50 protein-coding genes (2 of these 50 only partly in view) are annotated in these 57,671 nt (G+C 60.9%); 33 read left to right on the top strand and 17 right to left on the bottom strand.

Annotation, left to right across the window (positions count from 1 at the left end):
- From AOG28_RS07180 to aldA, 3 genes are all read right to left on the bottom strand, one after another.
- On the bottom strand, nt 1-1,493 hold the 5' portion of the coding sequence (locus AOG28_RS07180; protein WP_235506977.1) for a GMC family oxidoreductase. Its footprint begins 142 nt before the window's first position; only the first 1,493 of its 1,635 coding nucleotides appear in the window; its start codon is at nt 1,491-1,493; its stop codon lies beyond the left edge, outside the window.
- Nucleotides 1,493-2,728, bottom strand: a complete 1,236-nt coding sequence (locus tag AOG28_RS07185; RefSeq protein ID WP_054555864.1) for a mandelate racemase/muconate lactonizing enzyme family protein — start codon at nt 2,726-2,728, stop codon at nt 1,493-1,495. Before AOG28_RS07185 ends, AOG28_RS07180 begins: the two co-directional genes overlap by 1 nt.
- A gap of 172 nt (nt 2,729-2,900) precedes the next feature.
- The gene (gene aldA / locus AOG28_RS07190) at nt 2,901-4,325 is read right to left on the bottom strand and encodes an aldehyde dehydrogenase (protein ID WP_054555865.1); all 1,425 of its coding nucleotides are present in this window, start codon (nt 4,323-4,325) and stop codon (nt 2,901-2,903) included.
- A 429-nt stretch (nt 4,326-4,754) separates the two neighbouring features.
- Between aldA and AOG28_RS07195 the strand changes: the two genes are divergently transcribed.
- The 8 genes from AOG28_RS07195 to AOG28_RS07230 all read left to right on the top strand — a co-directional run bounded on the left by AOG28_RS07195 (nt 4,755) and on the right by AOG28_RS07230 (nt 13,858).
- Nucleotides 4,755-5,387 (top strand): putative quinol monooxygenase, encoded by a 633-nt coding sequence (locus tag AOG28_RS07195; RefSeq protein WP_054555866.1) that lies wholly within the window; start codon nt 4,755-4,757, stop codon nt 5,385-5,387.
- Nucleotides 5,388-5,722: 335 nt separating this feature from the next.
- The gene (locus tag AOG28_RS07200) at nt 5,723-6,436 is read left to right on the top strand and encodes a UTRA domain-containing protein (protein ID WP_054555867.1); all 714 of its coding nucleotides are present in this window, start codon (nt 5,723-5,725) and stop codon (nt 6,434-6,436) included.
- 145 nt (nt 6,437-6,581) lie between these two features.
- A complete protein-coding gene (locus AOG28_RS07205; RefSeq protein ID WP_054555868.1) occupies nt 6,582-7,628 on the top strand; it encodes a putative 2-aminoethylphosphonate ABC transporter substrate-binding protein in 1,047 nt (348 codons plus the stop codon).
- Nucleotides 7,629-7,690: 62 nt separating this feature from the next.
- A complete protein-coding gene (locus tag AOG28_RS07210; RefSeq protein ID WP_082388450.1) occupies nt 7,691-8,929 on the top strand; it encodes a putative 2-aminoethylphosphonate ABC transporter ATP-binding protein in 1,239 nt (412 codons plus the stop codon).
- Nucleotides 8,929-10,617 (top strand): putative 2-aminoethylphosphonate ABC transporter permease subunit, encoded by a 1,689-nt coding sequence (locus tag AOG28_RS07215; RefSeq protein WP_404326922.1) that lies wholly within the window; start codon nt 8,929-8,931, stop codon nt 10,615-10,617. The genes AOG28_RS07210 and AOG28_RS07215 overlap by 1 nt, the downstream gene beginning before the upstream one ends.
- Before the next feature lie 49 nt (nt 10,618-10,666).
- The gene (locus AOG28_RS07220; RefSeq protein ID WP_054555870.1) at nt 10,667-11,806 is read left to right on the top strand and encodes a 2-aminoethylphosphonate--pyruvate transaminase; all 1,140 of its coding nucleotides are present in this window, start codon (nt 10,667-10,669) and stop codon (nt 11,804-11,806) included.
- A 13-nt stretch (nt 11,807-11,819) separates the two neighbouring features.
- A complete protein-coding gene (gene phnX, locus AOG28_RS07225) occupies nt 11,820-12,638 on the top strand; it encodes a phosphonoacetaldehyde hydrolase (protein WP_054555871.1) in 819 nt (272 codons plus the stop codon).
- 323 nt (nt 12,639-12,961) lie between these two features.
- Nucleotides 12,962-13,858, top strand: coding sequence for a drug/metabolite transporter (locus AOG28_RS07230; protein WP_054555872.1), 897 nt, complete (start codon nt 12,962-12,964; stop codon nt 13,856-13,858).
- A gap of 117 nt (nt 13,859-13,975) precedes the next feature.
- On the opposite strand, the gene AOG28_RS07235 is transcribed toward AOG28_RS07230, so the two are convergent.
- Together AOG28_RS07235 and AOG28_RS07240 are read right to left on the bottom strand one after the other, a co-directional pair.
- Nucleotides 13,976-15,457 (bottom strand): mannitol dehydrogenase family protein, encoded by a 1,482-nt coding sequence (locus AOG28_RS07235; RefSeq protein ID WP_054555873.1) that lies wholly within the window; start codon nt 15,455-15,457, stop codon nt 13,976-13,978.
- Between the two features lie 139 nt (nt 15,458-15,596).
- A complete protein-coding gene (locus tag AOG28_RS07240) occupies nt 15,597-17,357 on the bottom strand; it encodes a purine-cytosine permease family protein (protein ID WP_054555874.1) in 1,761 nt (586 codons plus the stop codon).
- Between the two features lie 794 nt (nt 17,358-18,151).
- Here AOG28_RS07240 and AOG28_RS07245 point away from each other — a divergent pair.
- Nucleotides 18,152-18,553 carry an RcnB family protein gene (locus AOG28_RS07245; protein ID WP_054555875.1) on the top strand — a complete coding sequence of 134 codons (402 nt, stop codon included), beginning with the start codon at nt 18,152-18,154 and terminating at the stop codon, nt 18,551-18,553.
- Between the two features lie 136 nt (nt 18,554-18,689).
- On the opposite strand, the gene AOG28_RS07250 is transcribed toward AOG28_RS07245, so the two are convergent.
- Nucleotides 18,690-19,298, bottom strand: a complete 609-nt coding sequence (locus AOG28_RS07250; protein ID WP_054555876.1) for a helix-turn-helix domain-containing protein — start codon at nt 19,296-19,298, stop codon at nt 18,690-18,692.
- Nucleotides 19,299-19,631: 333 nt separating this feature from the next.
- Between AOG28_RS07250 and AOG28_RS07255 the strand changes: the two genes are divergently transcribed.
- The 9 genes from AOG28_RS07255 (at nt 19,632) to AOG28_RS07295 (ending at nt 27,507) form a co-directional block, all read left to right on the top strand.
- Nucleotides 19,632-20,690: a C4-dicarboxylate ABC transporter substrate-binding protein gene (locus AOG28_RS07255; RefSeq protein ID WP_054555877.1), complete on the top strand. Its 1,059-nt coding sequence runs from the start codon at nt 19,632-19,634 to the stop codon at nt 20,688-20,690.
- 81 nt (nt 20,691-20,771) lie between these two features.
- Entirely contained in the window at nt 20,772-21,287 is a 516-nt protein-coding gene (locus AOG28_RS07260) for a TRAP transporter small permease subunit (RefSeq protein WP_054555878.1), read from the top strand.
- Nucleotides 21,284-22,612, top strand: coding sequence for a TRAP transporter large permease (locus AOG28_RS07265; RefSeq protein WP_054555879.1), 1,329 nt, complete (start codon nt 21,284-21,286; stop codon nt 22,610-22,612). Before AOG28_RS07260 ends, AOG28_RS07265 begins: the two co-directional genes overlap by 4 nt.
- A 31-nt stretch (nt 22,613-22,643) precedes the next feature.
- Entirely contained in the window at nt 22,644-23,684 is a 1,041-nt protein-coding gene (locus AOG28_RS07270; protein WP_200906746.1) for an Ldh family oxidoreductase, read from the top strand.
- A 308-nt stretch (nt 23,685-23,992) separates the two neighbouring features.
- Entirely contained in the window at nt 23,993-25,087 is a 1,095-nt protein-coding gene (locus tag AOG28_RS07275) for an ADP-ribosylglycohydrolase family protein (protein WP_200906747.1), read from the top strand.
- An 837-nt stretch (nt 25,088-25,924) separates the two neighbouring features.
- Nucleotides 25,925-26,269 (top strand): hypothetical protein, encoded by a 345-nt coding sequence (locus tag AOG28_RS07280; RefSeq protein ID WP_043334022.1) that lies wholly within the window; start codon nt 25,925-25,927, stop codon nt 26,267-26,269.
- 66 nt (nt 26,270-26,335) lie between these two features.
- Nucleotides 26,336-26,674: a hypothetical protein gene (locus AOG28_RS07285; protein ID WP_054555881.1), complete on the top strand. Its 339-nt coding sequence runs from the start codon at nt 26,336-26,338 to the stop codon at nt 26,672-26,674.
- Nucleotides 26,675-26,743: 69 nt separating this feature from the next.
- The gene (locus AOG28_RS07290; RefSeq protein WP_054555882.1) at nt 26,744-27,082 is read left to right on the top strand and encodes a hypothetical protein; all 339 of its coding nucleotides are present in this window, start codon (nt 26,744-26,746) and stop codon (nt 27,080-27,082) included.
- 77 nt (nt 27,083-27,159) lie between these two features.
- Nucleotides 27,160-27,507 (top strand): hypothetical protein, encoded by a 348-nt coding sequence (locus tag AOG28_RS07295; RefSeq protein ID WP_043332305.1) that lies wholly within the window; start codon nt 27,160-27,162, stop codon nt 27,505-27,507.
- A 392-nt stretch (nt 27,508-27,899) separates the two neighbouring features.
- Here the strand turns inward: AOG28_RS07295 and AOG28_RS18865 are convergent, their stop codons facing one another.
- The 6 genes from AOG28_RS18865 to AOG28_RS07325 form a co-directional block, all read right to left on the bottom strand.
- Nucleotides 27,900-29,885, bottom strand: a complete 1,986-nt coding sequence (locus tag AOG28_RS18865; protein WP_152965359.1) for an ABC transporter ATP-binding protein — start codon at nt 29,883-29,885, stop codon at nt 27,900-27,902.
- A 23-nt stretch (nt 29,886-29,908) separates the two neighbouring features.
- Nucleotides 29,909-30,808, bottom strand: a complete 900-nt coding sequence (locus AOG28_RS07305) for an ABC transporter permease (protein WP_043332303.1) — start codon at nt 30,806-30,808, stop codon at nt 29,909-29,911.
- 7 nt (nt 30,809-30,815) lie between these two features.
- Complete coding sequence (locus tag AOG28_RS07310) at nt 30,816-31,760, bottom strand: ABC transporter permease (protein ID WP_054555884.1); 945 nt, start codon at nt 31,758-31,760, stop codon at nt 30,816-30,818.
- 1 nt (nt 31,761) lies between these two features.
- On the bottom strand, nt 31,762-33,003 hold the full coding sequence (locus AOG28_RS07315) for an alkaline phosphatase family protein (protein WP_054555885.1): 1,242 nt from the start codon (nt 33,001-33,003) through the stop codon (nt 31,762-31,764).
- Nucleotides 33,003-34,502, bottom strand: a complete 1,500-nt coding sequence (locus AOG28_RS07320) for an ABC transporter substrate-binding protein (RefSeq protein ID WP_082388454.1) — start codon at nt 34,500-34,502, stop codon at nt 33,003-33,005. The genes AOG28_RS07315 and AOG28_RS07320 overlap by 1 nt, the downstream gene beginning before the upstream one ends.
- Before the next feature lie 318 nt (nt 34,503-34,820).
- Nucleotides 34,821-35,858, bottom strand: coding sequence for a LysR substrate-binding domain-containing protein (locus AOG28_RS07325; protein WP_054555886.1), 1,038 nt, complete (start codon nt 35,856-35,858; stop codon nt 34,821-34,823).
- A 253-nt stretch (nt 35,859-36,111) separates the two neighbouring features.
- On the opposite strand from AOG28_RS07325, the gene AOG28_RS07330 reads away from it, so the two are divergent.
- Both AOG28_RS07330 and AOG28_RS07335 read left to right on the top strand, forming a co-directional pair.
- Nucleotides 36,112-37,209, top strand: a complete 1,098-nt coding sequence (locus tag AOG28_RS07330) for a TauD/TfdA family dioxygenase (RefSeq protein WP_160317856.1) — start codon at nt 36,112-36,114, stop codon at nt 37,207-37,209.
- Complete coding sequence (locus AOG28_RS07335; RefSeq protein ID WP_054555888.1) at nt 37,206-37,781, top strand: HD domain-containing protein; 576 nt, start codon at nt 37,206-37,208, stop codon at nt 37,779-37,781. The genes AOG28_RS07330 and AOG28_RS07335 overlap by 4 nt, the downstream gene beginning before the upstream one ends.
- Before the next feature lie 16 nt (nt 37,782-37,797).
- On the opposite strand, the gene AOG28_RS07340 is transcribed toward AOG28_RS07335, so the two are convergent.
- Nucleotides 37,798-38,700, bottom strand: a complete 903-nt coding sequence (locus tag AOG28_RS07340) for a LysR family transcriptional regulator (RefSeq protein WP_054555889.1) — start codon at nt 38,698-38,700, stop codon at nt 37,798-37,800.
- Between the two features lie 226 nt (nt 38,701-38,926).
- On the opposite strand from AOG28_RS07340, the gene AOG28_RS07345 reads away from it, so the two are divergent.
- Together AOG28_RS07345 and AOG28_RS07350 are read left to right on the top strand one after the other, a co-directional pair.
- Entirely contained in the window at nt 38,927-39,913 is a 987-nt protein-coding gene (locus tag AOG28_RS07345) for a zinc-dependent alcohol dehydrogenase family protein (RefSeq protein ID WP_054555890.1), read from the top strand.
- Nucleotides 39,914-40,047: 134 nt separating this feature from the next.
- Nucleotides 40,048-40,857 carry an SDR family NAD(P)-dependent oxidoreductase gene (locus AOG28_RS07350; RefSeq protein WP_054555891.1) on the top strand — a complete coding sequence of 270 codons (810 nt, stop codon included), beginning with the start codon at nt 40,048-40,050 and terminating at the stop codon, nt 40,855-40,857.
- 129 nt (nt 40,858-40,986) lie between these two features.
- Here AOG28_RS07350 and AOG28_RS07355 read toward each other — a convergent pair whose 3' ends face one another.
- Together AOG28_RS07355 and AOG28_RS07360 are read right to left on the bottom strand one after the other, a co-directional pair.
- A complete protein-coding gene (locus tag AOG28_RS07355) occupies nt 40,987-42,237 on the bottom strand; it encodes a methyl-accepting chemotaxis protein (protein WP_054555892.1) in 1,251 nt (416 codons plus the stop codon).
- Nucleotides 42,238-42,732: 495 nt separating this feature from the next.
- Nucleotides 42,733-43,725 (bottom strand): LysR substrate-binding domain-containing protein, encoded by a 993-nt coding sequence (locus tag AOG28_RS07360; RefSeq protein WP_054555893.1) that lies wholly within the window; start codon nt 43,723-43,725, stop codon nt 42,733-42,735.
- Nucleotides 43,726-43,868: 143 nt separating this feature from the next.
- Between AOG28_RS07360 and AOG28_RS07365 the strand changes: the two genes are divergently transcribed.
- The 11 genes from AOG28_RS07365 to AOG28_RS18515 all read left to right on the top strand — a co-directional run bounded on the left by AOG28_RS07365 (nt 43,869) and on the right by AOG28_RS18515 (nt 56,005).
- Nucleotides 43,869-45,152: an aromatic ring-hydroxylating oxygenase subunit alpha gene (locus AOG28_RS07365; RefSeq protein ID WP_235506978.1), complete on the top strand. Its 1,284-nt coding sequence runs from the start codon at nt 43,869-43,871 to the stop codon at nt 45,150-45,152.
- A 369-nt stretch (nt 45,153-45,521) separates the two neighbouring features.
- Entirely contained in the window at nt 45,522-46,697 is a 1,176-nt protein-coding gene (locus AOG28_RS07370; RefSeq protein ID WP_054555895.1) for a quaternary amine ABC transporter ATP-binding protein, read from the top strand.
- Nucleotides 46,698-46,730: 33 nt separating this feature from the next.
- Nucleotides 46,731-47,684: a glycine betaine/L-proline ABC transporter permease ProW gene (gene proW, locus AOG28_RS07375; protein WP_054555896.1), complete on the top strand. Its 954-nt coding sequence runs from the start codon at nt 46,731-46,733 to the stop codon at nt 47,682-47,684.
- A gap of 61 nt (nt 47,685-47,745) precedes the next feature.
- Nucleotides 47,746-48,771, top strand: a complete 1,026-nt coding sequence (gene proX, locus AOG28_RS07380; protein ID WP_054555897.1) for a glycine betaine/L-proline ABC transporter substrate-binding protein ProX — start codon at nt 47,746-47,748, stop codon at nt 48,769-48,771.
- A 286-nt stretch (nt 48,772-49,057) separates the two neighbouring features.
- Complete coding sequence (locus tag AOG28_RS07385) at nt 49,058-50,395, top strand: MmgE/PrpD family protein (protein WP_054555898.1); 1,338 nt, start codon at nt 49,058-49,060, stop codon at nt 50,393-50,395.
- A 268-nt stretch (nt 50,396-50,663) separates the two neighbouring features.
- A complete protein-coding gene (locus AOG28_RS07390) occupies nt 50,664-51,554 on the top strand; it encodes a dihydrodipicolinate synthase family protein (protein WP_054555899.1) in 891 nt (296 codons plus the stop codon).
- Nucleotides 51,555-51,636: 82 nt separating this feature from the next.
- Nucleotides 51,637-52,908, top strand: coding sequence for an NAD(P)/FAD-dependent oxidoreductase (locus AOG28_RS07395; protein ID WP_235506979.1), 1,272 nt, complete (start codon nt 51,637-51,639; stop codon nt 52,906-52,908).
- A gap of 37 nt (nt 52,909-52,945) precedes the next feature.
- Nucleotides 52,946-54,451, top strand: a complete 1,506-nt coding sequence (locus AOG28_RS07400) for an aldehyde dehydrogenase (protein WP_054555901.1) — start codon at nt 52,946-52,948, stop codon at nt 54,449-54,451.
- 90 nt (nt 54,452-54,541) lie between these two features.
- Complete coding sequence (locus AOG28_RS07405; RefSeq protein ID WP_054555902.1) at nt 54,542-55,654, top strand: hybrid-cluster NAD(P)-dependent oxidoreductase; 1,113 nt, start codon at nt 54,542-54,544, stop codon at nt 55,652-55,654.
- Complete coding sequence (locus tag AOG28_RS18920) at nt 55,635-55,871, top strand: SDR family NAD(P)-dependent oxidoreductase (protein ID WP_442854946.1); 237 nt, start codon at nt 55,635-55,637, stop codon at nt 55,869-55,871. The genes AOG28_RS07405 and AOG28_RS18920 overlap by 20 nt, the downstream gene beginning before the upstream one ends.
- On the top strand, nt 55,868-56,005 hold the full coding sequence (locus AOG28_RS18515) for an SDR family oxidoreductase (RefSeq protein ID WP_200906749.1): 138 nt from the start codon (nt 55,868-55,870) through the stop codon (nt 56,003-56,005). Before AOG28_RS18920 ends, AOG28_RS18515 begins: the two co-directional genes overlap by 4 nt.
- A gap of 91 nt (nt 56,006-56,096) precedes the next feature.
- Here the strand turns inward: AOG28_RS18515 and AOG28_RS17695 are convergent, their stop codons facing one another.
- Together AOG28_RS17695 and AOG28_RS17700 are read right to left on the bottom strand one after the other, a co-directional pair.
- Nucleotides 56,097-57,590 carry an amidase gene (locus tag AOG28_RS17695; protein WP_082388458.1) on the bottom strand — a complete coding sequence of 498 codons (1,494 nt, stop codon included), beginning with the start codon at nt 57,588-57,590 and terminating at the stop codon, nt 56,097-56,099.
- 47 nt (nt 57,591-57,637) lie between these two features.
- Nucleotides 57,638-57,671, bottom strand: partial view of a 5-oxoprolinase subunit PxpA gene (locus AOG28_RS17700; protein ID WP_082388459.1) — the 3' end only. The gene runs 731 nt beyond the window's last position; only the last 34 of its 765 coding nucleotides appear in the window; the start codon falls outside the window, past its right edge — the gene reads right to left on this strand; its stop codon occupies nt 57,638-57,640.

Consider the following 57,671-nt stretch of genomic DNA (forward strand, 5'->3'; position numbering starts at 1 on the left):
CGGCTGTCGACCACGGCGTTCGCCTTGTCCGGTCCCATCGCGCAGGAACCGCACAGGTGGTAGATGGAGCCACCCTGGGAGCGGAAGTACGCAAGCATGCTGTCCTCATCGTGGACCGTCTCGGCCGGGGCGACCTCGTACTCGGTGATGGCCTTGAGAGCGGGCGCGCCCATCAGCTTGCGCACCAGGCGACTGCCCTGGATGACCTCATCAATGTCTTTCTGGGTGCTGAGGTAGTTGGGGCAGATCGTCGCCGGGTCTGTCGGGTCTGCCGAGGACAGTGAAATGCTGCCACGGCTGGTCGGTCGGCAGGAATTGAAGGCCAGCAGGAAGCCGGAATATGGCTCCGGTGTCAGCTTGGCTCTCGGGTCGTTGGGAATCTGGTAGGACATCGGATTGAAGTAGAGCTGGATGTTCGGCTCTGACTCCGCCTCGCTGCCCCGGAAGAACCCTCCGGCCTGATTCACGCTCATGCCCAGCGGCCCGCTGCGGTTGATCAGATACTGCAGCCCTGCCTTGGCCTGGCCCCAGAAGGATGCGAAGTCATCATTCAGTGTGGTGCGATTGGCGCGGTAGTAGTAGCTGGCGCACAGGTGGTCCTGCAGATTCTGACCGACGGCCGGCAGGTCTACCTGTGTCTCGATACCATGCGTGGCCAGCGCCTCACGCTCGCCGATCCCCGAAAGCTGCAGCAGCTTCGGGGAATCCACGGCGCCAGCGCAGAGAATGACTTCGCGACGCGCCGTCACCTCGATGACTTCGTCATCAAGCCGGTAGGCAACACCCGTGGCACGCTTGCCGCCATCGGGCGTCTCTTCCAGCGTCACGCGCTCCACCCGACAGATATGCTTGAGCGTGAGGTTGTCGCGTGACAGCGCCGGCTTCAGGTAGGCGGTATTGCTGGAATCCCGCTGTCCCTTGCGGATGTTGGCCTCATAGATGCCAGCCCCCTCGAAGTGTTTGCCATTGAAATCATCATTGAGCGTGTACCCCAGCTCGCGGGCCCCTTCCAGCCACGACTGACAGATCGGGTGCGCGCCATGTTTCAGCGGCGTGATGCCAATCGGCCCCTGGCCGGAGCGATACTCGGTATCGCCTCCCGGGTGGCATTCAAGACGCTTGAAGTAGGGCAGTACCTCGCGATAGGACCAGCCATCGTTGCCGGCGCGCGCCCAGTCATCGAAGTCCGAGGCCTGGCCCCGGACATAGATCATCGCATTGATGGAGCCGGAGCCACCCTGCACCTTGCCACGGGGGGTATAGATCTTGCGCCCCCCCATCGCGGCTTCTTCCTTGCTGTAATACATGTAGTTGTAGGCCGGGTTGTAGTAGGTCTTGGCGAACCCGACCGGCACCTTGATCCAGGGCGAGGTGTCCTTGCCGCCGGCTTCCAGCAGCAACACCTTGTGGCGACCGTTGGCGCTCAGCCGGTTGGCGAGGATGCACCCCGCCGACCCGGCACCGACAATGATGAAATCGTATTGCATCGGCATTACGCCTCCGGCTTGTGCTTCCAGTCGGTGCTGGACTGTTCCTTCACGTCATAGGGACGCGGGTCCATGCTCAGGTGCAGGGCTCGGCCGGTGTAAGGCGAATTGGCCTTGACCACGTCCATGTCCAGTTCGACCCCCAGGCCCGGCTTGGTGGAGGGGATGATGTAGCCATCACGCCACTCGATCTTCTCCTTGAGCACATCGGCGTGGAAGCCATCCCAGGTGCCGATGCTTTCCTGAATCAGGAAGTTGGGCGTGGCGGTCGCCAGCTGGATGCTGGCCGCGGCGCCGACCGGGCCGTTGTAGAGATGCGGGGCGATCTGGGCGTAATAGACTTCTGCCAGCGCCGCGATCTTCTTGCCTTCCAGAATGCCGCCGACGCGTCCCAGGTTCATCTGCAGGATGGAGGCCGCGTTGTTCTTGAGCACATCGTGGAATTCGTACTTGGTGGTCAGGCGCTCACCGGTCGCGACCGGGATGGAGGTGTGGTCTGCCACACGCGCCATGGCCTCGCTCTGTCCCGGCGGCACCGGCTCTTCCAGCCACAGCGGATCATACGGCTCGAGATACTTGGCGAGACGAATGGCGGATGCCGGCGTCATCTGACCGTGGGTGCCGAACAGCAGATCACAGCTGTTGCCGACCGCTTCGCGTATGCGGCGGCAGAAGGTGGCGCTCTTGTCCATGCCTTCCAGGGACAGCATCTGGCCGGAGTAGGCGGTGTAGGGGCCGGCCGGGTCGAACTTCAGCGCGGTGAAGCCCTTCTCGCGGTTTTCCAGTGCGCATTCGACAGCCAGCTCGACGTTGTCATAGTCGTAGTTGCCGCGTGCATCCTTGGGGTACAGGTAGGTGTAGGAGCGCAGCTTGTCGTGGACCTTGCCGCCGATCAGCTCATACACCGGCAGACCGGCCGCCTTGCCGACGATGTCCCAGCAGGCCATCTCGAGACCGCTGAGCACACCCATCATGGTGAGGTCAGGGCGTTGGGTGAAGCCACTGGAGAAGGCTTCGCGGTACAGACGTTCAATATGATGCGGGTTCTTGCCTTCCAGATAACGCGAGAAGACATCGGCGATCGCCTTGCTCATGACTTCCGGGTAGAAGGTGGCGGCATAGACTTCACCGACCCCTTCGATGCCGCAAGCGGTACGCAGCTGAACGAAGATCCAGTACATGCCGCCGACGTGGGGCGGCGGAGTGGCGACGATGTGTGTCTCGCAACTGACAACTTTCATGGTGGCAGGCCTTTCAGTGGTCACTGGCTAGCAGGAGATGGTGGATGCGCACTGCCTGGCATGCAGACATACGACGCCAACAGCGCGCTTCCGGAATGAAATGGGGTAGGGCGTCAGCGCCTCCGGGGAGAGGGTTCCCCGAAGGCGTGACAGGTAAAACGGAATGGCGTGATCAGTAGTTCATCACGACCAGACGGGTCTGGGTGTAGTCGAGCATGCCGTGCTTGCCATCATCACCGCCCAGGCCAGAGCGCTTCCAGCCGGCGTGGTAGCCCTGGTAGGGGTCCGCCGGGGTGCGGTTGATGTAGAGCTCGCCGGCTTCGATGTTGTTGGCGACCTTCATGGCGGTGCGATAGTTCTCGGTGAAGACCACGGAGGCCAGACCGAACTGGTGGTCATTGGCCAGTGCCAGCGCTTCATCCACATCGCTGTAGGTCAGCACCGGCAGTACCGGGCCGAAGATCTCTTCCTGCACGATCTCCATGTCCTGACGGCAACCGGTCAGCAGGGTCGGCGGGTAGAAGTGACCCTTGCCTTCGGGGATATAGCCGCCGATTTCCAGAGTGGCGCCGTCATCGATGGCGCGTTCCACCATCTGATGGATGTTGAGACGGGAATTCTCGTTGATCAGCGGCCCCATCAGGCTGGCATCTTCCAGACGGTTGCCGAACTTGACGCCTTCCATCTGCTGCTTCAGCTGGGCGACGAAATCGTCATAGACGGATTCGTGCACATAGACACGCTCGATGGCGGTACACAGCTGGCCACAGTTGGTGAGGGTAGAGGCCGCGATCTGTGCCGCTGCCTTGGCCAGGTCGGCATCCGGCTCGACGATGGCCGGTGACTTTCCGCCCAGCTCCAGCGAGGACTTGGCGATGTTGACCTGGGAATATTCCAGCACCTTGCGACCGGCGCCGACGCTACCGGTCAGGGTGATCATGCCCACCTTGGGGTGCGTGCAGACGGCTTCCGCGGTGCCGTGGTCCATCGCCAGGATGTTGACGATGCCTGCCGGAATGCCGGCATCCTGAATCGCCTTGGCGATCTCGAAGGCGGAGGTCGGGGTGTTGTTGCTCGGACGCACGACCACGGCGTTGCCGGTGATCAGCGCCGGGGCGATCTTGCGCAGCAGGGTGAACACCGGGTAGTTGAACGGAATCAGGCAGGCCACGACGCCGATGGGCTCACGCTGCAGCAGCAGGCTTTCATTGGGAGTGTCGCTGGGGACGATCTCGCCCTCGATACGACGTGCCCACTCGGCGTGGTAGCGCGTGATGTCGGCGGCGTAGACGGCTTCATTGGTGGCGTCTTCCAGGCTCTTGCCGGACTCATCTGCCAATGCCTGGCCGATGGCATCCTTGCGCGCCATCAGCGCCTCGGCAAGCTTGTGCATGTAGCCGGCACGCTCGGTGCTGGTCTTGGCACGCCAGTCCTTCTGCGCCTTGGCCGCAATGCTCACCGCTTCAAGCGCTTCGTCAGTGGTTGCTGCCTGCACCTGACCTACCAGTGCTTCGGTGGCCGGGTTGTAGACCGAAATCATCTCGCCCTGGGATGAGGCGACGAATTCGTTGTTGATGAAGTTCTTGTCAGTGCGCATGCATCACTCCTCCTGAATTTGGCCTACAGGCTATGAAGTGACGCCAAAGGTGTCAAACTGTTTTTCACATGTAGAAATAGATTTCCGTATATAGAATTTTGTTTGGGAATTATAGTTGGGAGGGTACTGCTGGTGGGAATGGCGTGAGGGTGATTTCGTACGCCATTGCCTACCCATGGCCATCAGTCGGGAAACAGGGAGCTCAGCGTCCTGTCAGTGCGTTCAGCACCAACTGGTCAGCCTTGTTGTCGGGTACTCCAACGTTTCCGTGTTCAAGGTTTCATTGAAAGTCTTTCTCTGTGCCGCGGGTTTTTCAGCCAAGCAGCGAAAGATAGTGTCAGTCACTTCCCGAGACAGACCTGCTGCCACGTGACGCAGCAGATCTTGCCGTTGGGCCGATGACAACCACTGACTATAAGGGGCATCTCCATGCTCACCTTGATCGTGAAATTTGACGTCAAGCCCGAACAACTCGCTACCTTCAAGCAGGCCTTGGCTGACAACAAGCTGGGCTCAGCGGCTGAACCGGGGATGCTGGAAATGCGTTTCTTCGTGGCCAAGGATTCTCCCACCACCATCTTCGCCTACGAGCGCTGGGCAAGTGCTGAGGCGCATCAGGCACATGTGAATCAGCCATACGCGCAAGCCCTGCTGAAACTGGCTGACACGGCGTTGGCATCGCCATTCGAGGTGATGCCCTTGAACGATACTGACCCGGCGCCATTGCATGAGGCGAACCCCAGGCACGTGCAGCCGGAAGATGAGGTATTCAGTATCTTCTTCATCTTCAAGATCAAGGAAGAATATCGCGCTCGATTGCTGCAGCAATTCACCACGCATGTGGCGAAGACGCGCAGTGAGGAGCCGGGCAATCTCGTGTTTGATCTGTATACCATCGACGGGCAGGACGACACGCTGGTGATATACGAGCATTGGCGCACGGAGTCAGACCTGTGGGACATTCACTTCCAGCAGCCCTATGCCATCGAGACAGGCAAGCTCTTGGAGCAGGCCATGGTCGGGGATATGCAGCAGTACCTGAATACCGTCAGCGAGTTCTGAGTTATCCCGTAGGTCATACGTTTCCTGTTTGTCCATTCGATGCGCAGCCCTTAGAGGCTGCGCATTGTGCGTTCACCCCCTCTTGAACATCAGCGTGCCATCCCACCGCCATCCACGCCTGTGAGCTCAACCAGGCGGCTGTCATCAAATCCGGCAACGCCAGCGGCACGTAAGCTGGCAGGCCAGTGCGAGTCACGCGAATGTGATAGTTTCTGGAGCATCCAGCCGTTTGGCGGCACAGAGTCCCGGGCATTTTCTTCGCCGGCGGGGCAAGCGGCGCCGTGTTATTACCCGGTAGTGGCAACCCTCTTCATCTTTGGTCAGGACTCCTCGTCATGAGTGATGCGTATTACCTCCACCTTACCGATCGCCTGCGCGAACAGCTGAAGGACCCTGATGCCTTTGAAGAGGGGCGTTTGCCTTCTGAACGAGTGCTGGCCGAGCGCTTCGATACCACGCGCGTGACGTTGCGTCAGGCGTTGGGGCAGCTGGAGGGAGAAGGGCGCATTCATCGCAGCAATCGGCGTGGGTGGTTCGTGTCGCCGCCGCGACTGGATTACGACCCCACGCGTGACTCCGGCTTCAATGACTATGTGACGGCGCAGGGGCGGCGGCCACGGACGGAAGTGCTGCTGACCGATGTTCAGGCCTACCCACCGGCTGCGCAAGCGCTGGGCCTGGCGGCCCAGACACCGCTCTATCATATTCGCCGCCGGCGTTTCGTGGATGAGCGCGCCGTGCTCAGCGAGTCGATGTGGGTGGTGCCGGAGCGTGCCCCGGGACTGCTCGAGGAGGGCCAGTTCGGGGTGTCACTGTGGGCGGAGCTGCGCGGACGCTATGGCCTGACGCTGGCCCACCGTGAGCTGCGCTTCTACTCCGAGTCGCTGGGGGAGCAGGCCGCCCGGGAGCTGGGGGTCGCCATGGGTAGTCCCGGTCTGACCGTGCGTCGCGCTACCTTCGATGAGCAGCATCGTCCCATCGGCTATGACGAAGAGCGCTGGCTGCACAATGCGCTGTGCATCACCGTCACGCTCAAGAACAAGCCCTGAGCCCGCGCTGCAGGGACGCTATATGAGGTAACACTGTTTCACCGGGCCTTCAACTGACTGTCACGGGGGTGTCATTCGGCCCGCTCATACTCTTGGTATATACCAGATGGCGAGAGCCATTCATTCCAAGCGTTGGAGAGTCCCGATGTCCTTCTTGACCCGTTCCTTCCTCACCCGTTCCTTGCTGGCCAGTGCCGTTGGTCTAGTCGTTTCCCTCAATGCCCAGGCGGCCACCGAGCTCACCGTCTATACCGCGGTGGAGTCCGATGATCTGCAGAAATATGCCGAGCGCTTCCAGCAGGCGCATCCGGATATCGACATCAAATGGGTACGCGACTCCACGGGCGTGATCACCGCACGATTGCTGGCCGAGAAGGACAACCCGCAGGCGGATGTGGTGTGGGGCCTGGCCGCGACCAGCCTGCTGGTGCTCGAGAAGGAGGGCATGCTGTCGCGTTATGCCCCCAAGGGAGTCGAGGCGCTGGATACCAAGTTCGTCGACCCCGCCTACCGTGATGGCCAAGACCCGTCCTGGGTCGGGATGGACGCCTGGGTCGCCTCGCTCTGCTACAACACCGTCGAAGGTGAGCGTCTGGGAGTGCCCAAGCCGACGTCCTGGGAAGACCTCACGCGTCCCGAGTTCAAGGGCCACGTGATCATGCCCAACCCGAGTTCTTCCGGTACCGGTTATCTGGATGTCGCCAGCTGGTTGCAGCTGTGGGGTGACGAGGGCGGCTGGGAGTACATGGACCGCCTGCACGACAACATTGCCCGCTACACCCACTCAGGCTCCGCGCCTTGCAATCTGGCCGGTTCCGGCGAGGCCGTGGTCGGTGTGTCCTTCGCCTTCCGAGGCGCGCGCCTCAAGGCACAGGGCGCACCGGTGGACCTGGTCTTCCCCGAGGAAGGGCTGGGCTGGGACATGGAAGCCGCGGCGATCATGAAGGGCACCGACAAGCGTGAGGCGGCGCAGACACTGATGGATTGGGCAGTATCCGAGCCGGCCAATGAACTCTACAACGAAGGCTATGCGGTCGTGGCCTATCCGGGGGTGGCCAAGCCGATCGAGCATTATCCGGCCAACATCACCGAGATGATGATCGAGGCTGACTTTGCCAAGGCGGCCAACCAGCGGGATGCAGTGCTCGCCGAATGGCAGCGCCGTTACGACGGCAAGTCCGACAGTCAATAAGTCACGCCCAGCCACCTTCGTCATTGCCCCGGCGCCTTGCGCCGGGGTCGGGAGTTTCTCGCATGTCTCTTGTGACCGCCCCCCCGCGTCATCACGCCCCGCGTCATCACGCCTCGCGTCAAGCGCCGCCAGCGACTGCCGGCGCCTCGCCGCGCGCGGTATCCGCCCCTGCAGCCCGGGCGCCTGCGCGTGACGCAGCGCCTCAGGCACTCGCCACGCGTTCTGCGTCGTCAGACAGTATTCACCTCAAGATCAGCGGCCTCACCAAGCGCTATGGCCAGTTCACGGCCCTGAGCGAGATCGACCTCGCGATCCGCGAAGGCGAGTTCGTGTGCTTCCTCGGCCCCTCCGGCTGTGGCAAGACCACCTTGCTGCGCGCCATCGCCGGGCTTGCGCCGCAGAGCGAAGGCACTATCCACCAGCGCGGCCAGGACATCTCGCGTCTGCCGCCGCAGGCGCGCGACTTCGGCATCGTCTTCCAGTCCTATGCGCTGTTCCCCAATCTCACCGTGTTCGACAACGTGGCCTATGGGCTGCGCAATCGGCGCGATGCGCGTGACGCGATGCGCCGCCGCGTGACGGAACTGCTCGCCCTGGTGGACCTGGCCGGCAGTGAAGGCAAGTATCCGGCGGCACTGTCCGGGGGCCAGCAGCAACGCGTGGCACTGGCGCGGGCGCTGGCGACCGAGCCGGGGCTGCTGTTGCTCGATGAGCCACTGTCGGCACTGGATGCGCGCGTACGCCTGCATCTGCGCAGTCAGATCAAGGCACTGCAGGCACGGCTGGGCGTCACCACCATCATGGTGACCCACGACCAGGAAGAGGCCCTGGCCATGGCGGACCGCATCGTGGTGATGAACCATGGTGTGATCGAGCAGATCGGCACCCCCGCCGAGATCTACCGTCAGCCGGCGAGCGCCTTCGTGGCCGAATTCATCGGCAGCATGAACTTCCTGCAATGCTGTCCCGAGAACGCCAGTACCCTGCGTCTGGGCCAGCAGCGACTGGAATGCGCGGCGCATGATCTGGAAGGCCTGGATCAGGCGCGTCTGGCCATTCGCCCGGAAGCCGTCTCGCTGTGCGCAGTGGGGGAGGGGCTGTTGGCGCAGGTGGAGCACGTCGAGTTTCTCGGCGCCTTCCTGCGTATCACTCTGACGCTTGAGGGCTGTGGGCAGACACTGTCGGCGGATGTGGCGCTCAAGGACAGCGAGTCACTGGGCGTGCGGGTCGGTGCCCGGGTGGGTGTGCGTCTGCCGTCCGAGGCGATCCGCCTGTACCCGCTGGTGGAGGCGCAGGCATGATGGCGCGCGCATTGCCCTTGTCGGGTCGGCTGTCAGGCGAGTCCGGCTTGCGTCTGTTGATGTTGCTGCTGGCCTTGGCGCTGCTGGTCATCGGGCTGCTGTTGCCGCTGGCCACCATGCTGATCAAGAGCGTGCAGGACCGCAGCGGCGACTTCGTCGGCCTGGCCAACTTCGCGCGCTATGTGCAGACGCCGGCGCTGGTCGGCTCGATCATCAATTCCGTCAGCATCGCGTTGATCAGTACCCTGACGGTGGTGAGTCTGGCCTTCCTGTGCGCGTACGGCATCACCCGCACCTGCATGCCGGGCAAGCGCGTCTTCCGCATGCTGTCCATCCTGCCGCTACTGGCTCCGTCACTGCTGCCAGCCATCAGTCTGGTGTATCTGTTCGGCAATCAGGGCTGGTTCAAGGATGTGCTGCTGGGGGAGAGCATCTACGGCCCCATCGGCATCGTGATGGGCATGACCTTCTGGATCTTCCCGCATGCGCTGATGATCATGATGACGGCGCTCAGCAACAGCGATGCCCGTCTCTATGAAGCCGCGGATGCGCTGGGAACGCCCAAATGGCGCAGCTTTCTGACCATCACCTTGCCGGGCGCGCGCTACGGCATCATCTCCTGTGCCTTCGTGGCCTTCACGCTGGCGATCACCGATTTCGGCGTGCCGAAGATCATCGGCGGGCAGTTCAGTGTGCTGGCCACCGATGTCTATCGTCAGGTGGTGGGGCAGCAGAACTTCCAGATGGGCGCGGTGGTCAGCGTCATCCTGCTGTTGCCGGCCTTGCTGTCCTTCGCGGTGGACCGCTGGATCCAGCGCCGTCAGGTCGCGCAGCTCTCGGCGCGCGCCGTGCCCTGGCAGCCGACGCCAAGCCCGCTGCGTGACTGGGTCTTCGCGTTGCTCTGCTATGGCGTGGCCGCCGCGATTCTGGCCGTGATCGGCACCGCCATCTATGCCTCGCTCGTGCAGTTCTGGCCCTACAACCTGAGCCTGACCCTCGATCACTACGCCTTCAAGGCGCTGGCGGGCGGTGGTTGGGACGCGTGGCTCAACTCGCTGACGCTGGCCTTCTGGGTCACCTTGATCGGCACGCTGGTCATCTTCTTCAACGCCTGGCTGACCGAGAAGAGTCAGGGTTATCGCCCGCTGCGCCAAGGGCTGCACTTCATGGCGATGATGCCGATGGCCGTGCCGGGCATGGTGCTGGGTCTGTCCTACATCTTCTACTTCAATCAGGCCGACAACCCGCTGAACTGGATCTACGGCACCTTCGCGATTCTGGTGCTCAACACCCTGGTGCATTTCTATACCGTCTGCCACCTGACCTCGGTGACTGCGCTCAAGCAGCTCGATGGGGAATTCGAGGCGGTCGGTGCCTCACTCAAGGTGCCGTTCTGGAAGACCTTTTGCCGCATCACCTTGCCGGTGTCTCTGCCGTCAGTGCTGGATATCTCGGCCTATCTGTTCATGAACGCGATGACGACCGTCTCGGCAGTGGTATTTCTCTACAACAGCGATACCCGACTGGCCTCCATCGCGGTGATGCATCTCGACGAAGCCGGGCACTTCGCCAGCGCGGCCGCCATGGCAGTGCTGATCTTCTTCACCTGTCTGGGCGTCAAGCTGCTGCATGCGGTGGTCAGCCATCTGCTGTTGACCCGTGCCCAACGCTGGCGACAGGCGACTTGATTACGCCGTTGGCCGTCTTTTTTTTGTGCAAATTAACTGGTATATACCAATGAGTATTCAACATCCGTACCTGCTGACTCCCGGTCCCTTGACCACCAGTGCGAGCGTCAAGGCCGCCATGATGAAGGACTGGGGCTCCTGGGATCAGGACTTCAACACCAAGACCGCCGAGATCTGCCAGCAGTTGCTCCGCTGTGCCAATGCCAGTGAGCACCATGAGTGCGTGCCGATGCAGGGCAGCGGTACCTTCGCGGTCGAGGCGGCGCTGGGCAGTCTGATCGAGCCGACGAGTACGACGCTGGTGCTGGTCAATGGCGCCTATGGCAAGCGGCTCTTCAGTCTGCTGACCCGCATGGGACGCGACTGCGACGTGCTGGCGTGGGGCGATGCCGAGGCGCCGTGTGCCAAGGCCGTGGCCGACAGACTCGCGGCAAGGCCCGAGATCGGTCATGTCGCCATGATTCACTGCGAGACAAGCTCCGGGATGCTCAATCCGGTGGCGGACATCGCCGAGGTGGTGGCAGCACACGGTCGTGAGCTGATCCTCGATTCGATGAGTGGCTTCGGGGCGCTGGAGATCGATGCGCAACGTACTCCGTTTCTGGCGCTGATCTCCTCGGCCAACAAATGCTTCGAAGGGGTGCCGGGGTTCGGCTTCGTGATCGCCCGGCGTGATGCGCTGCAGGCGGCACAGGGGCGTAGTCACTCGCTGTCGCTGGACCTGCACGATCAATGGCAGTACCTCAAGCGCACCGGCCAATGGCGTTATACCCCGCCGACTCACGTGGTGGCGGCGTTTCACCAGGCGCTGAAGGAACACGCCGAGGAGGGCGGCGTCGCGGGCCGCCACGCCCGGTATCACGCCAACATGCAGCGACTGGTGGCAGGCATGCGTCAGCGCGGCTTCACGACTCTGCTCGACGATGCCTGGCTGTCGCCGATCATCACCACCTTCCTGAGCCCGGCACACCCGGACTTCGACTTTTCACGTTTCTACGCCGAGCTCAAGGCACGTGGCTTCATCATCTACCCGGGCAAGCTCACCGACGTGGAGAGCTTCCGCATCGGCAGCATCGGGCAGCTGGATGTCCGCGTGATGGATCAACTTCTGGCCGCCGTGGATGACGCGCTGGCCACCCTGGGTGTCGACGATGCCCGCCCGTTCGCTGACGCTGTCGCACTCAACTGACTGGAGAACTGTCATGCAATATCACACCCCGGATCGTCTGCAGGCTGCCATCTTCGATTGGGCCGGCACCCTGGTGGATTTCGGCTCCTTCGCGCCGACCCAGATCTTCGTCGAGGCCTTCGCGGAAATCGGCGTGGCCATCAGTCTGGAAGAGGCGCGCGGCCCGATGGGCATGGGCAAATGGGAACACATTCGCACCCTGTGTGATGACCCTGCGATCGCGGCCCGTTTCGAGGCGGCCTGTGGCCACGCCCCCAGTGATGCCGATGTCACGGCGCTTTATCAGCGCTTCATGCCGCTGCAGATCGACAAGATCGGGGCGCACTCCGCACTGATTCCCGGCGCGCTTGAGGTCATCAACGGGTTGCGCGACAAGGGCATCAAGATCGGCTCCTGCTCCGGCTACCCCCGCGAGGTGCTCGAGCAGGTGGTCGCACGGGGCAAGGGCAATGGGCTGGTGGTGGATCATGTCGTGGCCACCGATGAGGTGCCCAAGGGGCGACCCTCTCCGGCGCAGTCTCTGGCCAATGTCATCGCGCTGGGCATCACTGACGTGGCGGCCTGTGTGAAGGTGGATGACACGGCGCCGGGGCTGCTGGAAGGTCGCAGTGCCGGCATGTGGACGGTCGCGTTGACCTGCTCCGGCAACGCCATGGGGCTGGATCACGCGGCGTTCATGGCCCTGTCAGAAGCAGAGCTCAACGAAAGGCGCAGCGCCATCGAAGCCCAGTTCGCACCGTCCGGGCCGCACTTCATGATCGACACCATCGCGCAGCTGCCCGAGGTGATCCGCGAGATCGAAGCGCGTCTGGCGCGCGGCGAGCGCCCCTGACAACCTGGTGACGGGGCGGCGATGCCAGGCCTGGCGCTGCATTGCCTGTCACCTCGCTCACCCACCTTGATCTACTACTTCACCCCACCACTTCACTCCACCCCCTCAGGCGCCAGCCCCGGGCCCTTGTACCAGGCCTGGAGGCTGGCGCCTTCCTGCAAAAGGTAAGGACATATGCTCATTGGCGATTGCCGCCTGGTTGCCCTGAAAGCCCGTAATTTCCGCATGCCCGTCCCCATGCACGGGCAAGCTCACTCCCAAGCCCAATTTCATGTTCAAGCTCAAGCTCAAGCTCAAGCCCACACGATTGCCGTGAGCGCCTCTTGAGCCCACTGGCGCTGGGACTCATCTTGATCTCGGTCTGTCTGCATGCCGGCTGGAATCTGCTCGGCAAGGGGCGGGCGCCGTCGCTGGCCTTCTTCATGCTGGCCATGGCCAGTGGTGCGCTGATCTTTGCGCCGCTGCTGGGGCTGGGGCCGTCGTTTGCCGTGCTGCCCGGTGAATTCTGGGGCTGGCTGGTGGCCACCGGACTCTGTCAGGTGCTCTACATGGGCGGACTTGCCTGGGCCTATGCGCGCGGCGAGGTCAGTGTGCTGTATCCCATCGCGCGGGCCTTGCCGGTGGTGCTGGTGCCGCTGGTGTCGCTGAGTCTGCTGGGCAGTCGGGCACTGACGACGTTGGATCTGGTCGGGATGGGGCTGATCGTGCTCGGCGCGTTGGTGCTGCCCTTGAGCAGTCCGCAGGGCCTGCGCCCCTCGACCTACCTGACGCCCGCGTTGGGGTTCGCGCTGCTGGCAGCAGTCGGCACCACCGGCTATTCGCTGATCGACAAGCAGGCACTGGATATCATGGTGAGTGTCGGCTACTCGCCCACCTCGGCGGGCGCTGTCTTTCTGGTGTTGCAGGCCATCATGACCGTCGCCTGGGGCGCGCTGCTGGTGATGTTGCTGCCGGCAGAGCGTCGCCGTCTGCCTGCGCTATGGCAGGGAGAGCGGGGCAGCATGGTGCTGACCGGCGTGATGGTGATGGCGACTTACGGACTGGTGCTGGTTGCCATGACGCTGACGGCGGAGGTCAGCCTCGTCGTGGCGATGCGTCAACTGTCGATCCCGCTGGGCGTGATGCTCGGGGTGCTCTGGTTGCGCGAGCGAGCGGCCATCGCCAAGTGGATCGGCATCGTCATCATGCTGGCGGGGTTGTGGACCGTTGCGCTGGTGTGAGGAAAGGGGTGGCGTGAGGTACAAAAAAAGCGAGACAGGCGGCTGCCTGTCTCGCTTTTGTCTTTCTGCGGGTGCTAGCGGGGCATCACGTTGTCGTGAGCCCCTGCACCGCCATGCTTACTTGGCGTCTGCCACCAGCATTTCCAGCGTGGCGCGCGCGCCGTTGTCGTGCAGGCTCTTCAGCGCTGCCAGGTAGGCGTCGCGGAAGCGCGGCTGGTCGACCAGATCACCGAACAGTTCACGGTTGTCCAGGAAGGCAGTCGGCTCTTCGCGCTGACGGCTGGCACGCTCCATCAGCTCGTCCTTCAGCGGATCGACCACGTCGATGGTCTCGCCTTGCTCGTCCACGCCTTCTGCATAACGTGCCCAGCTGGCCACGACGGCTGCGGTACGACGCAGTTCGCCGTCGGTCTTGAGCTGTGCGTGTGCCACCGGGATCAGGAACTTCGGAATGCGGTCGGAGGTCTCGGCGCACAGACGCGCGAGGGTGTCCTTGACTTCCGGGTTGGCGAAACGCTCGATCAGCGTGCGGCAATGGGCGTCGAGATCGATACCCGGCAGCTGAGCCAGCGTCGGGCGAGCTTCCTCGTTCATGTAGCCGAGCAGGAAGTCGACGATCAGCGGGTCGTTGCAGGCTTCATGCGCGTAGCGATAGCCGGCCAGATAGCCGAAGTAGCACAGCGCCTGGTGACCGGCGTTGAGCAGACGCAGCTTCATCAGCTCATAGGGCTCGACATCTTCCACCGGCTGCACGCCGGCATCTTCAAAGGCCGGGCGGCCATTGGCGAAGTGGTCTTCCAGCACCCACTGGGTGAAGGGCTCGCAGACCACCGGCCAGGCGTCTTCCACGCCGAAACGTGAGGACAGCTCTTCGATGTCAGCCGGCGTGGTCACCGGCGTGATGCGGTCGACCATGGAGTTGGGGAAGGGCACTTCGGCTTCGATCCATGCCGCCAGTTCTGCATCACGTGCACGCGCGTAGGCAGTGAACATCTTGTGAGCGACGTTGCCGTTGCCTTCGATGTTGTCACAGGACATCACGGTGAACGGGGCGACGCCACGCTCGCGACGACGTGCCAGGGCTTCGGTGATCAGGCCGAAGCTGGTCCTGGCTTCCCCCGGGTTGGCCAGGTCGTGCTGGACGTCGGCGTTCTCGAGATTGAATTCGCCGGTGACCGGGTGGAAGTTGTAGCCACCTTCGGTGACGGTCAGCGAGACGATGCGGATCGCCGGGTCGGCCATCAGCTCGATGACGGCATCCGGGGAGTCAGGGGCAAAGCGGTAATCGATGATGGACCCCACCACGCGCGGCTCATAGTTGCCGTCCGGGTGCTTGAGTACCACGGTGTAGAGGTGGTCCTGCGAGGCCAGGGCTTCCTGCATGCGGCGATCACCCGGCATCACGCCGACGCCGACGATGCCCCAGTCCAGCGCCTTGCCCTGATTCATCAGCTCGTCGAGGTACATGGCCTGGTGCGCACGATGGAAACCGCCCACGCCGAAGTGGACGATACCGGCGCTGACCGCAGTGCGGTCATAGTTCGGAGTGGCTACCTTGGCGTCCAGCTGAGTCAGACTGGCATTGGAGAGACGGGTCATGGGAGGTCTCCTGCCGCGTGTCGCGGTCGAGTCGAGATGGGTAAAGAAAGGGTAGGTCGTAACGGCCAGCGGCGAAGGTCACCCGTGTGATTCAGGCTACCTTCGCCGCTGGCATGGCAGGGGGCTAGCCCCTGCCGACTCAGCTAGCGGTGGCCGCTTGCTTCGGGGACTGCTTGTTGAACAGCGCCTTGCTGCGCTGCAGCTCCCAGTACGCGAAGATGAAGTAGATGATCGTCGACCAGATGGTCACGTCATAGAACATCTCACGATTCGCTTCATAGCTGGCCAGGTCCGGGCTACCGAACAGCACGCGCAGCGCGAGGACCATCGGCACCGCCAGGCCCAGCACCATCCAGACGGCCTTGATGGCCTTGGTCAGACCCGAAGTGTCCTTGACCGGTGCGTGGTTGGTCGTCTCGGCCTGCTTGGCGTGCAGAGCTTCGACGCGCTCCTGGAATTCCCGCTCGGCCGCTTCGGCTTTCGGGTAGGAGGCGGCAGCACCGGCAGATCTGGCCATCAGGGTGTAGAGGATGATGGAGACGAACCAGGTCGGCAGGAACAGGTAGTAGAACGGAATCACATCGACCATCTCGAGGCCAAAGCCGAAGATCAGTGACAGCGCCCAGGTCGCCAGTGCCGGCGTGTTGTGCTTCACCCCCTTGTAGCGCGCCCAGTAACGGCTGAAGCCGAGTTTCGGGAACAGATGATGCTCAGCGAAGATGATCCCGCCGACCGGCACCAGTACCAGACCGGCATAGGTCAGCAGCGGCAGCATGCTGCGATAGACGAACGGGAAGCAGCTGAGCACGGCAACGCAGATACCCACGGCCAGCGTCGCCTTGTTGCGCGACAGGTTCGGCATGGCCGACTGGGCGGCAAGGCCCGCGCGGTACAGGTTGGCGTTGGCCGTGGTCCAGCCTGCGACGACCACGATCACGAAGCCAGCGGCGCCCAGGGCGTGCAACGCCACTTCGCCCGGTTCCAGCACATCGATGCTGATACCGGCGACGGCTGCGGTGGCCGCGCCCATCAGGCCGGCGGAGATCCAGGCGACATAGTGGCCGAACATCATGCCGGTGCTGGTCGCAAGGCCGGAGCGCATGCGCTTGGCATAGCGCAGCAGCGCCATGTCGATCAGACCGAAGTGGGAGAAGGTATTGGCCGCCCAGGAGAAGCCGATGACTTCCCAGATGCCGATGCCCGCTTCGCCCTGGGAGTTGATCCCGGTGAAGACGGTACTGCCGGCGACATCAATGAAACTCGAGAAACTGTTCAGGCTGGTTTCACCAGTGACGGACTCCGCCAGTTCCGGCAGCAGAACCATGCCGCCGACGGTGAACATCAGCATCAGCCACGGGGCGCAGATACTGGCGAATTCGGTCAGGGCGTTGAAGCCATAGACCGCGACCAGCACTACGATGGCCGCCACGGCCAGTGCCAGCAGGATGAACTCGAAGCTGGTGGGGTAGGCCTGGGTCTGGGCCGGAATGTCGAACAGCAGCCTGACCGCCGTGGCGGAAACGGTGATCATGGCCGCCGATATGGCGGTGAATATGACCACGTTGGCCCAGTTGTAGAGCCGTGACATCGAATCACCGGCAATACGGTGAAGATAGGTGAAGAGGCTCAGACGGGTCTCGATCGCGATTGGCGTCGTGATCAACCAGAAGCTGAGCACTGCTAGGCCATTACCGATCAGCAGGCCCAGCAGGATATCCCAGATACCGGCACCGAGCGCCACGAAGGTGGCACCGATGACGAACTCGGTCGCGGCAACGTGCTCGGCGGCATAGAGACCGGCAAAGTGCGGCCACCGGTGCAGTTTATGACGTGGCACCGGCAGTAGCTCATCGTCCATATGGGCGATCTGCCGATCCAAATCTGGCGCAGTACTGGCCATGATTGGCTCCTGTTTTTTTACGGCTTGTCTTGCTGCTCCTACCCGAGATGTCACGCAGCCGCCTTGGCGATCCTGTCGGCGATGACGAGGGTAGATCGTCTATTATCGATCAAATGACTCAGGTGTGGTGCAAATGATCGGTGAATGGTCATCAAAACGCAAAGCCCGCGTGCTTGAACTTTGGGCTATGACCTCGAGTGATCATGGCTATGGAAGTCTGGAAAACGCTGAAGACCGTATGAAATCTGGGCTTGCGCGAAGGTGTCTCGATTCAATGACACGATTCAGCAAAATGAATTTTTCCGTTCTCACACCCCGTTCGGCGCCTGAGGCATTGTGTCCTGGCTAAAACGGCCAACGATCCAGGGCTAGATATCTCACAACTCTGAGGGTGGTCTTGCACCGATGTGGTGCGGTCGGCGTACCAGGCATCGTCGCTTTCTTGCCATGCCTCGGCAGTGTCCTGATCGAGGCTCGAGGCCCGAGGCCCGGGAGTCGAAAGGGGAAATGGGGCAGCGGAGAGGGCAGCGAAATGGGCAGCGAAAGTCGGGTCGCTGCGAAAGAGCACTATAGAGGTGGCGGCATATAAAGGTGGGTGTTAGTCAGTGGCGACATCGGTTTCGGCACAATGCGACGGAAAGTGCATGAAATAACGACAAAGAACGAGAAAAATGAGACATCTTGCGGCGTTCCCCAGTTCTCGCTAAGGTTGCGCAACACTGTTTCCTAACCAGGAAGCCCCAACACGACTCCCGGCGCTTGATTGGCGACGGGGCAAGGCGAGGAGGCCAGCCATGCGAACGCGCACACTGACCATTCTGATGATGATATTCACGCTGCTGGGAGCCCCGCTGGCTCAGGCAGGACCGCACGATAGAGGCCACGGGCATCATGACCGTGGGCATGGCCACCACGACCGCGGCCATCATCATCACGGAAAACATCACAAGAAGCACTATAAGCAGAAGCGTCACCATGAACGCCACCGTCATGAGGCGCGACATCATCACCAGTGGCGCCGTGGCGACCACCTGCCGCGTCATTACTATTCCGACAGCCGCTACTGGGTGAAGGACTGGCACCATCGCCACCTATCCAAGCCGCCGCGTGGGCATCGCTGGCTGAACATCGATGGGCGCTATGTGCTGGCCGCGGTGGCGGGTGGCGCGATCACTGCCATCATTCTCAATCGCTGATTCCAGCCGCGTGTTCATAGGTCAGTAAGTCAGCAAGACCAAAGACAAGGGCCTCCAGTGAGGCCCTTTCTCGTGCTAGTCGTTCACGTTTTGACATGGCGAGGCTGCCAACGCACGTCAGGCCTGGGCAGCATTCTCAGGCGTAGGCGCTGCATACCCAGGTCATGGTCGCCGGGGTGTCACCGTTGTAGGTGATGGCGTGTCCGAGGGTGCTGTCGAAGGCCAGGCTGTCACCGACCTTGAGCTGGATGGGGTCGTAGAGTTCGGTCCAGACCGTCACCTCGCCGCTGGTCACGATGATCTGTTCCTGGCCGGAATGTTTTTGCAGGCCGCCGAACTCCTCGAGACTGCGATTGAGCACGGTGGTTTCCAATACCATGTATTCCTTGGACGCCACATTGTTGCAAAGCGGTCGATAGCGGTAGTTGGGCGTCTCGATGACGTCTCCCTCCTGCGCTCGCGTCAACGCGAGCCAACCCCGAAATGACGTGTCCTCCGTGTGATAGAACAGCTCGCTGACATCCACGTTCAGGCCCTTGGCGAGGTTCACGATCGCCTCGAAGGTCGGTGAGATGCGTCCATTCTCGATTCTCGACACGCTGGCCGCCGAGATGCCCGACGCGCTGGCCACGGCCGCGATGGTCAGCCCCTTCTCCTTGCGTAGTGCCTTGAGGTTGTCACCAATGGCGCCTGCCTTGCGTTCTCTGTGCTTCAGAGCGATCGGCGTTTCCTGGTGGGGTGTCATGTCAGCGTGCTCCATCGAGTTTGTCTGCTGGGTGGCGTCTGTCGTTGCCTATGCTCGTGTAGCGCAAGAGCACGAGCACGAGCTTTCAGGTCATGCTGCGGCAGGGAGAGGCATGAACGCCATGATGGGGTCCATTTAGGGCTTCCATGAGCAAAATGTCGAGCCTGATATCCATATTTGACCCAATATTGCGTATATGCAATTGTGGAGGCGAATGCGCAATCGACAGTGGCCGCTCACTGGGCATGTATCAGGCCTCAGCCTGTATCAGGCATTCGCCTGCAGGTACGCATAGCATTGCACTCTAATTAAAATAATCTTGGGAAAACAATAATGTACAACTTCAAGAAACAGCTCCTCGGTATGGGTATCGCTGCCAGTCTGTTGGCGACTGCCACGACTCAGGCGGCGGACACCGAGTGGAAGATGGCGACTCCGTGGGGCGGTGGGCCCTGGCTTGAACGGGATGCCAAGACCTTCGCGGACTATGCAAACGAATTGACCAATGGTGACGTGAGCATCCAGGTGTTCCCCGGCGGCACCTTGGGTGGTGCGTTGCGTGTCACCAACACCGTGAAGTCCGGTGTTGCACAGATCAGCCATAACTACATCAACTATGACTACGGAACTGACCCGACGGCAGCGCTGCTGGCCGGGCACTCCAGCGGCCTGACGCCGGAAGAATTCATGCTGTGGATGTACGAGGGCGGCGGCGTCGAGCTCTATGAAGCCTTCCGTCGCGAGGTATTCGGCGTCGTGGCCTTCCCGTGCTCGACCCTGGGCACCGAGATATTCCTGCACTCGAGCAAGAAGGTGCAGACTCTTGAAGACTTCCAGGGACTGCGCCTGAGAACATCGGGTGCCTGGGCTGAAATCGCCTCACGCCTTGGGGCCTCTACCGTGGTGATGGCCGGCAGTGACATCTATACGGCGCTGGATCGCGGTGTGATTGATGCGGCGGAGTGGGGGAGTCCTGAGCTCAACAAGCCGACGGGTTTCCAGAATGTGGCGCAGTACGTCATCTTGCCCGGCATCCATCAGTCGGGCGGCATTCTTGAGTGTGAAGTGAATGTCGATGCCTGGGATGGCCTGAGCGAAGCCCAGCAGAGCCAGTTGCGTCTCGCGGGCAAGCTGAGCGTGTTCGAGTCCTGGCTGGATAGCTCCTTTGCCGATCTCAAGGCCTTCAAGGAACTGGAGGAAGGCCCCAACGAAATCGTGCAGCTGGATCAATCCTTCATCGATGCCATCTACGAAGAGACCCGTGCCTGGGAAGATGAGAAGGCGGGCGAGAATGAGTGGTTCGCACGTGTGCTTGAGTCGCAACGTACCTTCAAGCAGAGCATGATGACCTGGCAGGACTATCGTTTGCCGATCGGGGAAATGGGACGCTGAGTCCTCTTTAATGATGTCCCTGGCCCGGGCGATACCTGTACCGCCCGGGCTCTTTCCTTGTCGTCATCCTGGTGAGTTGCCATGAAAATCGTCGCTGTCATTGAGCGCCAGACCCGCTGGGCCGGGTATCTGGGGGCAGTCTTGATACTGCCGCTGGTGCTTGCGTTGGTCTATGAAGTCTTCAGTCGTTATGTGCTGGGAAAGCCCACCTTATGGGCGTTTGAAGTCAGCTACATGGTGATGGGCGCCATCTTCATGCTTGGCATGGCAAATGCCCTGCGTGTCGGCCAGCACGTCAGTGTGGATGTGTTGAGCCAGAATTTTGCACCGCGTCTCAGAGCTGGAGTTCATCTGGCCTGTTATGCGGTGTTGCTGCCGGTACTGATGTGGCTTGTCTGGGAGCTGTGGCTCTATGCGCTCGAGGCGTTCTCCAGCAATGAGCGCTCCGGGCGTTCTGCCTGGAATCCGGTGATCTGGCCGGTCTTCGGCGTGTGGTGGCTGGGCTTTGTCTATCTGACGCTGCAGGTGATCGCGGAGATGTTGAAGCTCTGGAGCACACTGCTGGGCCATGATCATGGCGCGGAGGTGTCCTCATGAGCGACTTCATTGCCCTCATCATGTTCCCTGCGCTCATCGCTCTGATCGTGCTTGGTTTCCCGATCGCGTTTTCGATGATCGTTGTCGCTACCGTCTTTGGTGTTGCCCAGTTCGGGGATGCCGCGGCCTATCAACTGCTGACCAAGATCGAGGATACGGCGTCCAACTCCATTCTGGCTGCCGTGCCCTTGTTCATCTTCATGGGCGCGATGCTCGAGAATTCCGGCATTGCCGAGCGACTGTTCGGTGCCATCCATCTATGGACACGCCGGATGCCCGGCGGGCTGGGCGTCGGTGCGGTCATCATGGGCACCATCTTCGCCGCCGCCAGTGGTGTCGTCGGGGCCACCGAAGCGGTGATCGGCATGCTGGCCGTGCCGGTCATGCTCAAGCATCACTACGACAAGTCGCTGATATCCGGCACCATCTGTGCCAGTGGCTCATTGGGCACGGCGATTCCGCCTTCCATTACCGTGGTCATTCTCGGGCCTGTGGCCGGCGTTTCTGTCGGATCACTGTTCAGTGGTCTGCTGATCCCGGGCCTGTTGATGGCGCTGTTGTTCCTCCTCTATATCGTGGTGGTCTGTGCGCTGAAGCCAGCCCTTGCGCCGCGACTCAAGGAAGATGAGCAGCATCCGGGGTGGGGCAAGCTGCTCACCATTACCCTGAGTGCGCTGCTGCCGACCATGAGTCTGATCCTGGTGGTGCTGGGCACGATTCTGATGGGCATCGCCACGCCGACGGAAGCGGCGGCCTGTGGGGCGCTCGGCTCCGTATTGCTGGCACTGGGGTATCGCAATCTCACGCTGTCCATCCTGTGGAACGCGGCGGTACGCACACTCAACATCACCGCGATGATTCTGCTGATCGTGCTGGGCGGCAACATGTTCGCGGGCGTCTTCTTCGCCTCCGGCGGGATGGCCACCGTTCAGTCGTTGCTGCTGGATACCGGCTTGAGCCCGTGGCTGATTCTTGGCGCCATCCTGCTGATCGCCTTCCTGGCCGGTTTCGTGCTCGACATGATCTCGGTGGTCCTGATCGTCATCCCCGTGGCGATGCCGGTCATCGGCCTGCTCGGGTTCGATGAGATCTGGTTCTGCGTGGCCTTCCTGATCGTGATGCAGACGAGTTATCTGACACCGCCGTTGGCGCCCTCCATCTTCTATCTGCGTGCCATCACGCCTCCTGAAGTGACGCTGAAGCACATGTACAAGGGGGTGATGCCCTTCATCTTCCTGCAGCTGGTGGTGTTGGCGCTGATCCTGGCCTTCCCGGGACTGGCGCTGTGGTTGCCTGATGCCATCAGCGGGCCGTCATGGAAATGATGGACACCTTATTGGAAAGGAATGAGTTCGTATGAGTGATGCAACACAGGAAGAGACAGGAATGGACGTCAATCTCGATCGGGCAGCGCTCAAGGCGCTATGTCACAAGGTGTTGAGCCATCATGGCTTCAGTGAGCCACACGTCGCTGCCATGAGTGATGCGCTGGTGGCGGCGGAAATGGACGGTTGTCGCTCCCATGGGCTCTATCGCCTGATGGGGTTCGTCGCGACGCTGAACAATGGCGGAGTGGTGCCGGACGCCGTGCCGGTGGTCGAGGATACGGCGCCTTCCATCGTCAAGGTGGATGCCAAGGGTGGCTTCTCGTCGCTGGCCTTCCAGCAGGGCGTACCTGAACTGCTCAGCAAGGCGCGAGCCAATGGCATTGCCATTCTGGCCATCAATCATTGCGTGCATGGCACGGCATTGTGGGTAGAGATCGAGCGGCTGACGCGTGAAGGACTGGTCGCTATCGCCTGCAATCCGACACAGTCGTACATGGCGCCGTATGGTGGCAGTCAGCCTCTGCTGGGGACCAATCCCCTCGCCTTTGGCTGGCCGCGTGAGGACGGAAACCCGTACGTATTCGACTTCGCCACCAGTGCTATCGCGCGCGGCGATATCGAGCTGCATCGTCGCCAGGGGGACAAGATTCCGCTCGGCTGGGGTGTCGATCGAGAGGGCGAGCCGTCACAGGACCCGACGGAAGTGCTGGACCATGGCGCGATGCTGCCCTTCGGCGATCACAAGGGCTCTGCGTTGGCGATCATGATCGAGTTGATTGCAGGGCCGCTGATCGGCGACATGCTGAGTATCGAGTCCAGCGAACACGATCAGGGCAAGGGGAGCCTGCCGTATCATGGGGAGTTGATCATCGCGATAGATCCCGCGCGCCTCACGGGCGGCAGCACCCAGCAGCACATGCTGCGCTCTGAAAGGCTGTTCGAACTCGTGAAGCAGCAGGGCGCAAGGCTCTCCTCCGAGCGTCGTTTCAAGGCTCGCCATAAGCATCAAGAAGAGGGCGTCACGCTTTCGAGAGCCTTGTATGACGATATCCTCAAGCTGGCCTCATGAACCTCCGTGTAGACCGAGCAGCAGAGTGATCGTTGAGAGCACACAGCGGAAAGTCACAACTGCATGAAGAAGAACGGCCGCCCCTGGGCGGCCGTTACTGTATGAGGGTCTCTGTCGTCGGGCTTGTCATCGGCGTTGTCTTCGGTGCTGCCAACCTCACGCCTGCCGATACTGAGCGCCCATCCAGTTCTGCCTGAATATGTGCACCACTGGTTGAGCCGGCTTTTCAGCAAATGCGCAGATGCTGATAGCGTAAGGCGTATTGAGGGTGGCTGACGTCACCTGAAGGTCACGCAGGGGAGAGGCACATGACGCTTGAGATGACATCGCGGTTTCGTGGTTGCCTGTTGGGTGGTGCGGTGGGTGACGCCCTGGGGGCGGCGGTGGAATTCCTGTCGCACGAGGAGATCCAGGCGCGCTTCGGCAGTGATGGGATAGCCGACTATGCACCGGCCTATGGTGGGCTGGGGCGGATTACCGATGATACGCAGATGACGCTGTTTACTGCCGAGGGCCTGCTGCGCAGTCATGTGCGTGGCTGCTTGAGAGGCATCACGACGCAAAGTGGTCTGGTCAGCAGCGCCTACGAGCGCTGGCTTTACACCCAGGGCGAACGCTCGCGGCAGGAGACCGAGCAGGAATGGTTGGACAGTGGCTGGCTGATCAAGCAACGCGGGCTCCATTCGCGGCGCGCCCCGGGCATGACATGCCTGTCAGCGCTCAAGCAGATGCGTGCCTACGGTGACAAGGCGCAGAACGACAGCAAGGGCTGTGGTGGGGTGATGCGTGTGGCACCTGTCGGCTTGTTCGCGCATGCGATGGGAGCCTCCCATGAGATGTGCTTCGAACTCGGAGAAGAGGTCTGTGCGCTGACCCATGGGCACGTCACCGGCCAGCTGACCGGCGGCGTGCTGGCGGTGATGATCCAGTGTCTGGTGGCGGGGGATTCGATGGCACAGGCACTCGCGCATGCCCTGTGTATTCTCGAGCGCAAGCCGGGATGTGGTGACACCCTGCAAGCCCTGGAGCAAGCCCGCGCCCTGGCCGAGTCCGAGACGTCGGCACCGGCCGCAGTGGTATTGCTGGGGCTGGGGTGGATCGCGGAAGAAGCCTTGGCAATCGCTGTCTACTGCGCGCTCACTGCCCGGGATTTCCGCTCTGCGATTCAGCTCGCGGTCAATCACGACGGAGATTCGGATTCCACCGGGGCCATCACGGGCAATCTGCTCGGGGCGCAATGGGGCGAGGAGGCGATACCGAGTGACTGGCTGGCGCCCCTTGAACTGCATGATGTGATCGGCGAGATCGCCAAAGACCTGCACGACTGCCCCCGCTGGGAGCTCTACACCGATGGTGGGGGCAAGGATGAAAAGTGGGCCTGGGAGAAATACCCGGGCTATTGAGGCGCGGTGCAGCAGCATGAAAAAACGCGGAGCCATCTTCCAATGGCTCCGCGTTTTGGTGTCTGGACAACAGTTTTCATGGCCCGTCGCGATGCAAGGGGAGCGCAGAGGCGCAGGGAGCGCTTGCAACAGGTGACTTGAGAGGGCGTCCACGGGCTTCGTAAGCGGTTGATAATACTATGCTTATTACCAAAGTCGTAGATGAGTGTCTGTCCAGCTGGTCAGGTGAGTGACGCATTGGTTCGTGATTGGAATCAATGCTGTTCCAGTGGAGGGATATCTCGCGTGGCGGGTTTCGTCCACAATGCGCTCATTCCACATTGCACGAAACGGCAGTCTGGATTCGGTCGATGGCTGGCGCCTGTCAAGACGCCTTCCACTTTTTTGAAGATGGCATGCATCCAACCCGTTGGCGCAAGCGTAAGACTCTACAAGCACAACGGTGAGGGTTTCAGCAGGATAGAAAGACATACTGCTGACGAATGCCTTCCTCATGATCGCGACCAAAGTTGAAGTGTCAGGCAGCGGTACCGTAGCAGACCTGAGTGACTGATCGGCATTCGATCACTGGCGACATGCACCTTCATAGTTGTACAGAAGTGATGCAAAAAGCTTGCAGGGGTTTTGCGTGGTGAGGGACTTCACCACTTACGGGTACCGAGGCAATGACAAGGCATCGCAATCTGGTTCTTTGATGGAAACAGTGAGCTGCCAGCGACATGGCTAGTGTGATAGCGCAATAATCATTAGTCTGTTAACAAGTTAGACGGGTGCAGCCGAGACTGCACACGACATCACAAGGGCAACATCGCCCAGGACAAGCAAAGGAAAATCATCATGAAAACTCTGAACCTCAAGACTCTGATCGCCGCCGCCGCTCTCGCTACCGTGAGCACTGCCTCCTTCGCAGCGGATGACAGCCCGGCCGCACAGCGTGTTCAGCAGTCCGTCAGCCAGGACGTCGTCGTCGGCACTGCCCAGCAGGCACCGACTGCCCAGGCCACCTTCGCCGATACCGGCATGAGCGTTGCCGCAGGTCGTGTCGAGACTGCCCTCAATCAGTCCGCCATCGAAGGCAAGGGTGTTGCCACCGTCAGCCGCGAGCAGGCCTTCGACAATGACGCCGGCAAGAGTGTCGCTGCTACCCGCGTTCAGCACGCTCTGAGCGACAGCAACGTCTGAGCCATTCAGCCGTCTTGCCCGGGCACTCACGCCCACTGACCACATTGTTCATCGAGGAGATTCATCATGAAAACCATCAAGACTCTGATCGCCGCCGCCGCTCTCGCTACCGTCAGCACCGCCACCTTCGCCGCGGATGACAGCCCGGCCGCCCAGCGTGTCCAGCAGTCCATCAGCCAGGACGTCGTCGTCGGCACCGCTCAGTCAGCCGCTACCCAGCAAGCCAGCTTCGCGGAAACCGGCATGAGCGTCGCGGCAGGTCGCATTCAGCAGTCCATCAGTGCCGATCGCATCCATGGTCAGTCGCACACCGTGGCCACTGCCAGCCAGGCATTCGATAACGATGCCGGCAAGAGTGTCGCAGCGACTCGCGTCCAGCATGCCCTGAACGACAGCAACGTCTGAACCATCGTCAAGCCTGACCCGGATTTCCGGGTCTGATCATCGCTTTGCTTTTTATCGAGGAGATACACCATGAACACTCTCAAGACTCTGATCGCCGCTGCCGCACTCGCCACCGTCAGCACTGCGTCCTTCGCCGCCGACGATAGCCCGGCTGCCAAGCGCGTCCAGCACAACGTCAGTGACAGCGTCATCCATGGCTCTGCCCAGCAAGCTCCGACCGTCCAGGCGACCTTCGCGGAAACCGGCATGAGCACCGCTGCTGGCCGTTTCCAGGTGGCATCCGGTGACGACGAGATCCGTGGCCATGATCGCTCCATCCATCTGCAGGAATTCGATGTCGCCAATGATTCCGGCGATAGCGTTGCCGGCACCCGTGTTCGTCACGCCGTGAGCGATGTCAACGTCTGAGACGCCCGACGTCTGCGTCAGGCGCTTGCAGGCCAGGTGTCTGCACTGACATGACCTTTTTCGACAGGAGACCCCCCATGCAATCCCTCAAGTCTCTATTTGCCATTGCCGCATTGTCCGTTGCCGCCACTGGCGTGGCCTCTGCCAATGACAGCGAAGCCGATGCCCGCGTCCGTGCCACCCTCAGTGATCGCGTGATCATGGGCCAGGCACAGCCGGTGACTCAGCAAGCCGCACTGCATCACGATGACGCCGTGGAAACCGGCATGAGTGTCGCTGCCAGTCGCGTCCAGAAGTCCATCAGCAACGCCGGCATTCAGGGCACCACCCGTGCACTGGCGAGCGATTCGGCTGATTACGTCAACGATGCCGGCAAGAGTGTCTCTGCCACACGCGTCGAGCATGCCTTGAACGAAAGCGCATGATCTCTCGTCGGCGGATGAACATCCTCCGACTCTGCAAGACAGCCAAGGATGCCGATATGCCATCGACTTGCCCCTGTCAGTTGCTGAATGGACCCACTGACCATCGTGTCGCGTCATGATGGTCAGTGTCCCAGAGAAGAATACGTGAGAGAGAAGAACGCTTGAGCAAGTGTTTTGGCTGAGTGGAAGCCAGTGTGGAAGTGCGCACTCGTCGTCAACTGCAGAGCCCTTGCTCAAACGCTTTCCTGTCCTGAATGTCCTGTCCCGACATTCCCTGCCCGCCATTGGTGGGCTTTTTTCGTTGCATGAAGGTAATCAGCAGCGATGATCCGCAGCAGGGAGAGGCAGCCGGGACAGGCGGGCGGGACAGAATGGTGGGACAGAAAGCCGGGTCATGCCGCGACCAGCTTGGCCTCCATCAGGGTTTGCACATAGGGCGGCAGGTCCCCTGTGGCGAGGCTTGCGACATCTCCCAGATGCTCGGTGCGGCCATTGCGCAGCACCAGTACGCGGTCCGCGAAATGACTGACCAGCCCCAGGTCATGGGTGACGAAGACCAGGCTCAGGCCGCGCTCACGCTTGAGGCGTTGCAGCAAGCGAATGATGGCCGCCTGTACCGAGACATCCAGCGCCGAGGTGATCTCGTCACACAGCAGGATATCGGGCTCGGCGGCCAGCGCGCGGGCGATGGCGACGCGCTGCTGCTCGCCCCCCGACAGCTGGCTGGGCAGACGGTCCAGATAGAGCGCGGGCAGGCGCACCTCTTCCAACAATGACTGGGCACGCTGGCGGGCGCCATCGCCCTTGAGATCGAACCAGCGAGACAGCACCGGTGCGAGAGATTCGAACACGGTCAGACGAGGATTCAGTGCCGTGCTGGCATGCTGGAAGATGTACTGGATCTTCTGACGCTGCACCGGACGCCGCTCGGCGACCAATCCCGCCAAGGACTCCTGACGCAGACTGAGCTGTCCGGAGACGGGGGAGAGCAGGCCGGCCAGCGCCTTGAGTATCGAGGTCTTGCCGCTGCCGGATTCGCCGATCAAGGCCAGCGTCTCGCCTTGCTGGAGCGAGAATGCCACATCGCTGACGGTGAGTGCCGGCGTTTCACCACGCAGGCGCGCCAGCCAGCCGGGCGTGCGATAGCACAGGTTCAGTGACTCCACGGCCAGCAGCGGCGCGATGTCCAGCGACGTGGCTGGCTGCGAGTCGTTCTTTACGCGTTCGGCCCGCTCATCGGTTGCTGCGTTACTTTTCGCATTTTCCGAACTTTCCGCACTTTTTCCGCTCTCCGCATGCGCCCTGCCCACTGATTCATGACCCTCCAGCGCATGATGACAGGCGTAGCGCCCTTGCCAGCTCGGCACGCTGTCACGGCACGTTACACTTGCGCGCGGACAGCGCGGTGCGAAGGCACAGCCCTTGATGGCGCTTCCCACCAGGGGCGGCGTGCCTTCCAGCGCGGCGTCAGGTCGATAGCACTGACTGCCCGGAGTCGCGGCCAGCAACGCGTGACCATAGGGGTGGCGCGGGCCGTTGAGGAAGTCGCGAGTCGCGGCGACCTCCACCAGCTGACCGGCGTACATCACCGCTACTCGGTCACACAGGTGAGATACCGCGCCCAGATCATGACTGACGAAGATGATACTCATGCCCAGCTCAGCGCGCAGCGAGGCCAACAGCGCCAGAATCTCATTCTGGGTGCTGGCATCCAGGCCGGTGGTCGGCTCATCCATCACCAGCACTCGTGGGCGTTGTGCCAGGGCCAGCGCCAGACTGGCGCGTTGCTGCTGTCCGCCGGAAAGCTGGTGCGGATAGCGCTGCATCAGCACTTCGGGGTGAGGGAGGTGGACGCGTCGCAGCCATGCCACGGCCTGCTGTTCGCGTTCCGCCTTGCCTTTCACGCCCTGTGACAACAGCGTCTCGCACAGCAGGCTGCCGAGCGTGAGGTGAGGCGTCATGGCCTTTTCGGCATGCTGGGACACCAGCCCGAGCCTGAGTTCGCCCAGCCAGCGCCCCGGTTGATGATGAAAGCTCAGCTGGCGGTGCTCGTCGTGAAGAGGGGCATGACTTGTAGAGGCAGTGGCAGTGGCAGTGGCAGTGGCAGAGGTGGAGGCAGTGGCAGAAGTGGAGCCAGAGGCGGGCGCAGGTGAGGCGACACTCACCTCGCCGGTGCGTACCAGGCTGCCCCGACGCAACAGACCCAGCATGGCCGTGGCCAAGGTGCTCTTGCCGCTGCCGGACTCGCCCACCAGACCCAGAATCTCGCCCTGGCCCAGGCTCAGGTCGATACCGCGCAGCACGGGTCGCCAGGTCTGCTGGCGATCATGAAAGCCGATGTTGAGATCGCGAACGCGGATCACGGCGTTGTCCGTCATGGCGTCACCTTTGGAGTTCGGAATCATTCGGGGCGCCCCGCACGGTCGATGCCCAGTGTCTTGGCCAGGGTGTCGGCGACCAGATTGATGGCGATGATCAGGCTGGACAGCGCCACGATGGGCGGCAGCACGGCCCAGGGCGCAAACGACATGAAGCCGCGGCCATCGGCGACCATCAGCCCCCAGTCCGGGGTCGGCGGGGAGACGCCGAAGCCGAGAAACGACAGCGAGCTGAAGGCCAGCAATGCCCAGGACCAGCGCATCGCCAGCTCGACGAGGATGGTGTCGAGCACGTTGGGTTTGATCTCGCGCCACAGCAGACGCATCAGGCTGTCGCCGCGCAGTCGTGCGGCCTGTATATAGTCAAGGCACAGCACTTCACGGCACGCCGTGACCATCACGCGCACCACCGCCACGCCATAGAAGATGCCCAGAGTCAGGATGAAGACCAGCGGGCCGGGGCCCATCACGCCGATGACCAGCAAGAGGAACAGTAGCCAGGGAATCGACAGCAGGGCGTCCACCAGACGCATGGCAATGTTCTCGACCCGCCCGCCGATGATGGCCAGCAGCATGCCGCAGGCGCTGCCCCATACCACGGCCAGCACGGCGGCCGGCAGCGAGGTGTAGATGGCCTCGCGGCCCCCGGCCAGGGTGCGGCTGAGGACATCGCGGCCGAGCTGGTCGGTGCCCAGCCAATGTTCGGCACTGGGGGGCAGCAGTGAAGCGAGACTGTCACCCGCGGAAATGTCATGGGGCGCCAGCCAGCGGCCAGCGACGGCCAGCAGAAGATGCAGGCCGATCAGCACCAGGCCCAGGCGACCCTGGCGATTGGCCCACAGCAGCGCCAGGGTGTGTTGTCCCGGCAGGCTGGCCAGGGCCAGTCGCGGGCCGCGTGCGGTCGTCGAGGAAGAAGCGTTCATGAGTGACTCAGGCTGTCTTGAGTTTGGGATTGAGCACGATGACCAGCATGTCGGCGACCAGATTGCACAGCACATAGGTGACGGAGAGCACCAGTGCGCAGGCCTGCACCACCGGCATGTCGCGGTCATTGATGGCCGAGATCATCAGGCGCCCCAGCCCCGGATAGTTGAATACCTGTTCGACGATCACCACGCCGCCCAGCAGCCAGGCGATGGTCATGGCGGCCAGACTGATGGTCGGCAGCAGGGCGGCCGGCGCCAGATGGCGGATCACCAGACGCCAGCGCGGCAGCTGGCGGATACGCGCCATGTTCATGAAGTCGCTGTCCATCACGCTGATGGTGTTGGAGCGGGTCATGCGCATCATGTGTGCCATGGCCACCAGCGCCAGCGTGATGGCGGGCAGCCAGACACCGGGCAGCAGGTTCCACAGGCTCTCATTGGCACCGGCCACGGTGATGGCAGGGAACCACGGCAGCCAGATGGCGAAGGCCAGGGTCAGCAGGGTGGCGCTGATGAATTCCGGCACCGTCATGGCGATCAGCACCAGGCTGGAGAGGCTGGAGTCGATCCAGCTGTCGCGCTTGAGCGCCGCGATCAGCCCCAGCAGGATGGCCAGCGGGATGGCCATCACGGTCGCGATGCCGCCCAGCAGCAAGGTGTTGGCCAGACGTGGCATCAAGGTATCGCTGACCGGTGCACGACTGGTCAGCGAGGTGCCGAAATCACCACTCAGCAACTGCCCCCACCAGCTGACGAAGCGTGTCGTCACCGGCGTATCCAAGCCAAGCTCGGCGCGACATTGGGCGAGATTGATCGGTGTCATGCTGCGCCCCAGATAGTTGACGCAGAAGTCGCCGGGCAGCATCTCGATCACCCAGAACACCACGCAGGCCACGAAGACCAGCGTGAAGCCGCCATACAGGCAGCGCTGCAACAGCATTGCCCACATCTCAGTTCACCTCTTGAAGATCGCGTGCCCGCAGTGGCGTCGAAGCCTCACCGAGGGGCGGCAGGCCCAGCACCTGACGCAGGCGCGGGTGGAGGGCCAGTGACTCGAGCTCAAGGCGCTCGCCCGCAGTGATTGACGGGCCGTGCAGAATGGCGAAGCGCTGATCCGACGTGGCGCCGGGGCCGAAACCGTGCGTGGAGACATAGCCGGGCGCCGCCACCAGCTCTGCGTGATGGGCATGCTTGCAGGCGGGTTCGAAGCTCATGCCCGGCGGCGCCTGATAGAGCTGGATATGCTTCACATCCGGGGGTAGGAAGTCGGCCGCCGTGAGCGGCGTGACGCCGAACTCGGCCAGGCGCGCGGCCTGCTCGCGTTGGCGTTCGTCATCATCACAGGCCACCAGCAACAGGCCACCATCACATTGCAGCGCGACATCCGGTAGAAGGCGGTCTGCCACCAGCGCCCGCTGGACCGGGGCATGGCCATGATCACTGAAGACACACAGGTGATAGGCCTCGCGCTTGTTGATGGCCTCAAGGCCGGCCAGCAGGCTGCCAAGCTGGGCATCGACCATCATCAGGGCCCCATCGACCAGGGCGTCATCATTGCCATGCACATGCAGGCAATAATCGGGGGTGTTGAGTTCGAGCAGCACCAGCTCTGGCGTTTCGCGCTCGATCAGCGACAGTGCCTCGTTGAGCAGTTGCTGGTCATTGCTCATGGCGCGCATCAGGGCGTCATTGCGGGCGTCCCAGTGATTCAGACGCGGCGCGGTCATGCCCTTGGCGCGCAGGTCGCCTTCCTCCCACCAGGGCGACAGATACCAGTCACAGCTCTCGGGGCGGGCCAGCCCGAAGCCGAGGCTGGCCACCCGCAGTCCTGCCGCGCGCGCGGCCTCGAGCAGGGTCTCGCCACGCAGGTCCTCGACCGCTGCTGGACGAAAATGCCCTGCAGTGGCGCTGGCGTCTGAGGCGTGACTGTCGCGATCCGTCTCAGCACCGGGGCAATGGATGCCGTTGGAATAGATACCGTTTGAGTAGATGCCGTGCACCTGAGCCGGTTGCCCGGTCAGGACACCCGCTCGCGCGGGCATCGAATTGGCATTGGTATCGGCACCCAGGCGCTCGATCAGCAGGCCGTCTCTGGCAAGGGCATCGAGATGCGGCAGGCGCGCCCGCGTCTCGGCGAAGCGCTGACTGCTGATGCCGTCCATCAGAATCAGGATCAGGCCAGGGCGGGACATCAGCTCTCTCCCTGCTTGTCGACCTGGTGCCAGCGAATCGCGAAGTGCTCGACCGCCGGGATATGTACCTCACGCTTCATGACGCGGTTGTTGTTGAGGTGGAAGGGAATCAGCGTCGCGCCGGTCTCGGTCAGCAGCGCCTGGGCCTGGTGATAGAGCTCGGTGCGAGCTTTGTCATCCAGGGTGGCGCGCGCCTTGGCGAGCAGGGCATCGAATTCGGGGTTCTTGTAGGCCGACTCGTTCCAGTTGGCCTCGCTCTGGAAGATCTCGTTGAGCACCTGATCGGTCGGGCGCTGGCCCCAGGCCGCGGTGAAGGCCGGCTTCTTCATCCAGGCGGTGTTCCAGTAATCCGCCGCGGGCACGTTGTGCACGTTGACGGTGATGCCGGCCTCGGCTGCCTGACGCTGGTAGAGCTCCGTCATCGGGCGGAAGTAGTTGTCGACGCCGCTGGTGTAGACGTCGATCTCCAGCCCATCGGCATACCCCGCGTCGCTCAGCAGGCTGCGAGCGGTGTCGAGGTCCTGCGGGCATTGCTGCGCCAGCTTGTACTGATCGCCATTCCAGACCGGGTTGTCACAGGTAATGGTGGCGCCGCCCTTGCCGAACAGCAGGTTGACCATCTCTTCACGGTCGGCCACCAGACGCAGCGCACGGCGCACGCGCACATCCTGGAAGACCTCGTCGTCGGCGCGGAACACCATGCCACGCCAGTCGCCGGTGGCGATGGAGTCGTAGTGGTAGGCCGGGTTGCTGGAGAACAGGCGCAGCTGCTGGGCGTTGACGCCATTCCAGCCCGACCAGTCAATCTGGCCGGCCAGCAATGCCTGGGTGCGGGCGTTGTCATCGGGAATGCCGATCAGGTCCATGCCATCCAGCTTCGGTGCGCCTTCCCAGTAGTCAGCGAAGGCTTCGAAGGTGGTGGTGCCCTGCGGATCGAATTCGACCAGCTTGAAGGGGCCGGTGCCGATGCCCTGCAGTGAGGTGTCGTCATCAAAGCCGACCGGCACGATCTTGGCGCGGTAATCCATCAGCAGAATCGGCAGGTCAGCATGGGACTGGCTGAGACGGAACACGATCTGGCCGGCCTCATTGACGCTGACGTCCTCGATGACTGACAGCGCGGCACGTGCCGGGGCATCGCGCTCGGGGTCGAGAAGACGCGTGAAGCTGTAGATGACGTCATCTGCGCTCAGCGCCTTGCCGTTGTGGAAGCTGACCCCGTCACGCAGCGTGAAGGTCCACTCATCGGCAGCGGGATTGGCCTGCCACTCGGAGGCCAGGTCCGACACCGGCTCGCCCTTGCTGCCCTGACGGACCAGGCGGCTGTAGATCAGCTGGTTGGCCGAGTAGAAGCGCGTCGGGGAGATGGGGTCCAGTGACTCCTTGCCACTGAACTCGACCCAATGCGGAGTGCGCAGTGTCTCGGCATGGGCCAGCTGGGGGACGGCCAGTTGGGCGAAGGCGGCAAGGCCGATGGCGGCGATCAAGGGCTTCTTCATGTCAGGCTCCAGGCAAGGGCAACGGTCAGGGACGGTAGTCAGGGACAGTAGTCAGGGGCAGTGGTCAGGGGCGGTCGTCAGGTACGGTCATCAGTGACAGCAAGCAGGTTCCGCAAAACCGGGTCAGGCCGACAGGCAGGCCGTTGGTTGGCTCGTGGCGCAGCCCGCCGGGACGGCCGGACTGCGTCAACTCTGTCGTCTTGAGGCGTCATCTTTGGTGCAGATGATGACGCTTCCGTGACAGATGCCAGCCGTTGGCCGCAACAAAAACTGCGACTGTGCCTTAGAAATTCTGAGGCTCGCGTCTTCCTGCCCGTGCTAGCGGGGCTGGGAGGGCATCTCGCTGGTGACAGGATTGGCCTGAGAGGTGTGCATGGTGCTGCGCAACCAGGCACAGAAATCGTTGACCGCCGGGGTATGGCGGCGTTCTGGAGACACCAGCAGGTACTGGCTGCTGGTACTGGGCATGCGCAAGGTGTGCGCCAGTTGCAGGCGTCCGTTCTTGATCAGGTCCATCACGAAGGACTGGCGGACGAGCAGGAAGCCATGCCCCTCGAGTGCCGCGGCAATCGCCAGACTGGCATTGCCGAACTTGAGGCCGGCCGGCGGGATGTGGCCGCGAAACTTCTGCAGGCGGAACCAGTCCAGCCAGCTTTCGCGGTAGCCGATGCACTCGATTCTGGGCGCGCGGGCCAGCTCGTCGAGTGGGCTCGCGGGCGAGGCGTTGGGGGCGAGGGAGTGGTGCAGGAAGGTGGGGCTTGCCACGACGACCCACTGCTCATCGGCCAGTTTCTCGTACTCGCGCCCGCACCAGCCGCCGTAGCCGTTGATGATCTCGATATCGACGTCGGGCTGCTCTTCCGGGAGTACCTGGTTGTGCGGCAGCACCGTGACCTGGATGTTCGGATGCAGGCGCTGGAAGTCCTTGAGCCTGGGGATCAGCCAGTATTCGACGAAGCTGTGATTGGAGCGCAGCGTCAGGCTCTGTTGCTCATCGTGCTGGAAGAGGGTGGCGGTACCGCGCTTGAGGGTCTCGAACACGCCACTGACCAGCGGCAGATAGGCATGCGCCTCGTCGGTCAGCTCGATGCGATTGCCGCGGCGCACGAACAGGCTGACCGCGAGGAAGTCTTCCAGCTGCTTGACGCGCTGACTGACGGCGCCCTGGGTAATGCACAGTTCGGCGGCGGCGCGGGTCAGGCTGCCGAGGCGTGCGGTGGCCTCGAAGGCGGTCAGGGCATTGAAGGGGGGCAGGCGCTGAGCGAGGCGCTGGGAAGGGTGATAGGCAGGACGCGACATGCAGAACTCCAGCTTGACTGAGCCAGTCGCCGCATCGGCGGCTGGTGCTGAAGCCATGACTGCAGATCCTGCCGCGGCACGCGGCCGGGCGCTCATTCTTGCAGCCGTGCATGACGATGACATGACAGTCTGCGCGCATAAAAACTAAGGCTCGCCGCCAGAAAGTCTCGCTATGGTCACGGGTCTGCGTTCACTAGCATGGCGGGCATCCACTGGCGGATCGCTCGTTTGACATGAGCGCCAGCCACACCCGTTCGTCATGCCGTGCCTTGCGGCTTGTGATCGCACTCGACAGACAGGAAGACTCTGCATGCCTCGCCTCGCGTTTGACGCCGAACAGCTTCACCTGACTCTGGATGATGGCCAGACCCTTGCCCAGCATGTGCTGTGGCTGCAAGACCATGACCCTGCCCGTCGCCATGCCAATGGTCAGCGTCTGGACAGTGTGCTCGACCTCGACTGGGACGCCGCCATCAGCGAGGTGGCGCTTGAGGAGGGCGATGTCCTGCGAGTGACACTGAGCAATGCACGCGAGATTCGCTACGGCGTCGATGAGCTGGCCGCCTTGAGCACCGGCTTCCCCGATGAGCGCAGCAGTGCGCACAAGACGCTGTGGCAGGGCAGCGAGTTCTCGGTCGCCCGGGTCGAGTGGGCCGATGTCATCGCCGGGGGAGAGGCACGTCGCAAGGCACTGGCCTGGGTCCGTGACACCGGGGTGGTGTGCCTGCGTGGCGTGCCCGTCGAGCCGGGCAAGGTGCTCGAGGTGATCGAGCAGTTCGGGTATGTGCGCGAAACCAATTACGGCAAGCTGTTCGATGTCCGCACCGAGGTCTCGCCGAGCAATCTCGCCTTCAGCAATCTCGGGCTCGGGGCGCATACCGACAATCCCTATCGTGATCCGGCGCCAAGCATCCAGCTGCTGCATTGCCTGAGCAACGAGGTGGAAGGCGGCCAGACCCTGCTGGTGGATGGCTTCGCCGCCGCCGAGCGCCTGCGCGAACTGGCGCCCGAGAGTTTCGCGCTGCTGACGCGCACGCGGGTGCCGTTCCGCTTCCATGACGCGGACCATGCCGATCTCAGAAGCTGGGTGCCGTTCATCGAGACCGACCACAAGGGCAACATCCGCCAGGTGCGTTACAACAACCGCTCCATCGCCTCGCTGCCGCTGCCGCTTGAGGCGCAACGCGCCTTCTATCGTGCCTATCACGACTGGGCGCGCGTGATCGGTCAGCCGGAGCAGGCCACGCGCCTGCGCCTTGCTCCGGGGGACTGCCTGCTGTTCGACAACAGTCGCGTGATGCATGCCCGTACCGCCTTCGTGGCCGGTGGCAATCGTCATCTGCAGGGCGCCTACGCCGATCTCGACAGCCTGTATTCCACTCTCAACCTGCTGGAGAACGCCCGATGATCACTCAGCCTGCCAACGCCGAGGGCATCGTCGGCCTGATCGAAGACATCTTCGCCCTGCACGGTGCGGACTCCTATCTGGGCGAGGAGGTGACCATGGCCGAGCACATGCTGCAGGCGGCGCATCTGGCCGAGCAGCAGGGGGAATCCGAGTCGGTGATTCTGGCCGCCTTGCTGCATGACGTGGGGCATTACGCCAATGCGCTGCCGCCGGAGGTCTTGATGAACGGCCAGGACAACCGTCATCAGGTCAGCGGTGCCGACTGGCTGGCGCGCTTCTTCCCGGCCGAGATCGTCGAGCCGGTACGCCAGCATGTGGCAGCCAAGCGCTATCTGGTCGCGGTGGAGCCGAGCTATCGTGCCTGCCTGTCACAGGCCTCGCTGGATAGCCTGGCCCTGCAGGGCGGGGCGATGGAGCCGCACGAGGCCGAGGCCTTTGCTCAATTGCCGCAGCTCGAGGCCATCCTCAAGGTGCGGCGCCTGGATGATGCCGCCAAGGTGGCCGGCATGCAGACGCCGGACTTCGCTCACTACAAGCCGATGCTTCAGCGCTGGGTGCTGGCGGCGGGATGACGGGCTTTCCGGCGTCTCAGCCCTGTTGGACATCCCAATAGGGCGGGCTGCCGAAGTATTCGGAGAAGTAGTCCAGGAAGGCGCGCACCTTGGGGGCCAGCTGGCGGTTGCTGGGATAGACCGCCCAGATGCCGGTCTCGCTGATCAAGGGCGTCTCGGGTAGTACCTCTACCAGGCTGCCTTCGGCCAGGTGGCGGTAAATGCTCCATGTCGAGGACAGGGTGATGCCCAGGCCAGCAGCGCAGGCGTCACGAACGGCTTCGCCATTGTCGGTGCGGATACGCCCCTTGACGCGAATCGGTTCGACGCCGTTCTCGCACTGAAAGCACCACTGGTCCATGCCGATCAGGGTCAGGCATTCGTGTTCGTGCAGCATCGAGGGGTGCGTCGGCGTGCCATGGCGCGCGAGATAGTCCGGCGAGGCGCACAGAATGCGCTTGTCCGGTGCCAGGCGCCGCGCGATCAGGCTGGAATCCTTGAGGGCGGAGTTGCGGATGGCGATATCAAAGCCGCCCTCGACCAGATCGACGATGGTGTCGGTCAGGCGCAGGTCCAGTTCCAGATCAGGGCAGCGCTCGAGAAAACCGGCCAGGCCCGGCACCAAGTGCATGCGCCCGAAGGAGGCGGATGCGGTGATGCGCAAGGTGCCGCTGGGGGAGGTCGTGCCGACGCCGACGGCAGCCCGCGCGGCCTCGGCGCTGATCAGCACCTCCTCTGCGTGAGGGAGAAAGGCGCGACCTTCTTCGCTCAGTGCCACATGACGCGTGGTGCGATGCAACAAGCGTACCCCTAGACTGTCCTCGAGCTTGCGCAGGTGAGAGCTGGCGACGGCTGGCGACAGTCCCAGGTCCTCGCCGGCCTGACTGATGCTGTTCACGGCGGCGAGACGGACGAACAGCTTCAGGTGCTCAAGATTCATGCGGGTGTCCTCATTTGCGTCGACGCGCGTGGCTCCCGATGGCGAGAGGCACGCCAGTAACGGCTTGGCGCAACGTTCGTGACGTCCACTACGCCCAATACATCCAACAAGCTCAATACGCCCAATACTTTCAATAAAACCAATAAACTGATTGTAGTTTATCGCCGTTTATCATTCAGGCCCATGACAATTATGCTGGCTCCACATCCACGCAGGAGACAGACTCATGAAAGCGATGCTCGTCAAATCATTCGGTGGTCCCGAGGTGTTCGAAGCGGCGGAAATCGCCAAGCCCCAAGTGGCGGCAGGTCAGGTGCTGGTGCGCATCGCCGCCACCAGCATCAACACCGTCGACACCATGATTCGCGAGATGGGCCCTGAGCTGCCGCTCTCTCCGGCACTGCCGGCGCTGCTGGGCATGGACTTCGCCGGTACCGTCGAAGCCGTGGGCGAGGGCGTCGAAGGCTACGCCATCGGGGATGAAGTCTATGGTTGTGCTGGTGGCCTGGCCGACCTGCCGGGCACGCTGGCCGAGTACATCGCCGCCGATGTTCGCCTGATCGCCCACAAGCCGAAATCCTTGAGCATGGTGGAAGCCGCGGCGCTGCCGCTGGTCGGCATCACGGCCTATGAAGGTCTCAAGCGCGCCAATATCCAGGCCGGTCAGAAGGTGCTGGTTCACGGTGGTGCGGGTGGTGTGGGTCACATCGCCATCCAGCTGGCTCGTCACTTCGGTGCCGATGTCGCCTCTACCGTCGGCCGTGATGAGCACGAGACGCTGGTCGAAGGCCTGGGGGCCAGTGCCATCAATTACCGCAATGAGCAGGTCGCCGACTATGTGGCCAAGCACACCGACGGCAAGGGCTTCGACATCGTGTTCGACTCCGTCGGCGGTGCCAACCTGCCGACCTCCTTCGAGGCTGCCGCGCTCAATGGCCATGTCTCGACGACCGTGTCCTTCATGGAAATCGACCTGTCCACCGCGCACTTCAAGGGCCTGTCACTACATGTCGTCTTCATGCTGATCCCGATGCTGCATGACTTCCATCGTCAGGAGCATCACGAGATTCTGGCCGACATGGCGCGTATCGCCGATGCCGGCGCGCTCAAGCCGATCATCGATGATCAGGTCTTCCCGCTTGCGGAAGTGGGCCAGGCCCACGCCCGGCTGGGTAGCGGCCAGGCCACCGGCAAGGTCATCGTCGAGGTCTGATACCGTGACCGAAAGCCACATTGGCAGGATCATCCTGACACTGCGCTGGCACAGATGAACGACAGGGTGTGGCCATCCGGCACACCCTGTCGTTCGTGTCTCAAGCGTCGTGTGACATTTCAAGGAGAGAGCGCATGAAAACCATCCTTATCACCGGTTCCACCGATGGCATCGGCCTGGTCACGGCCAAGGCCCTGCTGGAGCGCGGCCATCGCGTGCTGATCCACGGGCGTAGCGAGCAGAAGGTCAATGGTGTCGTCGCCGAACTTGCGGCGCTGGCCGGGGCTGAGCGTGTCGCCGGTTTCGTGGCAGACCTGTCCGACCTGGTCGCCATCGACTCACTGGCAAGCGACGTGCTGGCGGCCAACGCCAGTCTGGATGTCCTGATCAACAATGCCGGTGTCTTCCAGGCCCCCAGCGTCGTGACGGCTGACGGTCTCGACCTGCGCTTCGTGGTCAATACCCTTGCCCCTTATCTGCTCACCCAGAAACTGGCTTCGGCACTGCGTCCGGCCGGGCGGGTCGTCAACCTGTCCTCGGCGGCTCAATCCTCCGTGGACCTGAAGGCGCTGATCGGAGAGGTCGCGTTCAACGACCACTACGCGGCCTATGCCCAGAGCAAGCTCGCGATCACCATGTGGACCCGCACGCTTGCCCAGGACTGGGAAGGCCAGGGGCCGATCCTGATCGCGGTCAACCCGGGCTCTCTGCTGGCCAGCAAGATGGTCAAGGAAGGCTTCGGCGTGCCGGGCAAGGACCTGGGTATCGGTGCTGATATCCTGGTACGTGCGGCACTGGATGAGGAATTCGCCGGCGCCAATGGTCAGTACTTCGACAACGACGCCCAGCGATTCGCACCGCCGCACGCCGACGCACTCGATGATGCGCTGTGCCGTGAAGTGGTCGCGACGATGGAGAAGACGCTCGGCTCTCTGGCTGGCTGAAGCGCGCCGGGAACCGCTGTCACGCTGCAATACGACGCCCCGCTCATGCTGATGATCTCTCAGTATGGGCGGGGCGTCGTCGTATGCAAGGGCATGCAACGGCTGGCGGATGGATAGCGCAGGCTAGCCTCAGAGGCGATCGATCGCGGCGCTGACCTGCCGGGCACCGGCCAGGATCTCGGCGATGACCGCCTGGGTCTGATCGACGCTCTGCTGGCCGGCTTCACTGTGGATGACGACGGTGTTCATGCGCTCGCCCGCCTGGCGGATCAAGGCCGTGTTGTCGCGCAATACCTTGCTGATCTGCTCGGCGGATTGCGTAGTGGCTTGTGACAGACGTCGAACCTCATGGGCCACCACCGCAAAGCCTCTGCCATGATCCCCCGCGCGGGCGGCTTCGACCGCCGCGTTCAAGGCCAGCAGGTTGGTCTGCTGCGCAATGTGGGAAATGCTTTCGGCCATCTGGTTGATGCTTCTCACATGATGATTGAGCGCCTCGATGACCTGCCGCGCCGTCGCGACTTCCGTGCCGGCGCGGGTGACATCCTCCACGGCGGCCGCCAGTTGTGTCAGGCCGTCAGCGGCGATGGTCTCCGTCTGCTGGGCGCTGGTGCGCGCGGCAGTGACGGCGTCTCGCGTGGCCTGATGCTGCTGCATCTCGGCGGTGATATCGCTGGCGAACTTGATGACGCGCACCACCTTGCCGCGGGCATCGAGCACCGGGTTGTAGGTCGCTTCCAGCCAGATCGGGCTGCCATTGGCCGTGACGCGCGCAAAACGCCCCTGTTTGAAGCTGTTGTTGGCCAACTCGCGCCAGAAATCAGGGTTTTCCTCATAGAAGCTGTCAGCGCAGAAGCGACGATGATGCTGCCCGATGACGTCATGGGCCTGATACCCCATCACCTTGAGGAAGTTGTCGTTGGCCTTGAGCACGGTGCCATCCGGCGCGAATTCGATCACTGCCATCGAGGTGTTGAGCGCGGTGAGAATGGCGTCCTGACTGCTGGCGCTCTCGTGACGCTCACTGACATCGCGGGCAATCTTGATGATGTAGCGCACACGTCCGCGGCGAGTCATGACCGGCAGGTAGGTCGCCTCCAACCACAAGGTCGCGCCTCTGGCATCACGTCGCTCGAAGGTGCCACCGCGTGAATGGCCGGCGGCCAGCTGTTGCCAGAAGTGTTGATAGTCCGGGGCCTGATGGACCTCGCTCGAGCAGAACATGCGGTGATGCTGCCCCACGACCTGATCACGGCGATAGCCCGTCGCTGACAGAAAGGCGTCGCTTGCGCCAAGAATGCTGCCGTCCGGGCGAAAGAAGATGCAGGCAGTGTGGTCTTCCAGCGCACGGCGCAGGGCCTGGGCACGATCGAGCAGCATGGGAGAGTTCCTGGCAAGAGAGGGGAGGCATCAATCAGTCATCGACTGCGGACATCCTTGATGCGATTGTGCTGAAGTAATGTTTATTTACTGTTGAATCCTCTATCGACATTGCTGTGCCGATCTTTAGTATCAAATTCCTGATGATATGGGCATCAGAGTTCTCATCAATACGCTTGCCCCGCACGATTGCTCGGGCGGGGTGGCTGGTAATGAGGCGGCGGCAATGAGACGGATGCGATGAGGCAGAGCGTGGTCAGAAGAGATAGCGGGAAGGAATGGTTGGAAAGAATAGCCGGGAGAGACTGCCGGGAGGGCTGGTCGGCAGAAATGATCGAGAGATATGACCGGCAGAAATGACCGAGAGGAATGGTCGAGTGCGAGGGGCAAGAGAGAAGGGCGATTGAGGAGAGCGATTGAGGAAAGCGAGGTAAGCCCCCTGATGCAAAGGTAACGCTTGCCTGAGAGTCACGTCGCCGCGGTAACGCACCCCCTTCACGACGCCGTGTGCTTGACGGCCTGGGATGCGTGGGTGCCACTTTCGAGATAGAACCATTCGAGAAAGAGGTTGAGTGCTTCATCGTCGCGCTTGTCTTCACGATAGGCGAGGTAGTGACGAGTCTCTTCAAGCACGACATCCTGCGCAACGGGTTTGACCAATCGCCCCTTCTCGACCAGCGGCCCGACAAGGTGATGCCAGCCCAAAGCGATTCCCTGGTCGTCCAGTACCATTTGCACCAGCATGTTGTAGTCGTTGGAATTGAAATACTGCTGGCTATCAATGGCACGATCTTCAATATCGATATTGTGAATGGATAACCAGACACTCCAATCGACATGCTCAGCGACCTGAGAGCGCCCGTAAGGGCTCAGGTTCAGCAGTTTTCCATCGCGCAACCCGTGTAGCGATTGAATCTCAGGATGGGCTTCAAGATAGCTCGGCGTACATACGGGATAAATCACGTCATGAAACAAGGGGGTGGAGAGATAACCCTCTCTTATTTTCGACAACTTGGTAATGAAGATATCGGGGTAGACGCCTGGCTCCATGCTGAGGAAGTTCTGCGTCATGACCAGGTTGAGTTCGATATCCGGATGCTGATTGAAGAAATCCGGTAAGCGATGCGATAACCACAGTGCCGAGAATGCCGGCGAGCAGCACAGTGTCAGCGTGCTGCGGTTGGCGGCTGGGTCCTTGCGGATACGTTCTGCTGCCTGCGCAATATTGATGAAGGACAGCTGGGCCGCGTCAAAGAAGATGGACCCTGAATTCGTCAGTTCCACCGATCGGCCAACCCGCCTGAAGAGCGGTGTCCCCAGATAACTCTCGAGTTCCCGTATCTGCCGACTGATGGCCGCCTGCGTCACACACAGCGCTTCTGCCGCGCGCGTGAAATTCTGATAGCGCGCTGCCGCCACGAACGATCTCACCGCCCGCAGGGAGGGCATCTTGAGTAGCATCTGATCAGGATCGGTGTGCTTTGTCATAACGGGAGGTCATCAGTTGTCCAGAGAAAAAGTCAATATCGCATAGGGACTTGCGCGCCTAGACTCGAGTTCGAAAGGGGAATTGAGCAGGTTCTGTCAGATTACCCGAGTGAGACTGCCGGCGACAATCGAAAGCTGGCAGCGTGTGGCACCATACCAGGTGCCCCACAAGGCACGACCAACAACAAGACACTAGCAGGAGACAACCGGTGACTCACAAGGCTCAGACACTCGACTTCGTTCAGCAACGTAAAGCGCGCCATGCACTCCCGAGTGAGCTCTATAGTGACGCTGATGTCTACCGGGATGATCTTGCTCATCTCTGGCACAAGGAGTGGATCTTTGCAGGCCACTCCTTTGAGCTGGAAAAGGCAGGCCAGTATCTGACGCTGCAGGTAGGAAATTATCCGATCGTGGTGGTACGAGGGGCGGATGGCGAGCTGCGCGCTTTCCACAACGCCTGCCGTCACCGTGGCTCCAAGGTCTGCCATCAAGACAGCGGCAAGGCAGCCAAGCTGGTGTGCCCGTATCACAAATGGACGTTCGATCTCGACGGGAAGTTATTGTTCGCCGGCAATATGGGGCCGGACTTCGACACCCGCGATCATGGGCTGTTGCCGGCACATTGCGAGACGGTGGAGAGCTATATCTTTGTCTGTGTCGCTGAGAATGCCCCCGATTTTTCTCCCTTCCGTGACGCCATGACACCTTTCGTGGCGCCGCATCATCTGACTGAGTGCCGGGTAGCGCATGAGTCCAATCTGATCGAGAAGGGCAACTGGAAGCTGGTGTTCGAGAACAATCGTGAGTGCTACCACTGTGATGGTTCACACCCGGAGCTGTTGAACTCGTTTGTGGAGAACCTCTCGGTGGCAGGCGTCAGTGGTACTGAAGACCCGCAACTGGAGGCGTTCTGGGATAAATGCGAATCCGCTGGCTTGCCAAGCCGTATGGCGATGGATGCCGCTGGACAGTTCCGCATGACACGTATCCCGCTGTCTGCCAATGCTTCCAGCTATACCATGGACGGCAAGCCAGCCTTGTCTTCACGCCTTGATGAAAGCGGTGTGGACAATATTGGCGCGCTGCTTTATTTCCATTACCCCAATACCTGGAATCATTTCCTGGGGGACCATGCACTCAGCTTCCGGATACTCCCGTTGGGCCCCCAGGAAACCCTGGTCACGACCAAGTGGTTGGTGCCCAAGGAGGCACAGGAAGGTATCGACTATGACCTGGAGCATCTGACGCGAGTCTGGCTGGCCACCAATGATCAGGATCGCCAGCTGGTGGAAGGGACCCAGGCCGGTGTTTCATCTCCTGCCTATGAACCTGGCCCTTATTCAGAGCTGGCCGAGAATGGCGTGTGTCAGTTTGACGATTGGTATTGTGAAACGATGCAGCGCCGGCTCAAGGGCGAGTCATGACACCGTCGTGAAACATTGACCGTCATATCGACTAGCACATGCATGGACGTGGATGGCTGGCGTCATCGTTGCCGATTGCATCGTCTTTCTGTGACATTGTCTCTCTGTTGCGTTACCTCAATATTGCCAGTAATCCATCGTAGCCTCTCCGCATTGTTCGGGAGAGGCTTTTCTTTTTTCAGGACGATTTTCTGTTTTCAGGACGAATTTCACTGCCTGACACAATGATAACCATGGGTCATCGATTCCCGCGCCTAAATGTTGTTGGACGCTAGTGGAGGCGAGGGATAACGTGAATGGTATGTCATGACACCTTCACGATTACCTCCGAAGGGGTCAGCCATCATTAATTACAATAAGAGGTGGGTAATGAATGCTGACGACGAAATACTCTCCGTAAAGAATGTCTATAAAGTCTTCGGTCAGCAGCCTGATGCTGCCATCAAGATGCTGGAAGAGGGCAAGACCAAGGAGGATGTCTTTCAGGAGACGGGGCAGGTCATCGGTGTCTTCGATGCCACCTTCTCGGTCAAGCGAGGCGAGATCTTCGTCATCATGGGGCTGTCAGGGTCTGGCAAGTCGACAATGGTGCGCCTCTTCAATCGCCTGATAGAACCGACGTCCGGCAGCATCTTCCTCAAGGGGAAGGAAATCACCGGCCTGACGGACAAGGGGCTGCTGGATGTGCGTCGCAAGGACATGAGCATGGTGTTCCAGTCCTTTGCCCTGATGCCGCACATGACAGTGCTGGACAACGCCGCTTTCGGGCTGGAGGTATCGGGAGTCGTCGAAGAAGAACGCTGTGCGCGTGCACGTGAGGCGCTGTCCCAGGTGGGGCTGGCGGGGCATGAATACAGCTATCCGCACCAGCTGTCCGGGGGCATGCAGCAGCGTGTCGGGTTGGCCAGAGCGCTGACCAATGACCCTACCATATTGCTGATGGATGAAGCCTTCTCGGCGCTTGATCCCTTGATCCGGACGGAAATGCAGGATGAGTTGCTGCGTCTCCAGAAGGAGCAGCAGCGCACCATCATCTTCATCTCACATGACCTGGATGAGGCCATCCGCATCGGCGACCGTATCGCCATCATGGAAGGTGGCTGTGTCGTCCAGATTGGAACACCACAGGAAATTCTCAACAATCCCGCGACTCCCTATGTGGAATCCTTCTTCAAGAGCGTGGACTCCTCCAAGGTGTTGAGAGCCGGTGATGTCGCGCGTCTTGATGCCGATATCGTGGTTCACCATCAGCAGACGCCCACGCAGACCCCCACGCAGACACCGCCTTCCATTCCTTATGCCTACATGATGGATGATCAGCAGCAATTCATGGGAATCATCGACAATAGTCACCCCGATGGAAGTGGCAAGGCACTCACGTTGTTGCCCAGTGATGTCGAGACCATCGCCTTTGATACTCCGCTTCATGAGTTGCTGGGGCTCTCCGCGTCGTTGCCCTATCCACTGCCCGTACTCAATGCCGATGGCACCTTGAATGGCACGATCAGCAGGCAATCACTGCTGCAATCACTGAGCCGACATTAATCCTCATCACAATGCGACAAGGAGGGCAGACTCATGTCTGAGTGGACGATTCTGGATCCTTTCCAGGTACTGCATATTCCGCTGGGCGAGTGGGTAGAAGATTGCCTGAACTATCTCGTCAGCAATTTCCGCGGCGTCTTTCGTGCCGTACGCTGGCCTATCGATCAGGTGCTCAACGGTATCGAGGGGCTGCTTCAGGCGGTGCCACCGACGATCGGTATATTGCTCGGCGCCTTGCTCGGGTGGCAGGTCGCAGGGCGACGCATGGGGCTTTTCTGTGCGTTCACCTTGATCCTGCTGGGGCTGATCGGTGTCTGGTCCGAGTCCATGACCACCCTGTCTCTGGTACTCACGGCCGTGTTCTTCTGCGCCGTGTTCGGCCTGCCGCTGGGCATTCTCTGCGCGCGCCATGACCGCCTGGAGAAGATTGCCAGACCGATACTGGATGCGATGCAGACGTTGCCGGCCTTCGTCTATCTGGTGCCAGTCGTGATGTTGTTCGGGATCGGTAACGTGCCCGGCGTGCTGGTCACCATCATCTTCGCCTTACCGCCGCTGGTGCGTTTGACCAATCTCGGGATTCGTCAGGTTCCTGGCGACAAGATCGAGGCGGCGCGTGCCTTTGGCTGCACGCCCGGCCAGATGCTGCGCAGAGTGCAGTTGCCCTTGGCGACGCCCACCATCATGGCCGGCCTCAACCAGACATTGATGCTTTCCCTGTCGATGGTCGTGATCGCCTCCATGATTTCAGTGGGAGGGCTGGGGCAGATGGTGCTTCGCGGTATCGGGCGTCTTGATATGGGGCTCGCCACCGTCGGGGGCATGGGACTGGTATTGCTGGCCATCTTCCTTGACCGCCTGACGCAGGCGATGGGAGAGCGCAGTGCCGTCGCGGGAGATCACCGTCGCTGGTTCCAGAAGGGGCCGCTGGGCATCTGCCTGGGGGTGATTGGCATGGGGAAATGGCAAGCACGCACCCATCCCTGAGTTTCATCATTTGCTTGAACCATGAAGTCGTCAGATCACCAACAACAACAGGAATACTCTCATGAAGCCTTTCGCTCATTCTCGCCGGCAGCTGCTGTCCCGCACTCTTGCCGCGTCTTCCCTGGCGCTGTTCACCGCGTCTATGGCCCATGCGGCTGGTGACAAGCCCGGAGAGGGCGTGACGGTCACGCCGATATTTCCGACGATTTCCGAAGAGCATTTCCGGGGGCAGGTCGCGGTCCTGGGGCTCGAGGAGCTGGGCTATGAGGTCGAGCAGCCCAAGGAGACGGACTACCCGACCATGATGATGGCATTGTCCTACGGGGATGCCGATTTCACCGTGCACCTGTGGGATAACCTGCATGCCAGTTTCTATGACCGCGCCGGTGGCGATGACACCATGGTCAAGGCGGGCAGCGTGATGGAAGGCGTCATCCAGGGGTATCTGATCGACAAGAAGACGGCTGACAAGTACGACATCACATCGCTTGAGGACCTCAAGGACCCCAGCATCGCTGCGTTGTTCGATACCAACGAGGATGGCAAGGCCGACATGACGGGCTGCAACCCCGGGTGGGGATGTGAGGTGATCATCGATCACCAGCTCGAGGCATATGGTCTGGAGGATACGGTGACACAGAACCGCGGTTCCTACTTTGCGCTCATGGCTGACACCATCACGCGTTACCAGCAGGGTGAGCCGATCTTCTATTTCACCTGGGTGCCGCAATGGATCACGGCTGAACTGGTGCCGGGAGAGGATGTGGTCTGGCTCGAAGTGCCGCACACGGACCTGCCCGATGGCAACAATGATGTGAACACCCAGTATGAAGGCAAGAATCTCGGCTTTGCGGTGGATACCATCAAAGCGGTCATGAACAAGGAGTTTGCCGAGGAAAATCCGGCCGCTCGAGAGTTCCTTTCTCATCTCTCGATGAGCCCGAATGATGAAGCCGCGCAAAACCTCAAGATGCAGAATGGTGAGAGCAGTAAGGAAGATATTCGCCGTCATGCCCAGCAATGGGTGCAAGAACATCGTGAGGAATTCGATGCGTGGCTCGCCCAGGCTCGCGCGGTCGCCGAGTAACGCCTTGCGGGCGCCGGTCTTGCCGGCGCCTTTCTCAGGGCGCCAGCGGACAATTTTTTCAGGGCTTCAGCGGGATTTTATTCAGAGGCACCGCGCTGCCGCAAGCCCTAGGGGTAGACCACGGCATACTGGCAAGTTGCGCCTCACGTCGCCCATCAAGTCTCCCTCGAGTTTCCCTCATGCTCTCTCGGACGCCTCGGTGATCGTTGCCGGGGCGTCTGAGGTTTGCATGAGGGTCCTGCGCGCGCGGCGCCCTGATCTTCTATGACACGTGGAGGGTTATGCCTTGTCCTCACTTTATGCCTTTCAGCGAGATACGCATTTTCGCTCACTCCCCACCGCTACACAGCACATCGTCAAGGCGAGCCTGATCGATATTCTGGGGGTGGCAGCGGCGGCGCGTGAAACGCCTGCCTGCCAGGCAGCCAGACGTTACGCCCTGGAACATCATCCGGCGTCCCGGCTTGCCAGTCGGACATTGTTCAATGGTCAGGCGACACATCCGCTGGGGGCCGCGTGGGCCGGCGGTTTCTGTGTCGATAGTCTCGATGCTCACGAGGGGCACTTCACCTCCAAGGGGCATGCAGGCGCCACTGTGGTGCCTGCCTTGTTGGCGCTGGTGGATGCGTATCGTGAGCAGGGCAGGACGATCAGTGGCGAGGAGTTTCTCAGTGCCCTGTGCGTCGGTTATGAAACGGCCCTGCGCGCGGGAGTGGCACTGATGGCGACGGCACCTGAATACCATGCCTCGGGAGCCTTTTCGGGGATCGGGGTCGTCTGTGCGGGGGCGCGCTTGCTTGGGCTGGATGAGCAGACCTTCCGCCATGCATTGGGAATTGCAGAGTACTTCGGGCCACGCTGTCCCATGATGCGGCTGATCGATCACCCCAGCATGCTGCGAGATGCACACGGCGCTGGTGCCTTCAGTGGCGTGAACGCGTTGCTGTTGGCGCAGGCGGGCATCACGGGAGCGCCGGCCGAAAGCGTCGAGGATGACAGGGTGGCAGCCTGTTGGTCAGATCTTGGGACGCGTTGGGAGATCGACGCACAGTATTTCAAGCCCTGGCCCGTCTGCCGTTGGGCTCAACCGGCCTTGACCGCTGCCAGCGACCTGATGAAGGCGCATGTCGCGCTGCGTGCCGACACTATTCTGCATATCCGTGTCGAGACATTTCATGAATCCATGCGGCTGCAGGGGCATGCCCCCACCAATGCTGACCAGGCGCAATATGCGTTGGCCTATCCCCTGGCGGCATTGCTTCAGCGTGGTCAGCTAGGCCCGGATGAATTCGATGAACGGGCGCTGCGTAATGAAGAGATTCTGGCGCTGTGCCAGCGAATAGAGATTGTCGAGGCCGCCGATCTGTCCGCCAGATTCCCGGACGAGATTCTGTCGCGTGTCCATTTCCGCCTCAAGGACGGGCGAGAGATCAGCAGTGACATAACCTGTGCCAGAGGGGACCCGCAGATGCCGCTTTCCGCCGAGGAATTGCGAGATAAATTCCGACGTTACTCCCACGGCGCTCTGCATGATTCACGCAGTGACAACATACTGACCCTCGTGGACAGTCTGGAGCATTCCGTCGACTGTCATGCGCTACTTGAGCAGGTGCTGGTCGCCTGATGTGATGGCGAGCGACAGAAAACAACAGGCAACTTACCCGGCGACATGCGTCCTTTCAGCATCACTGGAAGGTCGCATGTCGCCTTTTCATTTTCTGACATCGATCTCTAAAAAGGGAAGCGTGCGGTCGACTCATAACATCCGGTCATGATTAGTCGGGAGAAAAGGTTTCTTTCGCACTTCACGGTGTCTGTTTAGGCTACAGATATGCTGATGTGGTGAATGAAGCATCCCTCCAATAACAACTTGATCATGACAAGGTGAAAGCATGAACTTTGACGGTATCTGGACTCCGGTAGTCACTCCTTTCTCTGACGATAATCGTATCGAATTCGATACCCTGAAAGTCGTGCTGGAAAGCCTGATTGAGCAACAGGTGCATGGTCTCATCATCGGTGGTACGACAGGCGAGTATTACGCGCTGACCAGGCAAGAGCGCAAGCAGGTCTTCGATCTGGTGGCGGAGCAGGTCAAGGGCCGTATCCCCATCATGGCCGGCATCAATGCGACCACGACGGAAGAGAGTCTGGAGCTGGGCCTGTACGCCAAGTCCGTCGGCTTCGATGCGATTCTGGTGGCAGCCCCTTATTACTGTCAGCCGGCGGAAGATGAGCTGCTGCGTCATATCCAGCGGGTCGATGATGCGCTGGACATGCCGATCATGCTTTACAACTTCCCTGACCGTACCGGTGTGCCGATGACGCTTGCCTTGCTGGACGCGCTGAGCGAGCGACCCAACATCCAGGCCATCAAGGAAAGCACCGGTTCCATCGAGCGCATGCATGCGCTGATCAATGAGTTTGATGATCGCATTCAGGTCAGTTGCGGCATGGATGACCAGACGCTGGAGTTCTTCGTCTGGGGTGCGCGCAGCTGGGTGGGCGGTGCTTCCAACTTCCTGGCGGCAGAACATGTCGCGCTCTACAAGGCCTGTGTCATCGACCAGGACTTCGTGGCGGGACGTCAGCTGGCAGCACGGATTCTGCCGATGCTCAACCTGCTGGAGCAGGGCGGGAAGTTCTGTCAGTACATCAAATACGGCTGTGAACTGGCAGGACTGCCGGTAGGCACTGCGCGCGCGCCCCTGGGCGAACTCACTGACAACGAGAAAGCCACGTTCATGCGCCATTACGAGGCGTTGGTCGCTTATCGCGGCTGATGCCCACGGAGGGGGAGCCACTTCCATGCAGCTGAAATGCAATATTCTGCCCCAGGATGATGGGAGATGTGGATGGTATGACATGCTGCCTTCCCCTCCGCCTGCCACGCCCTTGCGAGGTGACATCAAGGCTGACTGGGTCATCCTGGGGGCGGGGCTTGCGGGACTTGCGGCCGCCAGGCGGCTGGCGGAGCTCCAGCCTGATGCCAGCATCGCTCTGGTGGAGGCGCGTCGTGTCGGCTTTGGGGCCGCCGGGCGCAATTCCGGTTTCATGATCGATCTGCCCCATGATTTGAATTCCCACGATTACACCGGGGATAGAACCAAGGATCTCCAGCAGATCCGGCTCAATCGGGGGGCGATCGACTATCTCCGGGACATCGTTCAGCGCCATTCCATCGACTGCGATTGGCGTGAACAGGGCAAGTTGCATGGCGCGGTGGAAAAGCACGGCATCAAGGCGCTCGAAGCCTTCGCCAAGGGGCTGTCAGGGCTGAATGAGCCCTATCGGACACTGGATGCGGCAGAGATGAAGGCCGTGACCGGCACGAGCTTCTATCAGGCCGGTCTGCATGCCCCGGGCGCGGTACTGGTGCAGCCTGCCGCCCTGGTACGTGGTCTGGCTGCCGCATTGCCCGAGAACGTTCAGCTGTATGAGGACACTGCGGTGCGCAGTATCGAGACGGGGGCACGGCATGTACTGGTGACCGATCACGGCCGACTCCAGTCGCCGCGCTTGATACTGGCCAACAATGCCTATGCCTCGCAGTTCGGGGCGCTGGGGTTCAAGGGCAGCATCCTGCCGGTCTACACCTATGGCAGCCTCAGCCGCCAACTGCGACCCGATGAACTCGAGCGCCTCGGTGGCGAAGAGAGCTGGGGAGTGATTCCCGCTGACCCCATGGGCACGACGGTCAGGCGTATGGGCTTCGGGCGTATCTGTATCCGCAACTCCTTTGTCTATCGACCTGATATCACCGCCGGCCGGCAGCACCTGGCTCGCGTCAAGCTGGCACATCAGCGCTCATTTGATCGTCGTTTCCCGATGCTGCCGGGCGTGGACATGGAATACACCTGGGGCGGGGCCCTGTGCCTGACGCGCAATGGCGGCACACCCTTCGGCGAAATCGCCCCCGGGGTGTTCAGCGCGGTCTGTCAGAACGGGCTGGGGCTTACCAGTGGCACGACCTCCGGGAAGCTGATTGCGGAATATGCTGTGGGTATCGAAAGCGAGCTGCTCGATATCATGCGCCAGATCCCCAAACCGGCGTCCAATCCTCCCGAGCCATTGCTGGGGCTAGGGGTGCGGTCGACCCTTGCCTGGAAGGAATGGCACGCCGGCAGTGAACTCTGAACACTCGATTTTCTCCCAAGACACAAGGACAACAACAATGTCTGAGACTCTGAGCCGAGACGCGATCGCTGAACAGATCGAGCGTCTGGAATATCGTCATCTGGCCTTCATCGATGGCCGCTTCGTGGCTGCGCAATCCGGCGAGACGTTCGAAACCCTCAACCCGGCAACAGGCGAGCTGCTGACCCATGTTGCCGCGTGCAATGGCGAGGATGTCGATCTTGCCGTCAAGGCGGCACGTCGCGCTTTTGAAGCGGGTGTCTGGTCAGGATTGGCGCCTGCCGAGCGCAAGGTCATCATGCAGCGCTTTGCCGATCTGATCGATGCGAACTGCCTCGAGCTGGCGGTGCTGGAAGCCCTGGAGGCCGGCAAGCCGATCAGTGAGTGCTACACCGTCGATATCCCGGATACCGCCAATACGATTCGCTGGCATGCCGAGGCGGTCGACAAGCTCTACGATGATGTGGCACCGACCTCCGGTGATACTGTCGCGACCATTCGCCGCGAGCCCCTCGGCGTCGTCGGCGCGGTGCTGCCCTGGAATTTCCCGGCCATGATGGCGGGGTGGAAGCTGGGGCCTGCGCTCATCACTGGCAATAGCGTCGTGCTCAAGCCTGCGGAATTGACCTCATTGAGCACCCTGCGACTCGCGGAGCTCGCCTTGCAGGCCGGCATTCCCGCCGGTGTCCTGAATGTGGTGCCAGGGCTTGGGCATGTCGCCGGCAAGGCCATTGGCCTGCACCCTGACATTGATCTTGCCGCCTTCACGGGCTCCACCGAGATCGGGCGTCGCTTCCTCGAATACTCCGCTGCCAGCAATCTGAAGCGTGTCGTACTGGAATGCGGTGGCAAGAATCCTCAGGTCGTCATGCCCGATGTCACCGACCTCAAGGAAGTGGCAAGCAATGTGTTGGCCGCCGCCTTCTGGAACATGGGCGAGAACTGCTCCGCCGGGTCGCGCCTCATCGTGCACCACTCAATCAAGGATGATCTGCTCGAGGAGATGCTGCTGCAGCTCGAGAGAGACTGGAAGACCGGTGATCCGCTGGACCCGGATGTCCAGCTGGGCGCGCTCATCGAACAGGCACACATGGACAAGGTGATGTCGCACATCTCCCAGGCCAAGGAAGCCGGAGTGAAGGTGGCGACAGGCGGCATGCGCCTGCATGAACAGAGCGGCGGGTATTTCGTCGCCCCGACCATCTTCGATGATGTTCCTGCAGATGCCGCTATCGCCAGTGAAGAGATCTTTGGTCCGGTTCTGGCAGTCATTCCCTTCGAGACGGAAGAAGAGGCCATCGCCATTGCCAATGACACCTGCTATGGCCTGGCGGCATCACTGTGGAGCAATGATCTGAACACCGTCTATCGCATGTCATCCGCGATCCGCGCCGGCACCATCTCGGTCAACTGCTTCTCGGAAGGCGACATCACGACACCATTCGGTGGCTACAAGCAGTCGGGATTCGGGGGGCGTGACAAGTCGATCTACGCACACGATCAGTACTGTGAGCTGAAGACTACCTGGATTCAGCTGGGGTGATTCAATCGCTGTCCGCCTGATCCCTCATCACTCTCGAGCGCCATCCTTTTTCTCTGAAAGGGGATGGCGTTCTCGCGCAGGAAGCCCGCCATGACTGTTCCCGCTACTGAGTTTCTCAACCCCGTCAACACCCAGACCTGGGCCAATGGCCGCCATCTGGTGCGCTGTTTGAAGGTCATACAGGAGACACGGGATGTTCGAACCTACTGTTTCAGCATGCAGCACCCGGTGCTGTTCTTCTTCAAGCCCGGGCAATTCGTCACGCTGGAGCTGGAGATAGACGATGAACAGGTCATGCGGTCCTATACCATCTCCAGTGCGCCATCGATTCCCTACAGCTTTTCCATCACGGTAAAACGTGTGGCGGGTGGGCGCGTCTCGAACTGGCTGCATGACAACCTCAAGGAAGGGGCCCTGGTCGCGGTCCATGGCCCGGTAGGGCAGTTCAACTGCATCGATCATCCGGCAGACAAGGTCCTGTTCCTGTCCGGCGGTGTGGGGATCACGCCAGTGATGTCCATGGCCCGCTGGTTGTTCAACATCAATTCCGAAGTCGACATGGTGTTTGCCCATAGTGCCCAGACGCCCAGCGATATCATCTATCGTGCCGAACTGGATTACATGTCCACGCGCATCGAGAACTTCAAGCTGCATCTCATCAGCGAGCGCAGTGAAACCGGCCAGATATGGGGTGGCTACCGAGGCTTCCTGACGCGAGAGATGCTCCAGTTGATGGCGCCTGACTTCATGGAGCGTGAAGTCTTCTGCTGTGGCCCGGCCCCATACATGACGGCGGTGCGTCAGATTCTCACCTCCGCCGGATTCGACTTTGCCCATTATCACGAGGAATCCTTCGGTGCGACGCCAACGGCGGATATCGCGACCGCCGAGGATCATGCCGCCCAGGCGTTGGAGCGTGAAGAAGAGTCCGTGACAGGTGAGGGGCACTGGGTGACCTTTCTGGATTCGGGCAAATCCGTACAGGTCATGGAAGGCACCACGCTGCATGAAGCGGCGGCAAGTACTGATCTGAATATTGCCAAGGCCTGTGGCATGGGAATCTGTGGTACCTGCCGTGTACGCGTTCTCAGCGGCGAAGTGGACATGCAACACAATGGCGGTATCAGCGAAGAAGAGATCGAAGAGGGCTATGTATTGAGTTGCTGTACGGCAGTCGTTGGCGATGTGCAGATTGAGTACTGACCGCGCTCTGGTGCTTCTCTATGACAGAGGGGACTTGTACCAGGCACTGGCGCAAGCCAAGGGGCGCATCATCGCCTTGGCCACCCTGGCATTCAGCGTAGGCCTCGATGGCCACCTGGGCTATTGCTCCAGCAAGGCTGCCATTCTGGGTCTAACCCGTACTCTGGCACTGAACTGGGCCGTTACGGCTGGGCTGGTGAGAAAGGCGAGCGTATGAAGGGGCTGATCCCGACGCGTCGCTTCGCACAGCCGAGCGAAATATCTGCCTCCATCATGTTCCTGGCCTCCGAAGAAGCCGCCATGATCAATGGCGCAGACCTGCTGGTTGATGGTGGTTATACCGCGGTCTGATGATTCAGCGGTACGTGCCCTGCGAGATTGCAGTAGATGTGAAAACGGCACTGTCGATGACAGTGCCGTTTTTTGCAACTATATGTAGTATCTATTCAGTGAATACTGGTGACCGTCGGAATTTCGTTGCTTGCTCAAAAGCATACCCAAGCCGGAACAACTCCGGTTCTTGGTAAGGTAGAACGACAAGCTCCATACCTACTGGTAAACCATCAGTGCTAAATCCAGCAGGGAGACATATCGAAGGCATCCATGTTTGTGAAGCGATCAGTGTATTGGTAGGAAAGCTTAATACTTCATGCTCGCCGTTACGGATCGCCTGCTTGCTTGGAGGGAGAACCTGCGTGCAAGGAAAGACAAGTCCATCAAGTTTATTCTGGGCAACGATATTGACGAGCAAACGCTGGAATTTATCTCTAGCCGCTAGCTTCTGGAAGTATTCTGGATCCTCTTCAGGGTGTTCAGGACCTTCGAAAATAACTTCCAATAGATCGAGGCTAGGCTCGTAAAGCTTTTCTCGCTTTATTGTTTCAAGGCTTTTGATTGGCATGTCTTCTCTGGAGGCAAGGAAGGCATTGATATCATGTCGCGAGTGTGAAAGGTAAAGAGAAGTGGCAAGGATATGATCTGTTAAATCTGGTATATCGATTTCGACAAGCTCAGCACCTTCCTTCTCGGCAACCTTCAGGGCATCTCGAACAACCTGATTGACGGCTGAGTTCTCAGTATTATCATCACTGCCAAATGCATTACGCATAACACCAAGCCGAGCTCCTTTCAAGGAGGCATCTTCCGTAGATCTCACGTAGCTCTGTTTGTGGTTGGCTATCAATACAGCTGTAGTGTATTCATCGTATGGGTCGTAGCCTACCATGCAATCCAGTAGGCGAGCGGCATCTTTTACGGTTCGAGTCATTGGCCCTGCCGTATCTTGAAATACGACAAGAGGGGACATTCCATGCCGACTAACAAGACCGGGTGTGACTCGAACACCGACTAAATTGCAAAAGCTGGCTGGTAGACGAATAGAGCCACCAGTATCTTCGCCGATCCCTACCAATGCTAGGTTTGCAGATACTGCTGCCGCTGTACCACTACTGGAGCCACCCGGATCATGAGATAGACGATAGGGATTTTTGGTTTCCCCTAGCTTGGAACAAAAACCGAACCAAGAGGTAGCAAAGTCAGGGAGTGATGTCTTGGCAAGTATGATAGCACCAGCTGCTTTCAGTTTTTTTACAACAGTTGCGTCTTCCAATGGCATATAGCCATCTTGTGCTATCGACCCAAAAGTAGTCATCATGTTTTTTGTTTCTGCTTGATCCTTGATGACTATGGGTACCCCATGTAGTGGTCCACTGAGTTTACCACTGGTGGCAAGTTCTGTATCTAGTCTAGTAGCTTCCTCAAGTGCTCGAGGGTTGATTGTTATAATGGAGTTTAAAGATGGCCCAGACTTGTCGATAGTTTCTATTCGCATTAAATAGGCGTTAGTAAGTTCATGTGTTGTCAGGTTTCCTGACAGCAACTTCTGCTGCATATCATCAATTGTCAATTCCTCGATGTGTAAGTCTTGAAGCGCCATGTGAGTTTCCTTTTTTGTTGTTTACAAATTTTAAAATATTTTATGGATCAGTTTTTGAATGCCTTGATATGTATACCCGCC

Origin of the sequence: Cobetia sp. UCD-24C (assembly GCF_001306765.1) — a bacterium.
Lineage (GTDB): Bacteria > Pseudomonadota > Gammaproteobacteria > Pseudomonadales > Halomonadaceae > Cobetia > Cobetia amphilecti.

Bases quoted from the DNA above. Each gene is read 5' to 3' on its own strand.
- AOG28_RS07340 (WP_054555889.1), bottom strand. From the start codon at position 38,700: ATGAATCTTGAGCACCTGAAGCTGTTCGTCCGTCTCGCCGCCGTGAAC.
- AOG28_RS18920 (WP_442854946.1), top strand. From the start codon at position 55,635: ATGTGCAGATTGAGTACTGACCGCGCTCTGGTGCTTCTCTATGACAGA.
- phnX (WP_054555871.1), top strand. From the start codon at position 11,820: ATGCAATATCACACCCCGGATCGTCTGCAGGCTGCCATCTTCGATTGG.
- AOG28_RS07285 (WP_054555881.1), top strand. From the start codon at position 26,336: ATGAAAACCATCAAGACTCTGATCGCCGCCGCCGCTCTCGCTACCGTC.
- AOG28_RS18865 (WP_152965359.1), bottom strand. From the start codon at position 29,885: ATGACGGACAACGCCGTGATCCGCGTTCGCGATCTCAACATCGGCTTT.
- AOG28_RS07280 (WP_043334022.1), top strand. From the start codon at position 25,925: ATGAAAACTCTGAACCTCAAGACTCTGATCGCCGCCGCCGCTCTCGCT.
- AOG28_RS07295 (WP_043332305.1), top strand. From the start codon at position 27,160: ATGCAATCCCTCAAGTCTCTATTTGCCATTGCCGCATTGTCCGTTGCC.
- AOG28_RS07260 (WP_054555878.1), top strand. From the start codon at position 20,772: ATGAAAATCGTCGCTGTCATTGAGCGCCAGACCCGCTGGGCCGGGTAT.
- aldA (WP_054555865.1), bottom strand. From the start codon at position 4,325: ATGCGCACTGACAAGAACTTCATCAACAACGAATTCGTCGCCTCATCC.
- AOG28_RS07360 (WP_054555893.1), bottom strand. From the start codon at position 43,725: ATGACAAAGCACACCGATCCTGATCAGATGCTACTCAAGATGCCCTCC.
- AOG28_RS07200 (WP_054555867.1), top strand. From the start codon at position 5,723: ATGAGTGATGCGTATTACCTCCACCTTACCGATCGCCTGCGCGAACAG.
- AOG28_RS07255 (WP_054555877.1), top strand. From the start codon at position 19,632: ATGTACAACTTCAAGAAACAGCTCCTCGGTATGGGTATCGCTGCCAGT.
- AOG28_RS07345 (WP_054555890.1), top strand. From the start codon at position 38,927: ATGAAAGCGATGCTCGTCAAATCATTCGGTGGTCCCGAGGTGTTCGAA.
- AOG28_RS07305 (WP_043332303.1), bottom strand. From the start codon at position 30,808: ATGAACGCTTCTTCCTCGACGACCGCACGCGGCCCGCGACTGGCCCTG.
- AOG28_RS07250 (WP_054555876.1), bottom strand. From the start codon at position 19,298: ATGACACCCCACCAGGAAACGCCGATCGCTCTGAAGCACAGAGAACGC.
- AOG28_RS07350 (WP_054555891.1), top strand. From the start codon at position 40,048: ATGAAAACCATCCTTATCACCGGTTCCACCGATGGCATCGGCCTGGTC.
- AOG28_RS07185 (WP_054555864.1), bottom strand. From the start codon at position 2,728: ATGAAAGTTGTCAGTTGCGAGACACACATCGTCGCCACTCCGCCGCCC.
- AOG28_RS07400 (WP_054555901.1), top strand. From the start codon at position 52,946: ATGTCTGAGACTCTGAGCCGAGACGCGATCGCTGAACAGATCGAGCGT.
- AOG28_RS07390 (WP_054555899.1), top strand. From the start codon at position 50,664: ATGAACTTTGACGGTATCTGGACTCCGGTAGTCACTCCTTTCTCTGAC.
- AOG28_RS07320 (WP_082388454.1), bottom strand. From the start codon at position 34,502: ATGAAGAAGCCCTTGATCGCCGCCATCGGCCTTGCCGCCTTCGCCCAA.
- AOG28_RS07290 (WP_054555882.1), top strand. From the start codon at position 26,744: ATGAACACTCTCAAGACTCTGATCGCCGCTGCCGCACTCGCCACCGTC.
- AOG28_RS07210 (WP_082388450.1), top strand. From the start codon at position 7,691: ATGTCTCTTGTGACCGCCCCCCCGCGTCATCACGCCCCGCGTCATCAC.
- AOG28_RS07370 (WP_054555895.1), top strand. From the start codon at position 45,522: ATGAATGCTGACGACGAAATACTCTCCGTAAAGAATGTCTATAAAGTC.
- AOG28_RS07245 (WP_054555875.1), top strand. From the start codon at position 18,152: ATGCGAACGCGCACACTGACCATTCTGATGATGATATTCACGCTGCTG.
- AOG28_RS07310 (WP_054555884.1), bottom strand. From the start codon at position 31,760: ATGTGGGCAATGCTGTTGCAGCGCTGCCTGTATGGCGGCTTCACGCTG.
- AOG28_RS18515 (WP_200906749.1), top strand. From the start codon at position 55,868: ATGAAGGGGCTGATCCCGACGCGTCGCTTCGCACAGCCGAGCGAAATA.
- AOG28_RS07235 (WP_054555873.1), bottom strand. From the start codon at position 15,457: ATGACCCGTCTCTCCAATGCCAGTCTGACTCAGCTGGACGCCAAGGTA.
- AOG28_RS07205 (WP_054555868.1), top strand. From the start codon at position 6,582: ATGTCCTTCTTGACCCGTTCCTTCCTCACCCGTTCCTTGCTGGCCAGT.
- AOG28_RS07220 (WP_054555870.1), top strand. From the start codon at position 10,667: ATGAGTATTCAACATCCGTACCTGCTGACTCCCGGTCCCTTGACCACC.
- AOG28_RS07195 (WP_054555866.1), top strand. From the start codon at position 4,755: ATGCTCACCTTGATCGTGAAATTTGACGTCAAGCCCGAACAACTCGCT.
- proX (WP_054555897.1), top strand. From the start codon at position 47,746: ATGAAGCCTTTCGCTCATTCTCGCCGGCAGCTGCTGTCCCGCACTCTT.
- AOG28_RS07330 (WP_160317856.1), top strand. From the start codon at position 36,112: ATGCCTCGCCTCGCGTTTGACGCCGAACAGCTTCACCTGACTCTGGAT.
- AOG28_RS07240 (WP_054555874.1), bottom strand. From the start codon at position 17,357: ATGGCCAGTACTGCGCCAGATTTGGATCGGCAGATCGCCCATATGGAC.
- AOG28_RS17695 (WP_082388458.1), bottom strand. From the start codon at position 57,590: ATGGCGCTTCAAGACTTACACATCGAGGAATTGACAATTGATGATATG.
- AOG28_RS07405 (WP_054555902.1), top strand. From the start codon at position 54,542: ATGACTGTTCCCGCTACTGAGTTTCTCAACCCCGTCAACACCCAGACC.
- AOG28_RS07325 (WP_054555886.1), bottom strand. From the start codon at position 35,858: ATGGCTTCAGCACCAGCCGCCGATGCGGCGACTGGCTCAGTCAAGCTG.
- AOG28_RS07265 (WP_054555879.1), top strand. From the start codon at position 21,284: ATGAGCGACTTCATTGCCCTCATCATGTTCCCTGCGCTCATCGCTCTG.
- AOG28_RS07270 (WP_200906746.1), top strand. From the start codon at position 22,644: ATGAGTGATGCAACACAGGAAGAGACAGGAATGGACGTCAATCTCGAT.
- AOG28_RS07355 (WP_054555892.1), bottom strand. From the start codon at position 42,237: ATGCTGCTCGATCGTGCCCAGGCCCTGCGCCGTGCGCTGGAAGACCAC.
- AOG28_RS07275 (WP_200906747.1), top strand. From the start codon at position 23,993: ATGACGCTTGAGATGACATCGCGGTTTCGTGGTTGCCTGTTGGGTGGT.
- AOG28_RS07215 (WP_404326922.1), top strand. From the start codon at position 8,929: ATGGCGCGCGCATTGCCCTTGTCGGGTCGGCTGTCAGGCGAGTCCGGC.
- AOG28_RS07315 (WP_054555885.1), bottom strand. From the start codon at position 33,003: ATGTCCCGCCCTGGCCTGATCCTGATTCTGATGGACGGCATCAGCAGT.
- AOG28_RS07335 (WP_054555888.1), top strand. From the start codon at position 37,206: ATGATCACTCAGCCTGCCAACGCCGAGGGCATCGTCGGCCTGATCGAA.
- AOG28_RS07395 (WP_235506979.1), top strand. From the start codon at position 51,637: ATGCTGCCTTCCCCTCCGCCTGCCACGCCCTTGCGAGGTGACATCAAG.
- proW (WP_054555896.1), top strand. From the start codon at position 46,731: ATGTCTGAGTGGACGATTCTGGATCCTTTCCAGGTACTGCATATTCCG.